Source organism: Bacillus sp. LNXM65 (assembly GCF_002998575.1).
Taxonomy (GTDB): domain Bacteria; phylum Bacillota; class Bacilli; order Bacillales; family Bacillaceae; genus Bacillus.
The window spans coordinates 54,468-112,138 of the sequence record NZ_PVRB01000005.1 but is presented as its reverse complement, the minus strand read 5'-3'; the positions used below and the strand labels follow the sequence as shown (position 1 = coordinate 112,138).

Annotated in this window: 56 protein-coding genes and 2 riboswitches (2 of these 58 cut by a window edge); of the genes, 42 read left to right on the top strand and 14 right to left on the bottom strand. The window is 41.9% G+C overall.

Going from position 1 to position 57,671, the window contains the following annotated elements:
- The 3 genes in view from pxpB to C6Y03_RS11335 are tightly spaced (at most 14 nt apart) and all read left to right on the top strand, a layout consistent with a single transcriptional unit that may run on beyond the window.
- On the top strand, positions 1-44 hold the 3' portion of the coding sequence (gene pxpB, locus C6Y03_RS11345; protein WP_106039316.1) for a 5-oxoprolinase subunit PxpB. The gene continues 703 nt to the left of window position 1, outside the view; only the last 44 of its 747 coding nucleotides appear in the window; its start codon lies off the left edge, out of view; it ends in the stop codon at positions 42-44.
- Positions 41-1,054, top strand: a complete 1,014-nt coding sequence (locus C6Y03_RS11340; protein WP_034664037.1) for a 5-oxoprolinase subunit C family protein — start codon at positions 41-43, stop codon at positions 1,052-1,054. Before pxpB ends, C6Y03_RS11340 begins: the two co-directional genes overlap by 4 nt.
- A gap of 14 nt (positions 1,055-1,068) precedes the next feature.
- Entirely contained in the window at positions 1,069-1,830 is a 762-nt protein-coding gene (locus tag C6Y03_RS11335) for an IclR family transcriptional regulator (RefSeq protein ID WP_106031653.1), read from the top strand.
- Between the two features lie 45 nt (positions 1,831-1,875).
- Here C6Y03_RS11335 and C6Y03_RS11330 read toward each other — a convergent pair whose 3' ends face one another.
- Positions 1,876-2,511: an FMN-dependent NADH-azoreductase gene (locus C6Y03_RS11330; protein WP_034283819.1), complete on the bottom strand. Its 636-nt coding sequence runs from the start codon at positions 2,509-2,511 to the stop codon at positions 1,876-1,878.
- Between the two features lie 402 nt (positions 2,512-2,913).
- Here C6Y03_RS11330 and C6Y03_RS11325 point away from each other — a divergent pair, with 402 nt between their 5' ends.
- The 3 genes from C6Y03_RS11325 to C6Y03_RS11315 all read left to right on the top strand — a co-directional run bounded on the left by C6Y03_RS11325 (position 2,914) and on the right by C6Y03_RS11315 (position 6,933).
- The gene (locus C6Y03_RS11325; protein WP_106039315.1) at positions 2,914-3,543 is read left to right on the top strand and encodes a GDSL-type esterase/lipase family protein; all 630 of its coding nucleotides are present in this window, start codon (positions 2,914-2,916) and stop codon (positions 3,541-3,543) included.
- Between the two features lie 89 nt (positions 3,544-3,632).
- Entirely contained in the window at positions 3,633-4,715 is a 1,083-nt protein-coding gene (locus C6Y03_RS11320) for a C45 family autoproteolytic acyltransferase/hydrolase (protein ID WP_106039314.1), read from the top strand.
- Between the two features lie 130 nt (positions 4,716-4,845).
- Positions 4,846-6,933, top strand: coding sequence for a BglG family transcription antiterminator (locus tag C6Y03_RS11315; protein WP_106039313.1), 2,088 nt, complete (start codon positions 4,846-4,848; stop codon positions 6,931-6,933).
- Positions 6,934-6,950: 17 nt separating this feature from the next.
- Here the strand turns inward: C6Y03_RS11315 and C6Y03_RS11310 are convergent, their stop codons facing one another.
- Positions 6,951-7,562, bottom strand: a complete 612-nt coding sequence (locus tag C6Y03_RS11310) for a class I SAM-dependent methyltransferase (RefSeq protein ID WP_106039312.1) — start codon at positions 7,560-7,562, stop codon at positions 6,951-6,953.
- 155 nt (positions 7,563-7,717) lie between these two features.
- Between C6Y03_RS11310 and C6Y03_RS11305 the strand changes: the two genes are divergently transcribed.
- Positions 7,718-8,587, top strand: coding sequence for an SDR family oxidoreductase (locus C6Y03_RS11305; RefSeq protein ID WP_034664026.1), 870 nt, complete (start codon positions 7,718-7,720; stop codon positions 8,585-8,587).
- Positions 8,588-8,880: 293 nt separating this feature from the next.
- On the top strand, positions 8,881-9,303 hold the full coding sequence (locus C6Y03_RS11300) for a pyridoxamine 5'-phosphate oxidase family protein (RefSeq protein ID WP_034664024.1): 423 nt from the start codon (positions 8,881-8,883) through the stop codon (positions 9,301-9,303).
- Positions 9,304-9,782: 479 nt separating this feature from the next.
- Here C6Y03_RS11300 and C6Y03_RS11295 read toward each other — a convergent pair whose 3' ends face one another.
- Both C6Y03_RS11295 and C6Y03_RS11290 read right to left on the bottom strand, forming a co-directional pair.
- Positions 9,783-9,965, bottom strand: a complete 183-nt coding sequence (locus tag C6Y03_RS11295) for a hypothetical protein (protein ID WP_066031787.1) — start codon at positions 9,963-9,965, stop codon at positions 9,783-9,785.
- 13 nt (positions 9,966-9,978) lie between these two features.
- Positions 9,979-10,197, bottom strand: a complete 219-nt coding sequence (locus C6Y03_RS11290) for a hypothetical protein (protein WP_060595569.1) — start codon at positions 10,195-10,197, stop codon at positions 9,979-9,981.
- A gap of 159 nt (positions 10,198-10,356) precedes the next feature.
- On the opposite strand from C6Y03_RS11290, the gene C6Y03_RS11285 reads away from it, so the two are divergent.
- Entirely contained in the window at positions 10,357-12,606 is a 2,250-nt protein-coding gene (locus C6Y03_RS11285) for a hypothetical protein (protein WP_223260753.1), read from the top strand.
- Between the two features lie 76 nt (positions 12,607-12,682).
- Here the strand turns inward: C6Y03_RS11285 and C6Y03_RS11280 are convergent, their stop codons facing one another.
- Both C6Y03_RS11280 and C6Y03_RS11275 read right to left on the bottom strand, forming a co-directional pair.
- A complete protein-coding gene (locus tag C6Y03_RS11280) occupies positions 12,683-12,979 on the bottom strand; it encodes a DUF3817 domain-containing protein (RefSeq protein ID WP_034664017.1) in 297 nt (98 codons plus the stop codon).
- 136 nt (positions 12,980-13,115) lie between these two features.
- A complete protein-coding gene (locus tag C6Y03_RS11275; protein ID WP_060595571.1) occupies positions 13,116-13,790 on the bottom strand; it encodes a GntR family transcriptional regulator in 675 nt (224 codons plus the stop codon).
- A gap of 154 nt (positions 13,791-13,944) precedes the next feature.
- Between C6Y03_RS11275 and C6Y03_RS11270 the strand changes: the two genes are divergently transcribed.
- The 15 genes from C6Y03_RS11270 to C6Y03_RS11200 all read left to right on the top strand — a co-directional run bounded on the left by C6Y03_RS11270 (position 13,945) and on the right by C6Y03_RS11200 (position 33,643).
- The gene (locus C6Y03_RS11270) at positions 13,945-14,772 is read left to right on the top strand and encodes a helix-turn-helix domain-containing protein (protein ID WP_106039311.1); all 828 of its coding nucleotides are present in this window, start codon (positions 13,945-13,947) and stop codon (positions 14,770-14,772) included.
- Positions 14,762-15,694, top strand: coding sequence for a DMT family transporter (locus C6Y03_RS11265; protein ID WP_060595572.1), 933 nt, complete (start codon positions 14,762-14,764; stop codon positions 15,692-15,694). Before C6Y03_RS11270 ends, C6Y03_RS11265 begins: the two co-directional genes overlap by 11 nt.
- Before the next feature lie 99 nt (positions 15,695-15,793).
- Positions 15,794-16,849, top strand: a complete 1,056-nt coding sequence (locus C6Y03_RS11260) for a tartrate dehydrogenase (protein WP_106039310.1) — start codon at positions 15,794-15,796, stop codon at positions 16,847-16,849.
- A 72-nt stretch (positions 16,850-16,921) separates the two neighbouring features.
- Entirely contained in the window at positions 16,922-19,108 is a 2,187-nt protein-coding gene (locus C6Y03_RS11255; protein ID WP_106039309.1) for a DNA topoisomerase III, read from the top strand.
- A 197-nt stretch (positions 19,109-19,305) separates the two neighbouring features.
- Positions 19,306-20,388 (top strand): glycosyl hydrolase family 8, encoded by a 1,083-nt coding sequence (locus C6Y03_RS11250; protein WP_106039308.1) that lies wholly within the window; start codon positions 19,306-19,308, stop codon positions 20,386-20,388.
- Positions 20,369-21,220, top strand: coding sequence for a GGDEF domain-containing protein (locus C6Y03_RS11245; protein WP_106039307.1), 852 nt, complete (start codon positions 20,369-20,371; stop codon positions 21,218-21,220). The genes C6Y03_RS11250 and C6Y03_RS11245 overlap by 20 nt, the downstream gene beginning before the upstream one ends.
- On the top strand, positions 21,210-22,925 hold the full coding sequence (locus C6Y03_RS11240) for a DUF2334 domain-containing protein (RefSeq protein WP_106039306.1): 1,716 nt from the start codon (positions 21,210-21,212) through the stop codon (positions 22,923-22,925). The genes C6Y03_RS11245 and C6Y03_RS11240 overlap by 11 nt, the downstream gene beginning before the upstream one ends.
- A 37-nt stretch (positions 22,926-22,962) precedes the next feature.
- Complete coding sequence (locus C6Y03_RS11235) at positions 22,963-24,186, top strand: glycosyltransferase family 2 protein (protein WP_249117116.1); 1,224 nt, start codon at positions 22,963-22,965, stop codon at positions 24,184-24,186.
- Between the two features lie 4 nt (positions 24,187-24,190).
- Positions 24,191-26,278 carry a cellulose biosynthesis cyclic di-GMP-binding regulatory protein BcsB gene (locus C6Y03_RS11230; RefSeq protein WP_106039305.1) on the top strand — a complete coding sequence of 696 codons (2,088 nt, stop codon included), beginning with the start codon at positions 24,191-24,193 and terminating at the stop codon, positions 26,276-26,278.
- Between the two features lie 69 nt (positions 26,279-26,347).
- A riboswitch (cyclic di-AMP (ydaO/yuaA leader) is annotated at positions 26,348-26,492 on the top strand.
- A gap of 112 nt (positions 26,493-26,604) precedes the next feature.
- Complete coding sequence (locus C6Y03_RS11225; protein WP_034663998.1) at positions 26,605-28,431, top strand: APC family permease; 1,827 nt, start codon at positions 26,605-26,607, stop codon at positions 28,429-28,431.
- 70 nt (positions 28,432-28,501) lie between these two features.
- Positions 28,502-30,223 (top strand): pyruvate oxidase, encoded by a 1,722-nt coding sequence (locus tag C6Y03_RS11220; protein WP_106039304.1) that lies wholly within the window; start codon positions 28,502-28,504, stop codon positions 30,221-30,223.
- A gap of 196 nt (positions 30,224-30,419) precedes the next feature.
- The gene (locus tag C6Y03_RS11215; protein ID WP_223256598.1) at positions 30,420-32,015 is read left to right on the top strand and encodes a ribonuclease YeeF family protein; all 1,596 of its coding nucleotides are present in this window, start codon (positions 30,420-30,422) and stop codon (positions 32,013-32,015) included.
- A 14-nt stretch (positions 32,016-32,029) separates the two neighbouring features.
- On the top strand, positions 32,030-32,539 hold the full coding sequence (locus tag C6Y03_RS11210; protein ID WP_106031664.1) for a hypothetical protein: 510 nt from the start codon (positions 32,030-32,032) through the stop codon (positions 32,537-32,539).
- 343 nt (positions 32,540-32,882) lie between these two features.
- Complete coding sequence (locus C6Y03_RS11205; protein ID WP_034663991.1) at positions 32,883-33,329, top strand: toxin-antitoxin system YwqK family antitoxin; 447 nt, start codon at positions 32,883-32,885, stop codon at positions 33,327-33,329.
- 89 nt (positions 33,330-33,418) lie between these two features.
- Entirely contained in the window at positions 33,419-33,643 is a 225-nt protein-coding gene (locus C6Y03_RS11200; RefSeq protein WP_003214145.1) for a hypothetical protein, read from the top strand.
- Positions 33,644-33,683: 40 nt separating this feature from the next.
- Here C6Y03_RS11200 and C6Y03_RS11195 read toward each other — a convergent pair whose 3' ends face one another.
- The 4 genes from C6Y03_RS11195 to C6Y03_RS11180 all read right to left on the bottom strand — a co-directional run bounded on the left by C6Y03_RS11195 (position 33,684) and on the right by C6Y03_RS11180 (position 36,447).
- Entirely contained in the window at positions 33,684-33,947 is a 264-nt protein-coding gene (locus C6Y03_RS11195; protein WP_034663988.1) for a hypothetical protein, read from the bottom strand.
- A 98-nt stretch (positions 33,948-34,045) separates the two neighbouring features.
- Complete coding sequence (locus C6Y03_RS11190; RefSeq protein WP_034663987.1) at positions 34,046-34,615, bottom strand: GNAT family N-acetyltransferase; 570 nt, start codon at positions 34,613-34,615, stop codon at positions 34,046-34,048.
- A 70-nt stretch (positions 34,616-34,685) separates the two neighbouring features.
- Positions 34,686-35,963 (bottom strand): Nramp family divalent metal transporter, encoded by a 1,278-nt coding sequence (locus C6Y03_RS11185; RefSeq protein WP_034663985.1) that lies wholly within the window; start codon positions 35,961-35,963, stop codon positions 34,686-34,688.
- A 223-nt stretch (positions 35,964-36,186) separates the two neighbouring features.
- Positions 36,187-36,447: a GlsB/YeaQ/YmgE family stress response membrane protein gene (locus C6Y03_RS11180; RefSeq protein ID WP_034663984.1), complete on the bottom strand. Its 261-nt coding sequence runs from the start codon at positions 36,445-36,447 to the stop codon at positions 36,187-36,189.
- A 157-nt stretch (positions 36,448-36,604) separates the two neighbouring features.
- Here C6Y03_RS11180 and C6Y03_RS11175 point away from each other — a divergent pair, with 157 nt between their 5' ends.
- Positions 36,605-37,435, top strand: a complete 831-nt coding sequence (locus tag C6Y03_RS11175) for an EcsC family protein (protein ID WP_106031665.1) — start codon at positions 36,605-36,607, stop codon at positions 37,433-37,435.
- Between the two features lie 25 nt (positions 37,436-37,460).
- On the opposite strand, the gene C6Y03_RS11170 is transcribed toward C6Y03_RS11175, so the two are convergent.
- Positions 37,461-38,558 carry a DctP family TRAP transporter solute-binding subunit gene (locus C6Y03_RS11170; protein WP_066031296.1) on the bottom strand — a complete coding sequence of 366 codons (1,098 nt, stop codon included), beginning with the start codon at positions 38,556-38,558 and terminating at the stop codon, positions 37,461-37,463.
- Between the two features lie 68 nt (positions 38,559-38,626).
- On the opposite strand from C6Y03_RS11170, the gene C6Y03_RS11165 reads away from it, so the two are divergent.
- From C6Y03_RS11165 to C6Y03_RS11130, 8 genes are all read left to right on the top strand, one after another.
- Positions 38,627-40,246 carry an ATP-binding protein gene (locus C6Y03_RS11165; protein WP_034664453.1) on the top strand — a complete coding sequence of 540 codons (1,620 nt, stop codon included), beginning with the start codon at positions 38,627-38,629 and terminating at the stop codon, positions 40,244-40,246.
- Positions 40,243-40,926, top strand: a complete 684-nt coding sequence (locus C6Y03_RS11160) for a response regulator (protein WP_034663980.1) — start codon at positions 40,243-40,245, stop codon at positions 40,924-40,926. Before C6Y03_RS11165 ends, C6Y03_RS11160 begins: the two co-directional genes overlap by 4 nt.
- Before the next feature lie 124 nt (positions 40,927-41,050).
- Complete coding sequence (dctP, locus tag C6Y03_RS11155; RefSeq protein ID WP_034666695.1) at positions 41,051-42,319, top strand: C4-dicarboxylate transporter DctP; 1,269 nt, start codon at positions 41,051-41,053, stop codon at positions 42,317-42,319.
- 211 nt (positions 42,320-42,530) lie between these two features.
- Entirely contained in the window at positions 42,531-43,553 is a 1,023-nt protein-coding gene (locus C6Y03_RS11150; RefSeq protein ID WP_034663979.1) for an AI-2E family transporter, read from the top strand.
- A 64-nt stretch (positions 43,554-43,617) separates the two neighbouring features.
- Positions 43,618-43,751: riboswitch (cyclic di-AMP (ydaO/yuaA leader) on the top strand.
- A 77-nt stretch (positions 43,752-43,828) separates the two neighbouring features.
- Positions 43,829-45,070, top strand: a complete 1,242-nt coding sequence (locus C6Y03_RS11145) for a dicarboxylate/amino acid:cation symporter (protein ID WP_223256597.1) — start codon at positions 43,829-43,831, stop codon at positions 45,068-45,070.
- Positions 45,071-45,196: 126 nt separating this feature from the next.
- Positions 45,197-46,123 carry an ABC transporter ATP-binding protein gene (locus C6Y03_RS11140; RefSeq protein WP_106039302.1) on the top strand — a complete coding sequence of 309 codons (927 nt, stop codon included), beginning with the start codon at positions 45,197-45,199 and terminating at the stop codon, positions 46,121-46,123.
- Positions 46,101-46,868, top strand: coding sequence for an ABC transporter permease (locus tag C6Y03_RS11135; RefSeq protein WP_106039301.1), 768 nt, complete (start codon positions 46,101-46,103; stop codon positions 46,866-46,868). Before C6Y03_RS11140 ends, C6Y03_RS11135 begins: the two co-directional genes overlap by 23 nt.
- 117 nt (positions 46,869-46,985) lie before the next feature.
- Entirely contained in the window at positions 46,986-47,321 is a 336-nt protein-coding gene (locus C6Y03_RS11130; RefSeq protein WP_003214381.1) for a hypothetical protein, read from the top strand.
- A 103-nt stretch (positions 47,322-47,424) separates the two neighbouring features.
- On the opposite strand, the gene fbpB is transcribed toward C6Y03_RS11130, so the two are convergent.
- Together fbpB and C6Y03_RS11120 are read right to left on the bottom strand one after the other, a co-directional pair.
- Positions 47,425-47,574 carry a Fur-regulated basic protein FbpB gene (gene fbpB, locus C6Y03_RS11125; protein ID WP_106037120.1) on the bottom strand — a complete coding sequence of 50 codons (150 nt, stop codon included), beginning with the start codon at positions 47,572-47,574 and terminating at the stop codon, positions 47,425-47,427.
- A 350-nt stretch (positions 47,575-47,924) separates the two neighbouring features.
- The gene (locus tag C6Y03_RS11120; RefSeq protein WP_034663973.1) at positions 47,925-48,245 is read right to left on the bottom strand and encodes a thioredoxin family protein; all 321 of its coding nucleotides are present in this window, start codon (positions 48,243-48,245) and stop codon (positions 47,925-47,927) included.
- Between the two features lie 184 nt (positions 48,246-48,429).
- Between C6Y03_RS11120 and C6Y03_RS11115 the strand changes: the two genes are divergently transcribed.
- From C6Y03_RS11115 to C6Y03_RS11085, 7 genes are all read left to right on the top strand, one after another.
- Complete coding sequence (locus C6Y03_RS11115; RefSeq protein ID WP_060595585.1) at positions 48,430-49,512, top strand: D-alanine--D-alanine ligase; 1,083 nt, start codon at positions 48,430-48,432, stop codon at positions 49,510-49,512.
- An 81-nt stretch (positions 49,513-49,593) separates the two neighbouring features.
- Positions 49,594-50,958: a UDP-N-acetylmuramoyl-tripeptide--D-alanyl-D-alanine ligase gene (locus C6Y03_RS11110; RefSeq protein ID WP_106039300.1), complete on the top strand. Its 1,365-nt coding sequence runs from the start codon at positions 49,594-49,596 to the stop codon at positions 50,956-50,958.
- Between the two features lie 26 nt (positions 50,959-50,984).
- Positions 50,985-51,677 carry an alpha/beta hydrolase gene (locus C6Y03_RS11105; protein WP_034663968.1) on the top strand — a complete coding sequence of 231 codons (693 nt, stop codon included), beginning with the start codon at positions 50,985-50,987 and terminating at the stop codon, positions 51,675-51,677.
- A gap of 127 nt (positions 51,678-51,804) precedes the next feature.
- Positions 51,805-52,143, top strand: a complete 339-nt coding sequence (locus C6Y03_RS11100; RefSeq protein ID WP_034663966.1) for an avidin-fold protein — start codon at positions 51,805-51,807, stop codon at positions 52,141-52,143.
- Positions 52,144-52,308: 165 nt separating this feature from the next.
- Positions 52,309-53,799 carry a degradosome RNA helicase CshA gene (cshA, locus tag C6Y03_RS11095; protein WP_060595587.1) on the top strand — a complete coding sequence of 497 codons (1,491 nt, stop codon included), beginning with the start codon at positions 52,309-52,311 and terminating at the stop codon, positions 53,797-53,799.
- A 110-nt stretch (positions 53,800-53,909) separates the two neighbouring features.
- Positions 53,910-54,389: a PH domain-containing protein gene (locus tag C6Y03_RS11090; protein WP_003214135.1), complete on the top strand. Its 480-nt coding sequence runs from the start codon at positions 53,910-53,912 to the stop codon at positions 54,387-54,389.
- Positions 54,379-55,878 (top strand): PH domain-containing protein, encoded by a 1,500-nt coding sequence (locus tag C6Y03_RS11085; protein ID WP_106039298.1) that lies wholly within the window; start codon positions 54,379-54,381, stop codon positions 55,876-55,878. Before C6Y03_RS11090 ends, C6Y03_RS11085 begins: the two co-directional genes overlap by 11 nt.
- A 56-nt stretch (positions 55,879-55,934) precedes the next feature.
- Here C6Y03_RS11085 and C6Y03_RS11080 read toward each other — a convergent pair whose 3' ends face one another.
- Positions 55,935-56,540 (bottom strand): rhomboid family intramembrane serine protease, encoded by a 606-nt coding sequence (locus tag C6Y03_RS11080; RefSeq protein ID WP_106039297.1) that lies wholly within the window; start codon positions 56,538-56,540, stop codon positions 55,935-55,937.
- 94 nt (positions 56,541-56,634) lie between these two features.
- Between C6Y03_RS11080 and acpS the strand changes: the two genes are divergently transcribed.
- Both acpS and C6Y03_RS11070 read left to right on the top strand, forming a co-directional pair.
- Positions 56,635-57,000 (top strand): holo-ACP synthase, encoded by a 366-nt coding sequence (gene acpS / locus C6Y03_RS11075; RefSeq protein WP_106031676.1) that lies wholly within the window; start codon positions 56,635-56,637, stop codon positions 56,998-57,000.
- A 160-nt stretch (positions 57,001-57,160) separates the two neighbouring features.
- Positions 57,161-57,671 carry the 5' portion of a LolA family protein gene (locus tag C6Y03_RS11070; RefSeq protein WP_095286222.1) on the top strand. The gene runs 506 nt beyond the window's last position, so 511 of the gene's 1,017 nt are visible here — the first part of the coding sequence; it begins with the start codon at positions 57,161-57,163; the stop codon falls past the right edge of the window.

Here is a 57,671-nt window from a genome sequence, read left to right as displayed (position 1 = left end):
TGTCTGAAAAGGAATTTTTCAGCATGAAGGAGGCAGAACGTTGAGTATTCATGTCATCAAGTCAGGAATGTTCACAACCATTCAAGATAAAGGGCGGAAAGGCTATCAAAAGTATGGCGTCTTAACGAGCGGCGGCATGGACCCGCTCTCACTTAGAATTGCCAACATTCTCACAGGCAACGAGGAAAACGAAGCCGTACTGGAAATAACATTAATGGGGCCGGGTCCTGTGTTGACGTGTCAAAAGGATGAGCTTATTGCAGTGACTGGCGCTGATGTGGAAATCGACATCGATGGAGAGCCAGCCCCTTTATGGAAGCCGCTCTTTGTTCGATCAGGAAGCACGATCACCTTTGGTCCTTGTAAGAGAGGCTGCCGCGCTTACCTTGCTGTGGCAGGTGGATTCGATGTGGAGCCGGTCATGCAGAGCAAAAGCACCTATGTGAGAGCAGGAATAGGTGGATTGAACGGACGTCCGCTTGAAAAAGGAGACGTCCTGTCCATTGGAAAGCCTTCAATCGTAGCGGATCGATTGTCTGATAGGCTCAAAAGCGAAGTGAAACAGGCGGCGTACAGCGCACCCGATTGGACTGTAAGTCATACGCATTTTTTGCCGCTGCGGAAATCGCCCGTGATTCGGGTGCTGCCAGGGAGACACCTTTCTTTTTTTCAAGAAATATCTCAACACACCTTTTTCGAACAGCCTTACCAAGTCACGCCTCAATCAGATCGCATGGGCTGCCGTTTGAAGGGGGAGCCGGTTCATTTGAAAGAAAAGCTTGAATTGATTTCAGAGGCGGTTGCCTTTGGTTCTATTCAAATTCCTCCTGACGGCCAGCCGATTATTCTGCTGGCAGATCGGCAAACAACAGGAGGATACCCGCGTATTGGAGAAGTAGCGACGGTCGATCTGCCGCTCATTGCACAAGCGATGCCTGGGGCGAATCTGTATTTTAAGCGAATCGATCATCAGGACGCAGAGCAGGCGCTATTTAAGCAAGAAGCAGAATTGAAGGAGCTGGCTGCCAGAATCAAGCTGGAAGCATTCGTTTAGAAAAGGGGATGGACATGCAAAATACAAATAAAACCGTGGTGAAATCAATGGAGATTTTGCGGCTGTTTATCGCTCGTGACCAATTAACATTAAATGAAATGATCGAGCTCTCCGGCATGCCGAAAACGTCTGTGCACCGCATGGCGAGCTCGTTAGCCGATATGGGATTATTGGAAAAACATGATTCAGGTGTTTATCGTTTAGGCCTGATGTTTCTTGAATACGGTCAGCTTGTGGCGGACCGCCTTGATATTCGGAGAATTGCAAGACCATTTATGGAAGGCTTGCGGGATGAAGTGGGAGAAGCTGTACAGCTCATCGTTCGTGAAGGAGACGAAGCCATTTACGTGGATAAAATCGAAGGGACGCAGCCTGTTCGTCTCTACACCGCCGTCGGCAGGCGCTCTCCCCTATATGCGGGTGCTTGTGCAAGAAGTATTCTCTCCTTTTTGCCAGAGCACGAGAGACTCGCTTATATTGATTCGATTGAGCTAGGGAAAATCGGAATCGGGACCATTACAGATAAAGAGGTTCTTCGAAACATACTGGATGAATCAAATGAAAGGGGCTATACGTTAAGCTATTCGGAGCTTGAAAACTATACCGCTGCGGTTGGAGCCCCTATTTTCAATCACCTTGGAGAAGTCGCAGCAGGTATTAGCATTGCAGGGTTTGAAGCAGGCTATCAAAAGGAACGCCTTCCATATTTAATTGAGCAGGTCAAAAAAGCCGCGAGTGGTATCTCTAGAGAGTTAGGCTTTCATCTAAACAAATAAAAAGCCAATGACCGTTAAGATCATTGGCTTTTCGCGTTCAGTTTATTAGAAAGTTTTTCCTAAAGCTTTTGCACGTTCGATCGCATCTGCTTTAATTTGCTCTGCTTTCGCAGGTTCAGCATTGTGACCTTCAACGATAAGACCTTCGAAGGAAGGAATTCCGAAGAAGCTCGCAATTGTACCAAGGTAACGGTGGCCTGCTTCAAGTTCAGCAGCAGGACCTTCAGAATAGTATCCGCCACGTGCTTGGATGTGTAGAGCTTTTTTGTCTGTTAATAATCCAACAGGACCTTGCTCAGTGTATTTGAATGTTTTACCAGCTACAGCGACAGAGTCGATGTATGCTTTAAGAACTGGTGGGAATGAGAAGTTCCAAAGTGGTGAAACAAATACATATTTGTCAGCAGAAACGAATTGATCGCTTAATTCGTTTAGGCGAGCAACTTTCGCTTGCTCTTCAGCTGAAAGTGTATCGAAGCCAGCACCTGATTGCAGCTTGCCCCAGCCAGCGAATACATCTGCATCAATGTGAGGGATGTTTTCTTTGTACAAATCGATATGTACAACCTCGTCACTTGGGTTTGCTTCCTTATAAGATTCGATAAATGCTTTAGCAGTAGCCATACTGTAAGAAACTGTTTCATCATGCGGATGTGCAGTGATGTATAAAACTTTTGCCATGTTCATTCAATCCTTTCTGTTTCAGTGTTTTTTTTAGTGTATCCCAAAGATACACTGAATATGTGGCATCTTTAATCATATTGGAATGCTATGAAAAAGATGTAACAAGCACAGTTACATAAAAACTGATATTTTCATTGTAATCACAATGTAGTTTGAAGTCAAGGTATAAAGTCTCGAAATCAAGATAAAAAGTTTGTAAATTTTTCTGAAACGCTTGGAGATACGGATTTCATCATAAAAACCTACTCCTATTGAACAAAAAAACAGTCGATCTCACAAGTAAAGAGTTTGTAAAGACGTCTCATGAAAAAAGATGAATGCCCCTAAGCCATCTGCTACAAGCATCTGTTCTCCGATTTCGTATATATAAGAGAAGGCAGGAGAGAGTGAGGGATAAGAGTGGGACGATCCTATGTTGCGATTGGAGATTCCTTAACAGTGGGAGTGGGGGCACGTTTATTTGGCGGAGGCTTCGCTGAGCGGTATCAATGGATGCTTGAAAAAAAGACACAGGCGTCAGTCGAGCTGTCCGTATTTGCAAAGTCAGGGTTAACGACGGATCAGATTTTACAGCTGTTCAAACGATCTGATGTGAGGCGTGCTATTGCACCAGCTGACATCATCACCATCACAGGCTGCGGGAATGACCTTGTTCAAGCGATTCAGCAGTATGAAAAGGGTGAAGATGAAAAGAAACTGCTGCAAGCGACGCTGCATTGCCAAGCAAATTTCAGCAAAATGATTCAAGAAATCGCTCAGATCAAAAGAAGGCAGCAGCCCTATTGCGTGTATCTCATGAATTTATATAATCCTTTTCCGCAAATACCAATAGCGGGGCGGTGGCTTCAGCAATACAATCATCAGCTTCGCTTGCTTGCTGCAAATCCGTATGTAGAGGTTGTGGATGTGTACCGGGCGTTTGAGGGACATGAAAGAGATTACTTATCGATTGATCAATTTCATCCGAACCATAAAGGATATGAAGCAATGGCAAAAGCATTGTTTCAACAATCCTGTAAACAACTGTAATCCGTTGGGGTTGCAGTTTTTTTCATCCTTTTCAATAAATGACGGTTTCGATATGATAAAAGAAACGAAGGCGAAAGAGGTGTGCAGGCATGGAGGAGATCAGTGCATATTTTCATGAAATGACAGGAACCGCTTATGAAGTAGGAAAGCAGCAGGCTGTCTGGCTTAAGGAGAACCCGTTGCTACAGACACAATATATTCGAACAGAACCGCTAGAAAAAGAGGCTGTGAAGGAAACGAAGCAGCTGATGCGCCCTTATCTTCCTCAGTTAGAAGAAGAGATTGCTGGATTTTGTGATGAACTGCAATTAGATGAGCGTTATTTGACCTTTTTCTATTCATCTCATCTTCAGCCAGGCTGTTCCCACTGCGTGAGGCAGGGGAATATGGCGGCCGGTCAACAAACGGTCATGCTGCGTAACTATGATTTCTCCCCGATATTTGATGATATGCGTCTTGTGACGACACATGTGAAGAGCTTGGCATGTCATACAGGCTCGTCGCTGCTCTTGTTTGGCAGATCTGATGGTATGAATGAGCATGGTCTTTCTGTCACATTCTCTGCTTGTGGTCCGCCGGTTGGAAATGAAGCCGGTTTAAAGGCTCCAGCAGTTGCCGGTTTGCAAGTGTATCATGTGATTCGATCTGTTCTGGAAAACTGTAGAACGGTTGAGGAAGCCATTCACTCTATTCAGGAAATGCCCGTTGCCTCAAATGTTCACTTCATGCTTGCCGATCGAAAAGGAGAAGCGGCTGTGATTGAAATCATTGATGGTCGCAAAATGGTCAGAAGACCGGAGGCAGGTTATATTGCAGCCACAAATCATCCGATTGCTGATCAAACAGCAAAAGGGATGACAAAACATCATTCTATTGTCAGATACGACATGTTAATGAAGGCTTTAGAACAACGACGACCAAGTGATGCTCTTGCTAAGCTGTTCCAGACAGAATATCCTGATGGTCTGGCTGTGCACAATTATGAGGAGCTGTTCGGAACAATGCGAACCGTCATCTTCCGCCCGGAGGAAGGAACGATGGATTATTGCTTTGGCTCTCCGGTATACAACCCGACGTATTCTTTAAAAGCTGGGGGTTTACTGCCTTTTCATGAACAAAAGGTTCAATTTCATCAAAAGGAGTATGGACCGTCATTTTGGAGAAACGTCTGATGAATCCTTGTTTTTAATTTTGTCACAGCCACTGTGCCAAAGTCAGATCAACTTAAGATTGCACCGTTTGATGAAAGCGTTTTATATTAAGGTGTGACCATAGACCTATTTTTGCAGAGGGAGGCATTTCATGTACATAACGGCACGAGAACAGAAGATCATCAAATACATCATTCAGCAAAATCGTTATGTCACCATTCGTGAGATAGCCGATTCTGTTCAGGTGAGTACAAGAACCATTCATAGAGAACTAAAATCGATCAAACCCATATTAAAGAATTATGATCTTTCACTAGATAAACAGCCGGGGAAAGGCTTGAAGGCAGTCGGTGAACAGGAGGATAAACAGCGGCTTCTTGCTCATATGTCAAATGAGGATCAAATTGAATATAGCTCTGACGAACGGAAGCTCTTAATCCTTTGTGCATTGCTTGAAGCAAAGGAACCGGTGAAATTATATACACTCGCAGCCGATTTGCAGGTAACAAATGCGACCATCAGCTATGACTTAGATGAACTGACGGAGTGGATCGCTCCTTACGGTTTGCAGCTGATCCGAAAACGCGGGTATGGCATTGAATTAAAAGGACCGGAGGAAGCTAAACGAAAGATTGTCGGTAACCTCATTGTCGACCGGCTAGATATTCAATTATTTTTAGAAACAATTGAAATGAATATCAAGCATCGAACGAAAGCGACGGAAAAGGTGTTTGGCGTTGTCAGCAGAGGGCAGCTGCTTAAGGTAGAAAGACTGCTCTTTCATTTGAAAAATAGACTGTCACTCTCCTTATCTGATAGTGCCTATATTGCACTTGTCGTTCACTTAACCTATGCTATCGAACGGATTCAGCTTGGTGAAACCATTCGGATGGAAGAGGAAGAGCTGCTTGAACTAAAGCGGACGAAAGAATTTGAATCATCTCAGCGAATCGCAAGAGCACTTGAACGCATGTTTAATGTGGAGATCCCTGAAGCAGAGGTCGGTTATATGACCATCCACCTGCGCAGTGCAAATCGCAGCTTTGGGGCAGAATACCGTATTGATGAGATCGAGCTGGATATCGCAATTAGAACGAAGAAGCTCATTGATTTTATTTCAAATAAAACCGGCTATCATTTAAATGAGAATGATTCATTGTATGAGGGACTCGTGTCTCATCTTGAACCTGCCATGAACCGTTTAAAGGAAAAGATGAGAATCTATAATCCGCTCACACAACAAATTAAAAAGGACTACTTTTTGCTGTTCATGGCGATTGAAGAAGGAGTCGAGCGTTTCTTTCCAGAGATTGAATTTCCAGAGGATGAAATCGCCTTTATTGTGCTTCACTTTGGCTCAGTGCTTGAAATCAAAAAAGAAGAAACAAACATTCATGCACTAGTCGTTTGTTCAAGCGGGATTGGTTCCTCCAAAATGCTCGCCTCGCGGCTAAAAAAAGAATTACCGGAGATCGCCAAATTCGATTTATCCTCCTTAATGGAGCTAAAGGAAATTGATGCATCGAGCTATGACATGATTGTATCGACTGTTCCGATCCCATATGACCATATCGATTACATCATGGTCAGTCCGCTCCTAAACGAGGATGACGCCATGCGTGTGAAAGCTCATATTAAACGGAAGATCCCTTATATGATCGAGAAAAAAAGAACAAAAGAAGCTGTTAAAGAATCTGTGCAAGAAACGGTTGATATGATGGCGGTTGCAGAGCAGGTGACGAATTATATGTCTGTGATTCGCAGCATCTTGTCCCATTTTACCATCGAAAATAGAGAGACGCTGCCGCAGCATGAGGCAACAATCAGGCAGCTGCTTCGTCAGCTTGAAGAAGAAGGATCTATCACACATGCGGATGATGTAGCGAGCGGCTTACTGGAACGTGAACAGCAAGGCGGTTTAGGGATTCCTGGTACAGAATTTGCTCTTTTTCATTTAAAGCATGTATTCATCAAGGAACCAATCTTTCATATTTACGATCTTGATCAGGCATACGAGGTGAAAAGCATGGACGGCGGGCAGCAAATGATGTCACGAATGCTTATGATGCTGGCGCCGCAAAAGCTTGGCAAGGAAGGGTCTGAAATGTTTAGTCTGATCAGTTCATCCATCATTGAAAGTGAGGAAAGCATGGTGCTTTATGGACAGGGATCAAAGGAAGAGATTGAACAGAAATTGCATCAGCTGTTCTATCAATTTGTAAAAGAAGCAAAATGGTAAGAAAAAAAGCCGAGAGCTTATTCGCTTCTCGGCTTTTTGGTTGTGACACAGACAGCAAGTGTTGGACGAATTTCCTCATACTCAACAGAAAAATGGTCAAACCCCGCAAACTGTAAGTCATTCAATATGTTTTCACCCATCTCTTTTGTCCGGCTCGCATCAGCACCTTTTTCTCTTGGCTGCATCACAATGACGAGTTTTCCGCCTGGTTTCAACGTGTGATAAAGGTTGAGTAGGCCAGTCTTTGGATCATCCCAAATCGTAAAGTTGTTGACAGACAGTACTTTGTCATACTGCTCTCCGGGCAAGCGTGTTTTCTCGATTTTCCCTACATACAGCCGGACCTGTTTGTCTTTTGACCGTTTGCTGACGCGGGACTGTGCTTGCTCCTGCATGGTGGCGGAGGCATCTAGACCATCAATGTGAAGATCTTCATAATGCTTAAGCATATGTTTGATGCTGTAGCCGGGCCCATAGCCGATTTCCAAAATGTTTTCACTATCTGTCAGATCTAAGTGCTGGATGGCCCACTGATTCAATGCTTTATTTTCATTTGCCATAATGAAGCCTGCGATGCTTCCGAGCCAGCCTTTTGGTCTGCTAAAGGTTTTCGAAATGGTTGACAGCATTTGAGAACGCTCCTTTTTAATGATCATGTAACCGATTTTTCCCATCTTGAAACATGCCGATTTTCAAAACGCATCTGTGCAGTATAGGGATGTTTGAGTAAAAAAAAGAGGTGGTAATGAAAGGATACATCAACAAATCAAGGAGGAGCTTACACATGGATTTACGTGAATACTTAACAAATGGCATTCCGCGCCAAACACAGGATCAGCAGCCAGGCAGTGAAAGAGAAATGAATCCTGCGCCGATCTTTGAGGATGAATCATATCAAGGATCTGGCAAGCTCAAAGGGAAAGTCGCACTGATTACAGGCGGAGATAGTGGAATTGGACGTGCTGTATCTGTTGCCTATGCAAAAGAAGGTGCACACGTCGCCATTGTGTACTTAAATGAACATGAGGATGCAAAGGATACGCAAAAGCGCGTAGAACAGGAAGGCGTTAAATGTTTAACGATTGCAGGAGATGTCGGTGACGAAGCCTTTTGCGAGAAAGCGGTAGAAAAAACAGTTGAAGCCTTTGGGCAATTAGATATTTTAGTGAATAATGCGGCTGAACAGCATCCGAAAGAACGGATTCAAGATATTTCTAGTGAACAGCTTCACCAAACCTTTAGAACCAACTTCTATTCTTATTTTTATTTTACGAAGAAAGCACTGGATTACTTAAAACCGGGAAGTACAATTATTAATACAACATCCATTAACCCATATCGAGGCAACAAAGTGCTGATTGATTATACGGCGACAAAAGGGGCCATCAACGGCTTTACGCGTTCTATGGCACAGTCGCTTGTGAAAGATGGGATTCGGGTGAATGGTGTAGCGCCAGGTCCAATTTGGACGCCGCTCATTCCATCTACATTTGATGAGGATAGTGTGGAAAGCTTCGGGGCAGAAACCCCAATGGGAAGACCAGGACAGCCTGTAGAGCATGTCGGCTGCTATGTGCTGCTTGCTTCTGACGAATCGTCTTATATGACAGGACAAACACTTCACGTCAACGGCGGTTCCTTTATGAATACATGATCAATAGCGCCACCGCCCAGCTTTGATTGGGCGGTGTGTTTAGTATTTCTTGCGATTCTTCTGCACAGATGAGACAGACCATACGATAATGCCCACAACAACTGCCGCAATGACAAGTGAACTCAAATGGAACATCGTTTCATGATGCATGTTCAACTTCTCCCTTCATTGAGCCTGTTTTCTATAGCATCAGCCAGAAGATCTCTTTTTATGAAAAACACATTTCTTTGTTTAATGAATGGATTGTCGTGGAAACCTAAGAGTACGGATGAAATTTGAAGGAGTGAAACGATATGTCACAAGAAGAATTAAAACAAAAGGTACTCAACCTATTAGATGAACAAAAGGTCGGAACACTGGCGACCGTTGAACAGGATAAGCCGCATACCCGCTACATGACTTTTTTCCATGAAGGGCTGACATTATATACACCAACGAGCAAAGAAACACATAAAGCAGACGAAATTGAAAAAAACCCGAATGTCCATATTCTCATTGGTTATTCAGGTGAAGGATTCGGTGACACGTATGCAGAAATCGCAGGTACCGCAACATTAACCGATGATCCAGAACTGATCGACCGCCTTTGGTCTGAGGAGATGGAGAAATGGTTTAAAGGAAAAGATGATCCGAATCTAGTGATTCTGAAGATTGATCCAACCTCCATTCGTTACATGAATGAAGGAAGCCGTACGCCAGCAGAATTATCACTTTAACACTTGCGTAAGCTGGGGGTATGTGTTATAGTTTTATATTAAGTGTTGAAATAAGCAAATAAATAAAGAAAGTAAACTTTCTTTTTTCTATGACATAATGAGAAGCAATAGAGCTTCTACTTGATAAGAACGAGACGCTGTCAAAGCGAACAACTTATTCTTTTCCTTCTGCACCCGCCCCCTATAAAAGCGGAAGAGTGGAAAAAAGACGTTTTGATTTACAATTCACACTGGCACGGCTTCGGAGCCGTAAGGACGAATGAGAGGTAGGGCTTTCGTTGTCTTGTTATCCAGAACTTCCATGGCGTTTACTTTCAAACGTAGGTTCACTCGGAACACATATGACACACTGATATGATCGAATCTTAATTCATACACTCCGTAACGGAGTTCACACATTGATTATTTATTTGCATGAAAAGAGCAAGGAAAAGGCTGCCATCTATTTGGCAGCCTTTTTCATTGGGTTCATTTCATGATCACTCACTTCTTCCTTTCTTCTGATAATGCCAAATCCGCCCGATAAAAAAGAACATCACTGCAAACAAAATAGAAAAGACGAACATGTCCAAGAGTGTCACGCCACTATTTGGGTGCACAATGCCAAACCAAACCCATTGCAGAACAAAAGAGATAGCAAAATAACTGATGAATGCTTTCATGATTTTCCCCATTTCACTTATTTTTTTGACCTTTTAGCCACAACATCCAAATGAAGAAGGAAGCAATGACACACGTAAGCAAAGTGATGGGCGGCAAGGTATGCCAGCTAGTCAGCCCCTTTACAAAACACATATAAAAAAAGAAAATGGAAATGGATACGAGCACCCATTGCTTGAACCAACGAGGAACACGCAGCCAAGCCGCTAGAAAGATAGAAGATAGCTTATCCAATGAGAAAAACTCCTTTTTTGAATCTGATTGGATTTTATCGCAAACAACGAAGTTTGTAAAATATGGAATTCGAAGGCTGGAATGGTATTCTTCTAGCACGAAACATTCTCGCTGCATTGACGTATAAGATAAAGGAACCTCATGAAAGGAAGCGATCAAGTGAAAAGAATACCAGTGATTTTTCTACGATATATTGTCTTCTTTATTCCAGCGATCATTATCAGTTTCATGGTGTGGAACCATTACCAAGATGATTTGTCGGATGGGAAAGTAACAGAGTATGACGTCAAACGAATTTTTACATTTGATGAAGGAAAACGAGTGGTGAGTGCTGTATCAAAAGACCAGCAGCTCCATTTTGCAATGTATGATCCTCATTCAGGAAAAAGAATCAGTGAATGGACCACAGCAAGCGATCCGTTTAATGAAATGTGGCCATCCATTCAAGGAAACAATCTCTTACTTGCTTTAAAGAATAAAGACGGGCAACTGGTGATCGAGAAACTAACTCCAAGCGGAGAAAAGAAAGAGCTCGTTCAACAAAAAATAGAGATCCCCTCATTTTTAAAAACGAATACATATCAATGGAATGGACAGCTCGTGTTTACAGGAGAAATGGAAGGCGCCGCTGCAGTCCTCGGTGAGCTAAAGAATGGTCAGTTTCATGTGCACAATCTCAACGAGCTAAAGCTGCCAGCAAGGCCAGTCTCCATGGATGTCGTCATGAATTCCTTTAGAGGGCAGACGCCTATTCCTATATTTGAATTGACTTTGAAAAATGACCAGAAGGCATATGTTAGCGGTATCTCAAACGAGAAGCATCAGCTTGGTGTCTATGTCTCCAAAAACGCTGATCCGTTTAGCCTCATTGAAGATACAGTTGAGCAGAGGCTGCAAAAAAAGATTGGATCATCACAAAACTTTGCTGTCGCCGTAGAATCGAATTATCCAAAAAGGGCAAGGAAAGTGAATGCAGAGGGAAGGCTTGGGGAAGTCGTCCCAACACCAAAACCAATTTATCAAACCTATATCTACCAGCTTAATGAAGAAGAAGTTCTTATTGCAGGCTCTACTGCAAAGGACGAAGCAAAAGGCAAACTGACTGGATATATTTATAACCATCGCACGAATAAGGCGACGTCTGCCAGCAAGCTTTTTCAATCGTTGTCATATGAATCCTTACAAAGAGAAGAGCTCACTTTCAATAAAAATGTGAAGAGCGATTGGATCTATTATTCATTCGACAATCAATTAACGGGTGCATATGAGACGACGAGCAGCCAGCTAAAGGAATTTCCTTTGAAAAAAGTCATCTCAATCGAAAACGCGAGTCCTGCTCACCAAACGTCTGTTGACACCTTTATGCAATATGTCATGAAAGGCGGGCCACTCATTCTCAACTGGGCGATATGGCTGTTTATTCCACTACTGTTATTTGTACTAGCCATCTTCCTGCCGCCGATTTTGAGACTGGTGAGAAACAACAAGATTAAAGACAGTGTCACATTAGAAGCCAATATTGTATCTGTCAAAGAAACGGGCACCTACATCAACGAACAGCCGCTTGTCAAAATGCAGCTGCAATTTCAATATGATGGGGAAAACATCGAGAAGACGGTTAAAACAGTTGTATCCTTTACCCAGATACCGCAGCCGGGTCAGCGTATCGCCATTCTCTACAATCCGAAGAAGAAAAAAGCGATGCTCTTAAAAGAGGGGGACTTCTCACAGACAAGTGAGCCAAAGTTCATCAAAGGCGCTGTTTTAAGAAATATAGAATCATATGAAACCGTAGGACGAGGCACTGTCTTATCGCTTACATTTGAAGCAGATCAGAAAAGGTATACCATTCCGATGATTCAAGCCGCTGGTTTTGAATTTAGAAAAGGAGAAAAAGCCGATCTCGTCGCCATCAGCGGTCAGTTGAAAATGGCAGCCTATGGCCATGAAGTGCGGAATCGATCGGGGAAAGATGTGACGTTAACAGGAACCATTCAGCGAGTGAAGCAATATCCAGTCACGATTCATGGACAAAAGCCTGTCATGCTGGATGTGACGGTTTCAAGCGGAGATCAGTCTATTACAAAAACGGTCAGCCAATTCATCCCTGATCATATGCAGGTCGCACCAGGAACTCCAATCACGATCCAGACAAAGAAAGAAGAGCTGGATAGAGAAATCGGTCTCATGCAAGAGAAACAAGGAAGTGCAAAAGTGACCCATGTCGCATTTGCTGGCGTCATCGGCAACCAGCCGCTAGCAATCATTCAGATTGAGAGAGATGGCATGCTGTATGAAGTGAAACAGCCAATCGATCCAATGACTAGTGTACTGCCAGGTGATGAATTATGGGTGGCGTATGACGAAATGACGCGTCAAGCAGCCATTGTGAAATATGCATCAATTTAAAAAAGCGTTCCTTTAACAGAACGCTTCAGCGTGTAGACAAAGGGCTAAAACGACATTCGATTTAGCCCTTTTTTGATTAAGCCTTTGTATCATACTGGCGGAGCACCTTATCATAGGCGAAGTTGCCGAAAGGAATGAACGCTGCAAAAAAACCAGCGATGGACCATTTCAAATGCCAGCGAACTTTAAAAGTCACATATGCCAAAACAAGCATATAGATGACAAACAATGCGCCATGAAGAGAGCCTACAATGGTGACTGCCATCGGAATATCCGCAAAATATTTCAGAGGCATGGCAATTAAAAGAAGGGTTAAAAGAGACATACCCTCAATAAAACCCGCCTGTCGAAGACGGCTAATACTTGTATGCATATACAAATCCTCCTGTATAAAAGCTAGTTTCTCATCTTCTAATATAAACGAAAGATCGTCTGGACATGCTAAAATCTACGAAAAATTCAAAATATGTTCATGTAATGCTTAAAAAATGGGAAAAAGGAAAAATCACTTAATCCTTGTTTGTTTCAGAGAGTACTTGCTTTAAGTGCATCACATCATGTAATAAATGATCCGTCATCGCTTGAACGGCTTCTGTGGAGCGGCGCTCTTTCATTTCAGAATAAATGGCAGCATGCTCTTTTTGAATCGTCTCAGCACGCGCTCCGCCGCTAAAATGAAAGATACGGCAAAAATGAATGAGTGCATTCACATGATTCAATTGTTTACATAAGCGGTGATTGTGACTCGCTAGAATAATTTTTTGATGAAAGGCTTCATGTAACTGGACGATTTCTTTAGATGGCAGCTGCTGCTTGATTGCTCCGTCTGCCTGCTTGAGGACCTGCTCAATATCATCCAGCTCTCTTTGCGCGGCTTCCTTGCATGCAAGCTCAACAGCTAGCGTTTCTAGGGCGATTCGAACTTGATAAAGCTCCTCGACATCTTTTTCCGTTAACGTATAGACAGAGTAGCCTGACCGATGATCAGCGATCAAGAGCTCATCTTTTTCTAAAAGCCTCATCGCCTCTCTAACCGGTGATCGGCTTACACCAAATTGTTTGGCAAGCTGTGTCTCATTGATGCGTTCCCCTGGCTGAAACTGCCCATCAAATATCATTTGCTTCAGCTGTTCATAAAATTGCATATGGTATGGTGCTGGTCTTTTCATCTCGAATGAATTCATCCCGTCATTCCCTCATTTACACATCATCTTTTGTCTCATGTTATCCAAGTTTTTCCCTCTAGGCAAGCCTGCATCGGAAAAGTCAATATCGTACAATTCAAGAGAAAAAGGGTGTGCTACACTAATGATCAGTTCAGTGAAAGAGGGGATCGACATGAAAACACAAGAAGAACGAACGGTACATTTTGATCAGGACTTGCAATTAGAGGCGTATCGCTTTCATGGCATCATGCAAAAGTTCCCGAATCATTTTCATACATACTATGTGATTGGATTTATTGAGGACGGTCAAAGACGTTTGATCTGCCAAAATGAAGAATACATCATTGAAAAGGGAGACATCCTTCTTTTCAATCCATATGACAATCACGCATGCGAGCAGATTGATCACAGGACACTAGATTATCGTTGTTTAAATATAGAAGCAGATGTCATAGAGAAAATGTTTCAGCACAAGCCACATTTTAAAGCCCCTGTGTTTTCACAAAGTGAACTGACAAAGCCATTATATGATCTTCATCAAATGATCACAGAAGAAGCTCCAGCTTTGAATAAACAGGAAACGTTTTATTTCTTTATGAAGCAGCTGATTGAAGCCTATGCTGATACATCAGAGGAAAAAGCGTCAGCAGCGCATGCCGCCGAACAGAAAGTCCAAGATGTACAGCAATATATTGAAACATACCGCACGGAAAATATTTCGTTAGACGACTTAGGAGAGCTTGTGTCTATGAACAAATACTCCCTTCTTCGTGCTTTTACAAAGTACAGAGGGATCACGCCGTATCGTTATTTACAGACAGTGAGAGTGAACTATGCGAAGGAGCTTCTCGCCCAAGGAGTGAAGCCTGTAGATGCGGCAGTCTCCGCTGGTTTTTCTGATCAAAGTCACTTGAGTCATTTCTTTTCAGAATTTATTGGGCTCACCCCAGGGCAATATCAGCAAATTTTTGCAAAGCAGGTAACAGCAGATGAAAAATAAACAGCTGCTTGGTCATCTAGCGGCCATGTTCACTATTTTTCTATGGGGTTCGACCTTTATCTCAACCAAAATATTATTAACTGCTTTTTCTCCCACAGAGATATTATTTTTTCGCTTTTTTATTGGGTATCTGGCTCTGATGATGATCTATCCGGTCACCATGAAGGTGCAGCGTAAAAAGCATGAAGCGATGTTTGCGCTCGCAGGATTATGCGGTGTGGTCTTATACTATTTTTTAGAAAATGTCGCACTCACCTATACGTTCGCTTCGAATGCAGGTGTCATCAGTTCAGTTGTGCCATTCTTCTCATTTTTATTGGCTTATTTTTTATTGAAAGATGAGCCGCTGCATCGCCGATTTTTCATAGGCTTTTTTATCGCGATGACAGGCATTGTGCTGATTAGCTTTAATGGAATGACGACGTTCCAATTGAATCCACTCGGTGATGTGCTAGCATTAACGGCGACCATTGTCTGGGCCTTCTATTCTATTTTATCGAAAATGATCAACCAATATGGATACCATATCATTCAAGTGACGAGGCGTGTCTTTTTTTACGGCTTGCTTTGGATGCTTCCCCTGATCTGGCATTTTAAGATTCGTTTAGACTGGGAGCGATTGACGAACCCGTCGTTTGCCTTTCACTTGCTGTTTTTAGGCCTGTTCGCATCTGCCATTTGTTTTCTAACATGGAGCTTTTCGGTGAAAACGCTCGGTGTGGTGAAATCGAGTGTGTATATTTATGGCGTTCCTATTATTACAATGGTCATTTCAATGATCGTTCTTCATGAGAGATTGACCCTCATGTCTGTACTTGGAACGGCACTGACCTTAGGAGGACTGCTGCTTTCAGATAAAAAAGATGCGGGGAGGAAGAAACAGAAACCCTCGATGCTTTTCCAGGATAAACAGGCGCTTTGATCAAAAAAGCGTCTTTTGTCCATTGAAAGAACATGAACGCTCTAGTAAACTCAAATTTAAACGGTCGACGGTCGACCGATGATAAAGGGGGAGAAATGAATGAAGCATGTTTCAATTGCGGCGATACCAGGTGACGGGGTTGGGAAGGAAGTTGTACCTGAAGCCATACGAGTATTGAAAGCGGTGTCAGAAGTACATGGCGGTCTGTCTTTTACCTTTCAGGATTTTCCGTGGAGCTGTGAATATTATTTAGAGCATGGCGAGATGATGCCAAAGGATGGATTACATCAACTGAAAGCCTTTGACAGCATTTTCTTAGGGGCTGTCGGAGATGCCAATTTAGTGCCGGATCACGTATCGCTTTGGGGATTGCTCATTAAGATTAGACGTGAATTTGAGCAGGTGATTAACGTTAGACCTGCAAAACAGCTGAATGGTATACGTTCACCGCTTGCTCAGCCAAAGGATTTCGACCTTCTAGTTGTCAGAGAAAACGGTGAAGGTGAATATAGTGAAATTGGAGGCCGTATTTATCAAGGAGAAGATCAGCTTGCTGTTCAAAATGCAGTGTTCTCAAGAAAAGGGACAGAGCGTGCGATGCGTTTTGCCTTTCAATTAGCAGAAAAAAGACGAAAGCATGTGACGAGTGCAACCAAATCGAATGGGATCGTCCATACCATGCCTTTTTGGGATGAAGTGTTTCAAGACGTAGCAAAGGATTATCCAGAGGTGGCAGCAGACTCTCAGCACATTGATGCGCTCTCAGCCTTCTTTGTAACAAGACCAGAAAAATTCGATGTGATTGTGGCCAGTAATTTGTTTGGTGATATTTTGACAGATCTTGGGGCAGCCATTATGGGAAGTATTGGCGTAGCGCCTGCCGCCAACATCAATGTAAATGGCAAATACCCATCCATGTTTGAGCCTGTACACGGATCAGCTCCAGACATTGCGGGAAAAGGAATCGCCAACCCAATCGGTCAAATTTGGACTGCTAAGCTGATGCTTGATCATTTCGGAGAGGAAGAGCTGGGTACGCACCTTCTCAGCACCATCGAATCAGTCACAGCAGACGGCTTTTTAACAGCGGACATCGGCGGATCCTATCAAACACAAGAAGTCACAAACGAAATCATCAAACGATTGAAGAAATAATCCGTCATTAGAACCGCATCTCCACGTCTGCTATAATAAAAGGATGGATAGAAGAAAGAGATGTGAAATCTAGTGTCAAAAACAGTTGTATTAGCAGAGAAACCTTCAGTAGGACGTGACCTTGCGCGTGTGCTGAAGTGTCATAAAAAAGGAAATGGTTTTTTAGAAGGAGATCAATACATTGTGACATGGGCGCTTGGCCATTTGGTCACACTGGCTGATCCAGAAGGCTACGGAAAAGAATTTCAATCCTGGCGTTTAGAGGATTTACCAATCATTCCAGAGCCGCTTAAGCTTGTTGTGATGAAAAAGACAGGAAAACAATTCCAAGCAGTGAAAGCGCAGCTTGCGAGAAAAGATGTCAAAGACATTGTCATTGCAACAGATGCTGGACGTGAAGGGGAGCTTGTCGCAAGATGGATTCTTGAAAAAGCACATGTGAAAAAGCCCTTGAAACGACTATGGATCTCATCTGTCACGGACAAAGCCATTCAAGAAGGCTTCAAACGATTAAAAGACGGCAGAGAATACGATAACCTGTATCGCTCAGCAGTTGCACGTGCAGAAGCAGACTGGATTGTCGGCATCAACGCAACAAGAGCGCTGACAACCAAGTTCAATGCACAGCTTTCCTGCGGACGGGTACAAACACCAACGATTGCCATGATCGCCAAACGAGAAGAAGACATTCAGCAATTTCAGCCGAAGCCGTTCTATGGATTGATTGCACAAGTAGATGGACTGACTTTGACCTGGCAGGATGCCAAAACAAAGCAAAACCGGACATTCCAAGAGAATGTGATCAAAGAGCGCTTGGCAGCATGCGAAGGAAAACCAGCAGTGGTTGATGCGTTGAAAAAAACAGCGAAAAAAGCTTTTGCACCGGGCCTGTACGATCTGACTGAATTACAGCGTGATGCGCATAAACGCTATGGCTTCTCAGCAAAAGAAACATTATCTACGCTTCAGCGATTGTATGAGCAGCATAAGCTCGTGACATATCCACGTACAGATTCACGGTTTATTTCAGCGGATATCGTTCCCACATTAAAAGACCGATTAAAAGGAATGAACGTCAGACCATACGCGCAGCATGTGAACCGGATTTTACAATCAGGTGTAAAAGCGCACAAAGGCTTCGTCAATGATGCAAAAGTGTCAGATCACCATGCGATCATTCCAACCGAGGAAGAGCTGTATCCAAGTGCATTAAGTGATAAAGAGCGTAAATTATATGACCTTATTGCCAAACGATTCCTTGCGGTACTCATGAATCCTTTTGAGTACGAAGAAACAACGGTTATCACCAAAATAGGCAGTGAAACGTTCACAGCAAAAGGGAAAACCGTGCAATCAGCTGGCTGGAAAGCCGTGTACGATGATTCCTATGAAGAAGAGGAATCAGCCGAGGTGGATCAACATTTGCCGCTGCTTTCAGAAGGACAGTCACTAGCCGTACGACAGCTGAAAGAAACAAGAGGAGAAACGAAACCTCCTGCACGTTTTAATGAAGCGACCCTATTATCTGCCATGGAAAACCCAGCGGCATTTATGCAGAAAGAGGAAAAAGACTTAGTGAAAACCCTTGGTGAAACAGGTGGTCTAGGGACAGTAGCAACAAGAGCAGATATTATTGAAAAGCTGTTCAATAGCTTCCTAATCGAGAAAAAGGGCAAAGACATCTTCATCACATCGAAAGGAAAGCAGCTGCTCTCTTTAGTGCCTGAAGACTTAAAGTCTCCTGCGTTAACAGCGGAATGGGAACAAAAGCTTTCTAAAATCGCAAAAGGGCAATTGAAAGCTTCTCAATTCATGAGTGAAATGAAATTATATGCGAAACAAGCCGTATCTGAAATCAAACAGACGAACCAGACCTTTAAGCATGACAATGTCACTGGCACCCATTGTCCAGACTGCGGAAAACTGATGCTGAAAGTGAATGGAAAACATGGAACGATGCTTGTTTGCCAGGACCGGGAATGCGGCCATCGTAAAAATGTGGCGAAGAAAACAAACGCACGCTGCCCGAACTGTCATAAAAAGCTCGAGCTGCGCGGAGAAGGCGATGGCAAAATCTTTGCTTGTGTGTGCGGCCATAGAGAAAAACTGTCTGTCTTCGAAAAACGCAAATCTCAATCCAATCAAAAGAAAGCCAGTAAGCACGATGTGTCTAAATATTTGAAGAAACAAAAGAAAGTGGAAGAACCAATTAATAATGCACTAGCTGAACAATTAAAGAAATTAAAATTAGATCAATAGTTTTATAAAAGCCCGTGCGGAAACGCATGGGTTTTTTAGTTTTACCGAGCATATCGATATATTGTTTTTCTGAAAATGGGAATAAATGTGCGAAAAGACTCGTAATTTGGTATAAAATATTTATTTAAATTTATACAAAAACGCTCTATAATAAATCGTTAGATGCTTAGAGAACGGGGAGTTGAAAGGGGACACGAATGCATACACGCATATATCGTACAGCAATTGTTTTACTCATTGTCATTCTACTAGGCGGATGTACCTGGAAACAGCAGAAAGAATCAGCTGATCCAGTATCAACACAGCCTGTTTTGCCTGGAGAATATTTTATCACTCACCACTTAATGACAGATGAAGGCTTGATTCGTACCTCTTTTGCAGAGGAACATATCTACTTATCTGAATCACTTGGACTTTGGATGGATTATCTTGTTCGAAAAAAAGATCAAAATTTATTTGACCAACAGTTGAGTGTTTTACAAGAACAATTTTTACTAGACCATCATCTTCTCAGCTGGCAAATTGAATCTGAACAAAAAAGTAAGGCCAATGCTTTAGTTGATGATTTACGTGTAGTGGCGGCACTTCAAAAGGCAAATCGTTTGTGGAAGAAGTCAGCGTATCAAACGACAGCAAAAGAAATCGCTCAAGCGTTAAAAGAAAAAAACATGTTCAAAGGCATATTGTCCGATTACTATGATGCATCAACAAATCGAACTTCACACACAATCACACTCTCTTATATAGATCCAAAAGCAATCAAAGAATTGGAATCCCTCCAAATATTCACGAAACAAATGACCAGTAACCAATTAGCCATTCTAAAACAAGCACCGAGAAAAAAAGGATTCTTTCCTAAGTCCTATGACATAAAGAAAAAAACATATTCATTCGACCAAGAAATTAATATGATCGATCAACTTTATACAGCTTTACATGCACACCATGCAAAGGTAAATACGTCCGAGATCATGAAATGGCTTAAAACGTCGTTTAAACAAGAAGGAAAACTGTACGGAAGATACAAACTGAGCACATTGCAGCCATCTGTCACATATGAATCGCCTTCGGTATATGCACTCGTCATTTTGTATGCCCTTAAACAAAATGAGCTGAAATTCGCAAAGACTGTCTATCAACGCATGAAAGAATTACAAACCCAAGATCCTCTCAAGCCTTATTACGGAGGATACATGAACGAAAAAGAGACACACTCATTTGATAACTTATTGCCTCTAATTGCAGAAAGGGAGCTCCTAAATGAATCGGTTGTTCAGTAACACGTATCGCTTGTACTATTCTCTGCTCCTCACGTTTGCAGGCCTTATTTTGTTTATGGGCTACCTTAACGTACAAGATGCAGAGAGCTTTATGATCATCGCACTGACATTTGTCGTGTTAGGCTGCGGTATTTTATTTGGTATCCTACCAGCATTAATTTTCACATTACTGATTTTGTTCTTTATAGGAAGCGCCATGTTCTTTACAGAGCTTGGCCATGAAAATTCCCTTTTTTCAAATCAAACATTGCAAGATGTAGTGATTTGGGGCTTAGCACTTCTTTTTTTCGCTATTTCAGCGGGAAGCTTGCATGAACGGATTAATACGCTGCGTCACACCATTGAACAACAAAAGCAGGCCATCAAACAATTTGTGGCGATTGACTCGACAACAGGATTTGACAATGCTGAGCGGATGAAGCTCGAATTGTCTGAGGAAATGAAACGGGCAGAACGGTACAAACAGCCATTTGTCTTTATCCTTCTTCATATGAATTACGCAGCGGAATTCAAATCGTTATATGGAGAAAAAGAAATGCAGCACCTATTTCAGCAATTAAGTCTCAAGATCCGTGAAAGCGTAAGAGAAACCGATAAGAAATTTCGATTATCCGAAGAGCGAATGGGCTTGCTGCTAACTCACACACCAGAAGAAAACGTGTCAGTTGTCCTTGATAAGCTAAAGAATAAACTGCAACCGCATGTCCTGTTAAACGGTCGTGAAGTGACCTTGACATTTCATGTCTGTCATTTAACAAGCAGCTCGGATTATCGAACGCCAGAGCAATTTTTAGAAGAACTAGAAAACGAGATGATGATGAATGAACTTTAATTCTTTGATGAAATGTTGTTTGATGATCGCGCTTTTTTCGATTCTTTCGTTTAAACACATGGCTTCAGCCGATGCTCTTGTCACGCAGCCAAATACCCTGATCGTTTATTCCACACAATCGGATGAAGTGACTCCAGCCGTTCATATGCTGGATCTACTCGCCGGTCATTTTTCAAAACAGACGACGATTGTATCCGATGAACATTTGGCTGAAAAGAGGATCAATGAATTTCAGCAAGTCATTTATCTTGGTGAAATAAAGAGAACCTTGTCAAAACAAACCATTCGTGCGATGAACGAATCACAGCAATTCATCGCCATTGGATACAATGCGGAACAGCTTCGCCCATTCTCCAAGCTTACTTTTCACAAACAAGATCATATCAGTCAATTGAAACATACACATGATCAGACATACCGTCAGCTAGAGAGAAGTATCAATGTGTTAACGGTTCGAGGGGCGGACTTGGAAAATGAATTTCTAGTGAAGAAACGTCAATCTGATCTGCCATTTGTGACTCAAACAAAAGAAGGTGCAGCATATATCGGTATCTTAGATGTCATGCAGCACAACAAGCTTCTTGCAGAAGTGCTAGAAAAATACATGCCATCTTCTGCGCAAATGGCGACAAAATACTTAATGCTCGGGAACATCAGCCCAGCAAGTGATGAGAAAAAGTTGCTTGAACTTGGACAATACGTATCCGCACAGCATATTCCTTATCAAATTGCAGTGACCCCTGTTTGGATAGATCGAGCAACAGGTGATGAAGTCACACTGAGTGACCGCCCGAAGCTCGTGAATGTGTTAAAACAAATGCAAGAAAATGGAGCGAGTATCATTCTTCATGGCTTTAGCCGTACGTATCGAACGGAGGAATCTGGTCAGGGATTTGAGTTCTGGGATGCAAAATATGATCAGCCCATCGCGTCAAATGACCCCAAAAAAGCTGAGAAGAAACAAAGTAAAAGCCAATTCCCAAATGAAAAAGACTTTCATACGTATACCAAATCGTATCAGCAGCAAGAAATCGCCTATACAGAAGAAAAACTGACAAAGGGCATTGAGCTTCTTGCTAGGCAAGGCTTATATCCTCTTGCGTTTGAGGTGCCGCATGATGCGATATCACAACAAGGGTATGAAGTAATTTCAAAGCATGTGTCCAGTCTATTTGGACAGGTGCAGCTGTCAGACCGCACTTGGAAATCAGTCAGCGCATCGCCGCTTGTGACGTCTCCTGCCATGTTACATGGCATGACTTTATATCCTCAGCAGCAAGTTGAGCAAGCGTCTAATAAAGAAGGTTCAAATGTTTTAACTGAACAGACGATTCAATCCGTGCAGCATCTGCAATCAGCCGCAATGGGCCTGTCCTATGACATGGAGTTGGGGCTAGCAGGATTACAGGATTTGATCACACAGATGGAGGCAATCCCTTCTAGCGAATGGCTGGATGTAAAAAAAACAAAACAGACGGTCCAAACTGCACATGTAAAAATCCAAACATCACGGAATGGACATATTCAAGTAGAGGAATCCAACATCGCCGAAACAAAAACAATCAAACGAAGCGGCATGGAAAATATGCTGCGAATTCTTACAGTCGTGGTGATGCTATTTATTGCGGCATTTGCTTTATACACATTGTATTTAAGACTGACAATGAAAAAACGAATTTTTAAGGAGAGAAAATTAGGTGGCTGATGTCTTATTTTATCTTTCATTACTACTGATTTGGACTATGCTCCTATACCACATGTTTCTCATGCAGGGCGGCTTTCAGCATTACCTCACCTATGAAAAAGTGCTGCCTAAATGGACAAAACAAGGGAAAGAGCTGCCAACCGTCAGTATCCTGATTCCTGCTCATAATGAAGAAGTTGTCATTCGGCAGACGTTAAAAGCGATGGTCCAGCTATCTTATCCTAAACACCTCCTTGAAATCATTGTGATTAATGACAATTCCTCTGATCGCACAGGAGATATTGTGCAATCATTCAGTGAGCAATATGATCATGTCCATATGATTGAAACGAAGCCGCCATTTGCAGGGAAGGGAAAATCTACTGCACTGAATGAAGGATTGAAGGCTTCGACAGGAGAAGTGATTTGCGTATACGATGCAGATAACATGCCGGAACAAAAGGCTGTCTATCATTTGGTTCTTGGGTTATTGAATGATCCAAAAGCAGGCGCCGTTGTCGGGAAATTCAGAGTGATCAATGCAGCCCAAAATTTGCTGACCAAATTTATTAATATTGAGACCATCTGCTTCCAATGGATGGCGCAGGGCGGGAGATGGAAGTGGTTTGGGATTGCGACAATACCAGGCACCAACTTCGCTATCCGCAGGCACATTTTAGAAGAACTCGGCGGCTGGGATGTCCAAGCTTTGGCCGAGGACACCGAATTAACGATCCGTGTGTATAACCTTGGATATGTGATTCGATTTTTCCCAGCTGCGATCACATGGGAACAAGAGCCTGAGACATGGAAGGTCTGGTGGCGGCAAAGAACGCGCTGGGCTAGAGGTAATCAATATGTTGTACTCAAATTTTTAAGACAGTTTATGAAGCTGAAACGAAAACGAATGATTTTCGATTTGTTTTATTTCTTCTTTACGTATTTCTTATTTTTCTTCGGTGTTCTGCTCTCAAATGGCATCTTTATTGTGAACCTATTTGTTGACCTTCACTTATCTGTAGGGGCTGTCGCACTGATCCTGTGGGGATTAGCCTTCTTCCTCTTTCTAACAGAAGTGATGATTACATTAAGTATTGAGAAAACAGAGCTCACCAAACAAAACATTCTCATTGTGGTCCTCATGTACTTCACCTATTCTCAAGTATGGATTGCGCTTGTCGTGTACTCCTTATGTGTAGAGGTGAAGAGCCGATTATTGAAACAAGAAGTGAAATGGTACAAAACGGAGCGTTACGATCAACAACAAAAGAAAAGCGGGTGACAAATTGAAATCGGTCAAATGGATGATTTTTATATTAGCGCTATCCCTTGCCATTCAGCCTTTTTTCATGGCAAGTCAAGCAATGGCGCAATCCAATCGAGTACAAGTGAAAGACGATTGGGTTCGCTCATCAAAAGGAAGTCAAACAGAAACGCAGCATCTATCAGAAGATGTGGTGACCTTGTATGGACAAGAAGACCGCACTGAATTTTCCTATCAAATGGAGAAAGAAAAAGTAGAGTCTAGCACTCTTACATTAAATATAGAGGCTTCACCATTACTCATTTCGCCATCGTCTTTCACAGTGATGATCGATGGAGAGATTGAAAAGACAATCCCTGTATCAGGGAAAAACCAAAAAAAATCGATTCAAATCAAATTGAACAAAGCGCAATTGAAAAAAGGATCTCATCAAATTCAGCTCGCATTTTATGGTGTGTTAAAAGAAGGTGTGTGTATCAACCAAGAGACACCTGCCAATTGGCTGAAAGTATATCCTGAAAGTGAGCTGGCGTTCAAAGGAGCTCAAACGAAAGACGTGACGTTAGACAGCTTCCCTTCACCTTTTATTCCATCAGGTGAGCAGAAAGAACAAACAGATATTGTGATTCCAAATACACCGGAAGCGGCTGAATTAGAAGCGGCTATGAAAATCTATCGTACGTTGAAAAACAAAGACCGTCTAGCAGACCTCAAACTCGTTCAAGAAAAGGACCTCAAGCAAATTGCGCATCCAACCATTGCTGTGGGAGCAAAAGGAAGCTGGAAAGGACGTATGAAATCGATCGAGCAAGCTGCGGGCATTAAAACAGAAAGCAATCAACTTACGTTAGCGGTGAGAACCCTGACAGCAAAGAAAAAAGAACAGCCCATTTTATTTGTCTCTGCTGAACAGCCAAGGACAATTGCTGAAAAAATCAATGTCCTGACTCAACCAGAACTGACGGGTCAGCTCACTGGTATCGACTTGCTGCTACAAAAGGTGACAGCTAATGCTTCTAAGCCATCGCATCATATTCGTTTAATAGATTTTGGCGGAGATGATGTCACAGTTGGAACCAAAAAGACGGCATCTGATCACTACTATTATCCGAAAGCATTAATCGCTCAACAAAAATCAGGTGCAAAACTAAATCTATCATTTAAAAAATCGGATCCAGCGAACAAAGCGGAACGTCTAACAGTGATGATCAATAACGAACCGCACGACATACCGTTAACAAAACTAGGAAACAAAGATGAGAATGGATTCTATCATGTGTCCATTCCAGTAGACTCGCAAGTACTTCAAAAGAACGAGTATGTGGACTTGCAATTTGTCACAACGGGTTTTAAAAGCATGGAATCGTGCAGACATACGGATGAAGAAGGCTGGATTTACATTGACAAGAACAGCTCTCTTCAAATACCAGAAGGAACAAATAGTGATACACCGGATTTAGCCGCATGGCCGCTTCCTTACACTTCAAAAACGCAGCAAGGAAACACATTGATCATCATGCCAGATCAAATCAAGCAAGCAACGATCAATCAAATGGCGATGCTGACAGAATCATTTAGTCAGCCGGAAGCTGCTCAATATCATTTGATCAAAGCATCGAATGTGACAAATGAACAATTGAAAAAGAACTCTCTCATTTTCATCGGTGGCATCCAGACATTCTCTCTTTTAAAAGAAAAAGCAGACGATCTCATCGTTCCGGCGAAAAAAGGTCAATATGATGTATCCTCATTTGGCATGATCAACGAAACAACAGCTCGTATTGTATGGACGCAGCCATCTGTATGGAATAAAGAACAAACCATGACCGTTTTTGCAGGAATGACGGCAGCTGACGCTGATGTATCAAATGAAGTGATACGTTTCCTTCAAACAAATACGGAGACCGCAACAGTTGCAATAGAAAGCAAAAACAAAGAGATGTTCTCTAATCACCAAACAGTCAGCAGCACAACAAATGATCTGAAAAAAGGTAAAAAGCAAGGCGGTGGTGAGTCTTGGATTTACTTTGCGTGTATCGCTGTACTGATCATTTTTGTGGTGATGATGATTGTTTATTTCGTACGAAAAAACCGCAAAAAGACTGATTAATAAACGGTCAAAAGACCTCGAAAAAATCTCTTTACTTTGGTGTCAAACGGGAGTATGATCTCTTTTATAAAAGACCAATCGCTGAATCATTTCGATGAGCGGGGGAACCAATTGTGGTGGAAAGCACCACGTGGGGTGAATCCTTTTTAGGTAGGGCAAAGTCTCATGCGCCCGAATCCGTCAGCTAACCTCGTAAGCGTTAAAGAGAGCAAAGACCAACCTGTGATCTAAACAATAGACACAGGGGCATTCTATTGCCTCTGTGTCTTTTTGGCGATCCATCTTTTGTAACTTAAATCGTTTGACACTAAAGGAGCGGGCATCACATGTACAGTTTGATGAAGCGTATTTTAATTGGTAAACCATTAAAATCACAGGCAGCAGGAGAACAAAAACTATCAAAAATCAAAGCGTTGGCATTATTGTCATCAGACGCATTGTCATCAGTTGCATACGGTACAGAACAAATTTTAATTGTTCTTTCCGTGGTTAGTGCAGCAGCATTTTGGTACTCACTCCCGATTGCAGGTTGCGTATTAATTCTTTTAATGGCGTTAATTCTATCTTACCGCCAGATCATTTATGCTTATCCAGAAGGCGGAGGGGCATATGTCGTCTCTAGCAGAAACTTAGGTGAAAAACCAGGATTGATCGCTGGAGGATCATTGCTTGTAGACTATATTTTGACTGTAGCAGTAAGTATATCAGCAGGTACTGATGCCATCACATCGGCTTTTCCAGCACTATATCCATATCATGTCTTGATCTCAATTGTATTGGTCATCGTAATTATGGTGCTCAACCTTCGTGGATTGACAGAATCGGCATCTATTTTGGCTTATCCTGTCTACTTGTTTGTATTTTCACTCCTTATCTTAATTGGAGTAGGTGGCTTCAAATTATTAACAGGAGGCGTACCGCCAGCACCTGAGCATGCAGCGGTAGGCACACACGTACAAGGCATTACATTATTTCTGTTATTAAAAGCTTTTTCATCTGGCTGTTCTGCTCTGACTGGAGTAGAAGCCATTTCAAATACCATTCCATCCTTTAAAAAACCGGCTGCTCAAAATGCAGCAAGAACATTATTGATGATGGGTGGATTACTAGCCGTTTTATTTGTGGGAGTCACATTGCTTGCGTTTGGTTTTGGCATCTCGCCAAAGCCAGAAGAAACGGTTGTATCACAAATTGCATCAGACACTTTTGGACGTACGTTTTTCTATTACGTGATTCAGGCTGTCACAGCGCTAATCTTAATATTAGCGGCAAATACCGGCTTTTCAGCCTTTCCATTATTGGCTGTCAATTTAGCAAAGGATAAATATATGCCGCGTATGTTTACTGTAAGAGGAGACCGGCTTGGTTACTCCAATGGCATTATCTTTTTAGGCGTAGCCTCTATGCTGCTCATCTGGTTGTTTGATGGGAAAACAGAACACCTCATCCCGCTATATGCTGTCGGTGTGTTCATTCCATTTACCCTGTCGCAGACCGGCATGTGTGTGAAGTGGATTCGAGAAAAACCGCAGGGCTGGAAAACGAAAATGCCAATCAATATCGTCGGAGCACTGATTTCTTTTACAGTTTTCATGATACTCATTTTGACCAAGTTCCATCTCGTATGGCCAGTATTCGTTTTCATGCCTATTGTTCTATTTATCTTTCATTCCATTAAAAAGCATTACCTGTCTGTTGGAGAACAACTGCGTTTATTGAATGAAACAGAGCCTGTTGAGATTAAAGGGAATGTGGTCATCGTACCGATAGCAGGTGTAACACGTGTCGTCGAACAATCTGTCCAATATGCAAGGTCTTTGTCAGATCAAGTCATAGCGGTTCATGTATCCTTTGATAAAGAAAAGGATAAGAAAATTGAAGAGGATTGGGAAAAACTAAACAGCGGTGTACGGCTTGTGATGCTGCATTCTTCCTATCGAAGCCTCATTCACCCGCTTGATAAATTTCTTGAAACCATTGAGGCAAAAGCAAATGCACATCAATATAAAGTGATGGTGCTCGTGCCTCAATTTATCCCGAAAAAAAGATGGCACACCATTTTGCATAATCAATCTGCCTTTTTATTAAGATTCCGCCTATTATGGAAGCGTGATATTGTGGTGGCGACCCTTCCATATCATTTTAAAAAGTAGCAAAAGCAAGTTGAAACGTTTGATCAAAAGGATGCGGTGGTATGGAGTAAGAAAAAAGGAGTTTTCTCACATGCCGCAAAGAACCGCAGGAAAAGAAGTAACAGCGCTACTGGAAGAGTGGGGCGTGAAACATATTTATGGAATGCCCGGCGACAGCATAAACGAATTGATTGAAGAACTTAGGCATGAATCAAGCCAAATACAATTTATACAAACGAGACATGAAGAAGTGGCAGCACTTTCAGCGGCGGCTGATGCCAAACTAACAGGTAAACTCGGTGTCTGCTTATCAATCGCTGGACCGGGTGCTGTCCACTTATTAAATGGACTATATGATGCAAAAGCAGATGGTGCACCAGTTTTAGCAATTGCAGGGCAGGTTGCTTCAGCCGAAGTAGGCAGAGACGCATTCCAAGAAATCAAATTAGAGCGGATGTTTGACGATGTCGCTGTCTTTAATCAGCAGGTACAGACAGCAGAAGCGCTGCCTGACTTATTGAATCAAGCCATCAAAGCAGCTTATACCCATAAAGGTGTGGCAGTTCTCACCGTATCGGATGACTTATTTTCTCAAAAAATTAAGCGTAAACCCGTTTATACATCTCCTCTTTATGTGGAGGGAGAAGTACGGCCAAAGAAAGATCAACTGCTAAAGGCAGCTCAGCTGATTAACAATGCGAAGAAGCCTGTCATCTTAGCAGGTAAAGGATTAAGACATGCAAAAGAAGAGCTTCTTTCATTTGCAGAAAAGGCAGCTGCTCCTATCGTCATCACACTCCCTGCAAAAGGGGTTGTGCCAGACAGGCATCCATACTTTTTAGGTAACCTAGGTCAAATTGGAACGAAGCCGGCATATGAAGCGATGGAAGAATGTGATCTCTTAATTATGCTTGGAACCTCCTTTCCATATAGAGACTACTTACCAGAGGACACGCCAGCCATTCAACTGGATATTAAACCAGATCAAATCGGTAAAAGATATCCGGTAGATGTGGGAATCGTGAGCGACAGCAAGAGTGGTTTGCATGAACTGACTTCCTACATTGAATATAAAGAGCAGCGTGGTTTTCTTGAAGCTTGTACAGAGCATATGATGAAGTGGCGAGAAGAAATGGATAAGGAAAAATCCGTTGCTACTTCACCGATTAAACCACAGCAAGTCATTGCTAGACTAGAAGAAGCAGTCGAGGACGACGCCATTCTTTCAGTTGATGTTGGTAATGTGACGGTCTGGATGGCACGTCATTTCGAAATGAAACAGCAGGATTTCATTATCTCCAGCTGGCTTGCCACAATGGGCTGTGGTTTACCTGGTGCGATTTCGGCTAAGTTAAATGAACCGAACCGACAAGCCATTGCTGTCTGTGGTGATGGAGGCTTCACAATGGTCATGCAAGACTTTGTGACAGCTGTAAAATATAAGCTGCCGATTGTTGTCGTGATCTTAAACAACAACAATTTAGGAATGATTGAATATGAGCAACAGGTAAAAGGAAACATGAATTATGGTATAGAGCTGGAGGATATTGATTTTGCTAAGTTTGCAGAAGCATGTGGCGGCAAAGGGATCTCTGTGTCATCACATGAAGAATTAGCGCCAGCCTTTGATACAGCCCTTCAATCTGATAAACCAGTCATTATTGATGTCACTGTCGCCAATGAACCCCCGTTACCTGGGAAAATCACTTACACCCAAGCAGCAGGCTTCAGTAAATATTTATTGAAAAAATTCTTTGAAAAAGGTGAGTTGGATATCCCTCCACTCAAGAAAAGCCTCAAACGCTTTTTCTAAACACAAGGTAGTCGGTCTTCTGAAAAGAAGGCTGACTTTTTTTTGTGATGATTAGGGGAAATCATTTCAATTGTCACTTGCTTTCATCTCTATTGAAATTAATGGATATTATTTTTGTAACTTAAAGCCTATTTTTCCAATTCGTTGATAAAGGTAAAATAGACTTTATGATCAATAATGGAGGGAGTGACTTCTTCTGGGCAAGATACTTGATGCAAAAGCACTAACAAGTGCCATGGACACAAGGGCAAAACACTATCAGGAACTCCGCGAACAAATGGTAGATTTAAAAAAGGCACTACAAGGTGTGGCGAATCTCGGTGATGATTTCACTGGAAAAGGCGCCGATAACATTAAAAGCTTTTATAAAGAGCTGGCTGGAAATGTAGACATGTTTATCAGTTTCATTGATAAGCAGAAAGCCTTTCATGAAGGTGTTTCTGGGACACTCGATGATACAAACTTTGGCGGCGATACCTTTGTAGAAGAGCACTTTTTAGACAACGCAGTACATATGGGCATCAAGAATGCCAAAAGCATTGTAAAGGATCAAAAAAAGGCACTTAAAACGATTTTTCAAGACATTGATGACCTCATTCCTCTAGAGGTATTTGACAGCAAAACCTTTGATGAAAAAATTGCAAATGCAGAAGATGAACGAAAAAAGACAGTAAAAGACCTAAGAGAGCTTGATCAAAATTTAAAAGATGAATATGCTTTGTCAGAAACGGAGCAGCAAGCTACAATGGCATTGTACGCGGAAATGATGAATGCCACAAATGACGGAAAAGCGATTTCGCCTATGAATTTTGACAAGAAAGCGTATCAAAATAGCGAAATCTACAAGGCAAAAAGCGATATTGAGAAGCAAACTACTGAATATCTCAAAATTAAAAAAGAACAAGAAGAAGCTAGAGAAATCGCAAAGGAACAAGAAGCACTCGCCAACCGCCCTTGGTATGAAAAAGCACTTGATTATGGTGGAAATATCGTGAATGAACTGACTGGTGTAAACGATGCAAAACGCGCCGCAACGGGCGTTGACCCGGTCACAGGCGAAGAACTTACCGCAGGACAGCGCGTCGCCGCAGGCGGCATGGCAGCAGCAGGTTATATCCCAATCGTCGGTTGGGCAGGCCGCATTTTCAAAGGCGGGAAAGCCGTTTATAAAACAACTCAAGCCACCTCGGCCGCAGTCAGAGCAGTCGATATTTACAAGACATCGCAAAAGTCTTTTGACGCCCTAAAAACATCCCAAAAAGGCTTATATGGCCTCACCGCCACCAACGGCTTCAGCGAAGCGATTACGGGGCGTGATATGTTTGGGAATAAGATCTCGAAAGAACAGCAGGAAGCGAGCATGAACGCAGCGCTTGGAATGCTTTTGCCGTTTGGGGCGAAAGGGTTTCATGGGAAGATGGGGGTTAAAAGTACTGCTAAAAATGTAGATAATGGTACAGTGTGGAGGAATATAAAAGTTACTCAACCACTTTATGAAGGTACAAAAATCCCAAAATCTTTTGAATTAGCAACAGTTGATGGACAGTTCTGGGTGCACCCTAATGGAACAAAACATATGGTTGAGTATATAACTAGAGATGCAACTACACATGGTATGCCGATAAATAGTCAAACTTTATTGTCGAGTTTCCAAAGCTCTGTTAACAATGCTGCTAAGCAAGGAATTAAATATGAAGAAATTATGAAGGTAGGTAATTGGGAATTAATATTTAGTAAACCCCGGGGAGACGGATTACTACCAGTAATAAAGCATGCTGTGTATATGCCTTAAAAGGAGAAATGATGATGTTAAAAGTAAAAGATTATAAAGACAGCCAACCTATAAACATTGAATATGATCTTTATACACCGATTAATATAGAATTTGGTAGTTGGAATATATCAAAAGAGCCAACGATATATTGGAGAACTGGAGATTTCAAGAAATCTTTAATTGAAATAGGTTTAGGGAAATATACAGGTAATATTCGTTCAATTACACTAACGTTAAGTGAAAATGTACACAAAATGGAAAGTTTGAAATTAGATATGGAAGATATAAATATGGTTAAAGGTGTACCGAGTTTTCAGATAGAAGAATCTAATGATAATACCTATATAGACGAAAAAGGTAAATTAGACGTATATATAGGGATGGATAAGGTATTAATTTCATTCTCAGAAAATGATGCAGTATCTATTTTACAAAATGATACAGTAGGATTTGCTTTGGATAAAGAAGAAGTAGTTTGTGGTATTATCATAAGTGGTATGTTAGAACATGAAAAGAAAACATTAGAAGATGCATTGAATTAGAGTGTTATGAAATACAAAAACCTTAATGGCTAAATGTCTTTAAAGGTTTTTTGTGTTTATCGGAGTTTAGGTAATTATTCGATAGTGATGAATATGGTGAAGGAATTTTTAATTATCAAGAAAGTTCTTACGAAGAATTTATCAATTATATTGATCGATTAAGAATTGAACTTTGATTTATTAAAAGACTCTTTGAAATAAACGCCACATACAAAACTAAAAGAATTTTATAATTTCAAAAGAAAGTGCTAGAAGCCACCTCATGAGCAAGTGAAAACGGATATTATAATTATTTACAGCTGGTTTTCGTTTTGTTCAAAATTAGAAACTGAAAGGGTTTTTAATATTGAATGATATATTGACAAAGAAGTTAGTTATAGAAAGTGGTATTGAGTTTGAAAAGTCTCTAGAGTATGGGGGACCCTACGAACTAGCGATTGTAGAATATACTCAAGGAGGGAAAGAAAAACTATTTACTGGACTAGCCTATGATATGTACGAAAACGGACATATTGAAAGTTATTTCTATGTAGAGAAAGGTATTAAACAGGGGAAGTATGTGGAGTTTTACTCAAATGGCAGTGTGAAAAAAATAGGGTATATGAGGAAGAACGCTACAGAGGGATATCAAGTTGAGTTTTTTGAGAATGGAAATAAAAAGTATGAATGTGAATGTATTGCTGGCCGAGAGATGACTTACATAAAATATGATAAAGAGGGTAATGTGAAAGAGCATAAGGCAGAACCTAGTGAATCAGATTTAATATATGCTGAAAAATTCAATGATTGATCAATGGTCACATGAAATATCAGTTAAAAAAGCTTAAAATGAGAAGAAATCAAGTAGAAATCATTACAAATTGAAAAGGAGAAAAAACCATGCTATGGATCCTCACACAAAACCAGCAAACTCTAATTCATGTACAAGAAGTCTCAGTAAGCGGCAAAAAAATTGAAGGGATGATCTTGGGAAGTACTTCTTGGGCAAAGATGCTCGGCAAGTATGACTCAAATGATCGCGCAGCCGAGATTCTTCAAGACATGATGAAGACGATTGAAGAACATCCAAATGCCACGATGACATACCGAATGCCGCTTCAATAAAAAAGAAACCACCTTTTCATCGCGAAAAGGTGGTTTTTGTTTAGGATGGTGTTTTTCCAAAGGCTAAGAATAAAGGGATGCCTGTGCCGACAAGGGTTGTGGCAAATAGGAACATACCGCAAATAAATAGAAAATGGCTGGCTGAAAAGACGAGTGCCAGAATGAGAAAAACGATGCTGAGTCCTACCATGCTATAGGATGGGACAAAGCGGCGTTTGTAGGTGGCTTTCTTTGTTAGGAATGAGAAGAAAATACCAAATACCAAAGGGACAATCCATAAGTAAAATAAAATAATAAGAGACATACATCATACCTCGATTTTTCCTTCTATTTTATCAGATGCCGATCACAACGGATACTACAAAGCTTCACTTTGTAAAATAATTCATGCAATCGACACAATTAAGTAGGCTGATTCATCGAATACGTTTTTTGTTTCATATATTCAGGCTGTAAAAGGGCGTACACACAATGATCGGTAAAGCGATTGCCCAGCCATTCACATTGCCTTAATATTCCCTCAAGCGAAAAGGATAATCTCTCTGCAATGCGTCTGCTTTTCTGATTGTCGACAGCAGCCCTAATCTCAATACGGTGCAGTCCGCACTCTTCAAATAAATAGCGAATGACCGCTTGGCAGGCTTTTGTCATGATGCCTTTTCCTTGATAGCCTTCTCCGAGCCAATAGCCGATTGAAACGGTCCTATTGATCCAATGAATTTGATGGGTGCCAATGATGCCGACGAGTTCTCCATGTGACCAGATGCCCGCTTGAAAACCGTTGTTCTGCATCGCTTGCTGCATGGCGCCTTGGATAAACGCCATACTGTCTTCCTCTGTCTGCGTTGAATCCACCCAAAGCATCCATTCACGTAAATGCTCTCTCGACCGCTGAATGAGCAAATACAGACTTCTTGCGTCTCTTGGCTCAAGCAGCCGCATGGATATCTCTTGATCCTGATAAACAAACATGAACCCACATCCTCTCAGGGGAATTCTACCATAACCAAATGGAAAGAAAAAGACAGCTCAACACTGTCTTTTACATAAACGTATCTACAATTAAGAAAAGATTAAGTGCTACAACAAGAGCTGCTATCACCCAAGATATTCCTGTCACCCAGCGGGCATTCGTTAATTCGCCCATAATTCGCTTTTTACTTGTAAATAAAATGAGCGGAATTAAAGCAAAGGCAATACCAAAGGATAAGACGACCTGACTCATCACAAGCGCGGAGGTCGGGTTCACCCCAGATGCAATGATCGCAATAGGGGGAATGATGGTAATCAGCCGGCGGACATATAGCGGGATTCGGTATTGAATAAAGCCCTGCATAATGATATCGCCTGACAGTGTACCAACAGAAGAGCTGGATAGTCCGGCTACAAGCAGACCTACACCAAATAAGATGGCTGATACAGGCCCTGCGAGTGTACCAAAATGCTGAAACGCAACATCCAGATCTTCAACAAAGAGACCATTTTTATAAAATAAAGCGGCTGCCACAATCAACATGCTGGCATTGATGGCCCCGGCGACTATCATCGCAATGAGGATATCTAAAAACTCAAAGCGGAAAATCTGCTTTTTCTCCTTTTCCGTTCTGCCGACGACTCTTCTTTGGGTTAAAGCTGAATGTAAGTAGATTGCGTGAGGCATCACAGTAGCACCTAAAATTCCAGCTGCAAGCAGCACGCTGTCTGCGCCATCAAATTTTGGAATGAAAAGTCCGCCAGCGACACTTGCGATATCTGGTTTGGCGACAAAGGTTTGCACAGCGAAAGCGATCACTACAACGAACAGCATGCCTGTAATACCTGCTTCTAATGCTCGATAGCCTCGTCTTTGCAGCTCTAAAATCGCAAAGGAACCAATAGCGGCGATAATAGATGCTTCAAGCAGAGGGATTCGAAAAAGCAAGTATAAACCAAGTGCCGCCCCGATAAACTCAGCTAAATCCGTGGCAATAATGACGAGCTCTCCCTGAATCCATAAACCGATTGAAACGGGTTTTGGAAACTCTTCACGTGCGATTTCAGGTAAGTTTTTACCTGTCGCGATTCCAAGCTTTGCGGATAAGGACTGGATGAGCAAAGCCATGAGATTTGATATGAGAATGACCCATAAAAGGAGATATCCGTATTTGGAGCCAGCCGCAATGTTGGTGGCGAAATTTCCTGGATCAATATATGCAATGGCTGCGATAAAAGCAGGGCCGAGAAAAGGAAGGAGCCTTCTAAATCCTTTGACCTTTCCTTCAAGTGCACGCTCAGCTGCAGCTGACATGTGTGCCTGTGCCTCGATGTATTTGTTTGTCATATGTCATCACCTAGATTCTACAAAGTTTTGCTTTGGCACAAAAAGTTTCCTTGATGCAATTTTTTAATCATCATATGCCCATCTTCATGAAAAGTCAACTATCTGAACTAATAGGTTTGTTTATCATATGTAAGTGAAAAAAATAGATACCTTGTCAATCCATCACATAAAAAACACCGCCTCTTAGACGGTGTCCCTACTGCTTCCTCTGTTATTCATTTTTTTAAGATACCCTTGATCCCACACTGCGGAAGATCAGGCTTAAGATAATGACAAAGATCGCTGCACCTAAGATTGCTGGAAAGATCGCAAAGCCTGCCAGACTAGGACCCCACGTTCCAAGTAATCCATGACCAATCCAAGCACCTGCAAGTCCGGCAATCATTGAACCGATCCATCCTCCTGGTACACTACCTCCAGCGAGTGCACTGCCAATAAGGCCGATGACAATCGCCACAACTAATGAAATCAGAAATCCTAACATGTTGATCACTCCTCTTTTTGTTTGTGTATTAAGCAATAACCGTTTTGAAAAAGTTTCAAACCTTTCGAAACCGCTTCAATGTTCTATACGTATGATGGACAAGGATTGTGTATAATAACAAACAAATACTTGAGCGGCATCTAAGGAGGCAAATGGCATGGAGGAAAAAGAGTGGCTAAAAGCACAATTAAAGGAGATTGAACAGTGGGAGAAAGACCAGCAAAAGGTATGGTTTTGGGAGAAACTCAGCCGCCTTCCATTTCAAATGCTGGACAAGCTGACGCCTGCCTTTATTCAGAAAAAAATCGGTGTGCTGCTTGATGAAATGGGGCATTACATTCAATCAGGCGGTGCCTATTTGACATCAGAAAAAGGCATCATCCATCAATTTCAAAAGAAATGTGCTGATGATTCCATTCAGCGCATAGAAGATATTGAAAAAGCTCCTATTGAAATCATGGATGCCATTAGTGAACATATGGGGAAAAACAGGACGAACCTCGCCACGGTACAAGGTGCGACAACTGGTGTCGGCGGTATGTTTACGCTGGCAGCAGATATTCCTGCGGTACTGGGGCTCTCCCTTAAAACATTACAGGATATTGCCGTCACCTATGGCTATGATCCTAAAAACAAGGAAGAGCGGGTCTTCATCATAAAATGCTTACAGCTGAACTCTGCTGATGTGGTGGGGAAGAAATCTATATTAAAAGAGCTGAGGAGCTATCAAGCTTCAGAAGGAAAGCACGAAAACATGATTTCCCAAATCCAAGGGTGGCGTGAAGTGGTGTATAATTACCGGGATTCGTTTGGCTGGAAGAAGCTGTTTCAGCTTGTTCCCATAGCAGGCATTTTGTTTGGCGCAGTTTCCAACCGCTCACAACTAAAAGGTATTGCCGAAACAGGCATGATGCAATACCGAAAGCGAAGAATTGTCACAAGATTAGAAGAGCTCACGCAGCAAGAACAGAGTGAATCTGGTGCATAAAAAATCCCTTTCTCAAAGGGATTTTTTATTTGGTCTCATCCTCTTCTTGAAAAGCATGGATAGGAGAATGTTCATAACGCGCACGCAGCTCGCGAATCTGCTTGATTAGGGTGGAACCAATGGTTTTTTCGGCTTCCTCATACAAAGGATCGAGGGCTTTCACCCATTTTTGTCTTTCTGCTGGCGTCAATTCATGAATGGCAATCGGCGATTCCCGTTTAATGTCCTCCAGCTGATCTTTGTTCATCTGTTCTGCATGTTTTTCATTCCAAGCTGTTGTTTCTTCCATGGCTTCAAGTAAAATTCGTTTCGTTTCAGGTGTCTGGCGTTCAAAGAAGGATTGATCTGTTAAGACCACATAGCCCAAATACCCGTGATTACTGATCGTCATATAGTCTTGTATATGATAGAATTTTTTTGAATAAATATTTGAAATGGTATTTTCTTCACCGTCTACTTTTTTTGTCTCTAATAGCTGGAACGTTGAATTAAACGATTCCTGATAGGGCTTTGCGCCAAGAAGTTTGAATTGTTTTTCAATCATGTCGCTTTGCATAATGCGGAGAGATTGGTTTTTTAAATCACCAGGCTGTTTGATTGGACCTTTATTAGAGGTGATTTGCTTAAAGCCATTTGTCCAATAGGCCATTCCCTTTAGCCCGTCTTTTTGCAGGGTGCCAAACAATCTTTGGCCAATTGCACCGTGTAGGCCTTCTTGAACCGCATCATAATTAGAAAAAGCAAAGGGAAGGTCAAGAGCCAGCCACTCAGGGGACAGCATGCCGAGCTTCGAGGTAGACGGGGCGATAAATTGAACTTGATTCTCTTTAAGTGCATTAATTTCTTCTATATCAGAATAAAGACTCCCGTTGGAGAAAATCTGAATGCTGATCTTCCCATCGGATTTTTCGTGCACAAGCTCAGCAAATTTCTTTGCGGCAAGTCCTTTTGGTGTATTATCTGCCACGACATGGCTAAATTTGAACACAAGCTGATCCTTCAGCCCTGTCTGTTCATCATCAAAGGTCGTCGCTGATTTTGGCATCATATGATAAAAACCAAAGTATAAAGCGGTTACAAAACCGATTATGAGCAATAGTGTATAGGCGAGTAAATTCTTCATGCGTCCGATCCCCCTTATGTCAAGCATACTTGACCGAGGAAGAATTCGTAAAGATACAGGTGAAAAAAATGATGAGAAATCGATTGAAATTACAACAATTATCTATTAGATGGAAGCTCACCATCCTCACATATTTCGTTGTCATTTTCGCCCTTTTAATCGGAGGAATTGTCCTTGTTGGGGGAATCCAGCAAACAGAGGAACGAGAGCTTCGAAAAAGGCTCATGAACACGGCGAGAACAGTGGCTGAGATGAATGAGGTGAAGCAGGCGTTAGCTGATCAAACAAAGGAACGTAACCGATTACAGCATGCCATCGAAGAGATTCGGATTATTCAAGACGCTGACTACATTGTCGTCATGGATATGGATCATGTGAGATTAACGCATCCGGTAAAAACAAGGATTGGTCAGCGCTCGGAGGGGACAGATGAAGAGCCTGCTTTTGCAGAGCATATTTATTTCTCAGAAGCAGAGGGAGAGCTTGGGACAGCCATCAGAGCCTTTTATCCAGTGAAGGATGATCAATTTAATCAAACAGGGGTTGTCCTTGTAGGGAGAACGCTGCCAAGTATGATCGATATATTAGGAGAAATGAAGCGGGATATCCTCATGATCCTTCTGCTGACGCTCAGCTTTGGGCTTGTAGGCTCATTTTTGCTCGCCCGTCATATTAAACAGCAAATGTTTAAGCTGGAGCCGCATGAGATTGTCAGAATGCTAGAGGAGCGCACCGCAACCTTTCACTCTATTAATGAAGGGGTCATCGCCATTGACAATCAGCACATGATCACCATTTTTAATGAAAAGGCGAAGCAAATTTTTGGTGTGACAGGGGATGTCGTAGGCCGGAATATTTGGGATGTGCTGTCTGACACAAGACTCCCTGAGATCATTGATCGCGCTGAACCCGTTTACAATGAAGAAATTCATATGAGCGGAAAGCGGATTATGAGCAGCCGGATTCCGATTGTCATGAAAAAGAAAATTATCGGAGCGGTCGCCATTTTTCAGGACCGGACAGAAGCGGCAAAATTGGCAGAGGAGTTAACCGGAGTCAAGAACTTTGTTGACGGTCTGCGGGTGCAAAACCATGAGCATATGAACAAGCTTCATACGATTGCCGGGCTGATTCAGCTTGGTAAACCCGATCAGGCGCTCGATCTAGCCTTTCAAACGACGGAAGAACAGGAACATGTGATGGACTTTCTTCACCGCGTCATTCAGCATGATGCCGTTGCGGGATTATTGATGAGCAAAATCAGAAGGGGCAAGGAGCTAGGCATAAAGGTCGAAGTAGACGAACATAGCTGTCTGCGTGATTTCCCTGAGCGTTTAGATCAGCATGATATGACGAAGCTGCTTGGCAATCTGATCGAGAACGCCTTTGCCTCGTATGATACTGTAGAAAGAAACACAAAACGCATTTCTATTAGTATTGATCAAACCGAGGATGTCCTCGCGATGTTAATTGAAGACAATGGCTCCGGGATTGAAGAGGAAATGATTCCTTATATTTTCGATAAAGGTTTCACATACGGCAAAGAAGGCGGAACAGGCTATGGTCTGTATATTGTAAAAACGATTATCGATAAAGGAATGGGAAATGTAGAAGTCACATCAAGCATCGGCATTGGTACCACCTTCTCAATCGAATTCCCAATGACAATAGAGGAGAGAGACAGATGACTCAGATTAAGGTGATATTAATTGAAGATGACCCGATGGTGCAAGAAGTGAATAAAGAGTTCATTAAGAGTGTTCCTGGCTTTCAAGTTGCGGCAGTCGCAGGTAATGGGGAGCAGGGCATCCAGCTGATCAAAGAAATTCGTCCAGACCTTGTTGTCCTCGATGTATATATGCCAAAAAAAGATGGCGTGAAGACGCTTCAAGACATTAGAAAGCAAAAGATACAGGTGGATGTGATCGTTATTTCTGCGGCAAAGGACAAAGAGACCATTGGCATCATGCTTCAAAATGGTGCACGAGATTATATCATCAAGCCGTTTAAGTTCGAACGTATGAAAGAATCACTTGAAAACTATAAAGCGTTTAAATCTAAAATTCGCACAGCAGCAGAATTTTCTCAGGAGATGCTGGATGATATCATACGAAAGCCTGCTGTTAAGCAGGAGGATACTTGGCTCCCTAAGGGGCTGAATGTGCATACGATGAATGAAATTAAAGCCTATATGGGCTTGCAGGAAGGCCCGCAGTCTGCAGAGGAAGTTGCCAATGCACTCGGCATTGCCCGTGTCACGGCACGCCGGTATTTAGACTTCTTAGTGAAAGAAGGCGAGCTGAATTTAGATATGCAATATGGCGGGGTTGGCCGGCCTGTCAATAAATATATCGTACATTCTGACTAAGAGACCAAAAAGACCAAAATGTACGATATGTTCATAAGCTTCACAGCCTTTGATGAAATCGCTATCATTTAACTACAGATAATAGTTAAGCGTTTACATCAAAGGGTGAGGGAGTTGATTTTTTATGAAGAGGCTTTTGAAGAACCTGACATTTCAGGTGATTGCAGCTGTCATTATCGGAATCATTGTCGGGATGGTTTGGCCAAACGTCGGAAAAGAAATGAAGCCGCTTGGTGACACCTTTATCAATGCCGTTAAAATGGTCATCGCGCCAATCATTTTCTTAACCATTGTTCTTGGTATTGCCAAGATGGGGGATATGAAAAAGGTTGGAAAAGTTGGGGGAAAAGCATTTATTTATTTTGAAGTCGTCACGACGCTTGCTTTGGTCATCGGTCTTTTTGTGGTAAATATCATGAAGCCAGGTGCAGGTCTGGACTATAGCAAGCTTGAAAAAGGGGACGTTTCACAGTATACCCAAAATGGGGGACAGGGTATCGACTGGATGGAATTTGTCACACACATCGTGCCTTCTAACATGGTAGACGCCTTTGCGAAGGGTGATATTTTACAGGTCTTATTCTTCTCTATTTTATTCGGTGTTGCGCTTGCTGCACTTGGCGAGAAGGGGAAAGGAATCATTGAGTGGCTTGATAAGCTGTCACTTGTTTTCTTTAAAATCATTGGATATATCATGCGTGCTGCGCCGCTCGGTGCATTTGGGGCAATGGCTTATACGATCGGACACTTTGGTTTGGCATCGATTAAACCGCTCGCAAGTCTGATGCTCTCCGTTTATATGACCATGTTCCTGTTCATCTTCGTTGTGCTGAACATCATTTGTAAAATGTATGGCTTCAGCCTGTTCGGTTACCTGCGATTTATCAAGGATGAAATTTTAATTGTTCTTGGCACAAGCTCATCAGAATCCGTGCTGCCAAGAATGATGGATAAAATGGAACGCTACGGGTGCTCCAAGTCTGTGGTTGGTCTTGTCATCCCAACAGGGTATTCCTTTAACTTAGATGGAACCTCGATCTACTTATCGATGGCTGTGGTCTTCTTGGCACAAGTGTTTGGTGTAGACTTGTCCATCGGTCAGCAGATCACCATCATCCTTGTCCTAATGCTCACATCAAAGGGAGCGGCTGGGGTGACAGGAAGCGGATTTATCGTGCTGGCTTCTACACTCGCTGCACTACAGGTCATTCCGCTGGAGGGGCTTGCACTGCTGCTTGGGGTAGATCGATTCATGAGCGAAGGAAGGGCCATTACAAATCTTATTGGAAATGGAATTGCAACAATCGTTGTTGCGAAAAGTGAAGGTGAATTTGACGAAGCGAAGAGCAAAACAGCACTTCAAGAAATGCGCAATATGAAGCAGGCTGTATAGTATAAAAACAACCTAAAAACCGAAATCTTATGTTCTACATGGGGTTCGGTTTTTTCTTGTGCTGAAAAGAAAAAACATTAAAGCTTGATAAAATTAAAACGAATCGTAAGACCTTATTGACCTTTTATTATATAATTTACAGAAAGATCCGATATAATGTATATCAGATCCGATGAAAAATAGACTTTAGTCCTGGCAGGTGTGTAACGTAATGGCGGCATTTTTTAAATTGTTCGAAAAACCCGGTGTTAAGCGGTTTTCTGTATTTGTAGTATTAGCCACAGCCTTATATCTATTAAGAGGAATGATGAATTTAATTCTCTTGACCTTCATATTCACCTTTTTGATGAATCGGTTAGAAGAGGTCATTAGAGGTTTTTTAAGTCACTTCCTGAAAATAGGACAGAAATCGGTTATCACCATTTTGTATATTCTTTTGGCTGGTGGATTGACGTTTGGCGGATTCGTGTTTGTGCCAATTATCGCCAAACAGGTGGAGCAGCTATTTCATTTAGGAAAGAAAATTGCAGATCATCCACAAGATTTACCCTTCTTTGATGTCATCACCAACGTATTCGGAGATTTTAAAATATCAGCTTACTTTGAGAAAGGGTTTAATTTCCTCTATACATACTTAACAGATTTCAGCACGTTCAGTATCCAGGTCATTATGTCCTTAATATTAAGCATGTTCTTCCTGTTCGAAAAGGAACGCCTCATTCAATTCATGAACAAGTTCAAAACGAGTAAAATCTCTGTGTTCTATCATGAAATAGCCTTCTTTGGACGTAAATTTTCCAGAACGTTTGGAAAGGTACTCGAAGCACAGTTTATTATTGCAACCGTTAACTGTGTCTTAACAACCATTGCGCTAGGCATTATGGGATTCCCGCAATTATTTGGATTAGCGGTCATGGTCTTTTTGTTAGGCTTAATCCCAGTAGCGGGTGTGGTCATCTCACTTATTCCACTCAGCATCATTGCGTATACCCTTGGAGGCGGCATGTATGTCCTTTATATTGTGCTGGTGATCGTCATCATCCATGCCATTGAAGCCTACTTCTTAAACCCGAAACTCATGTCAGCAAAAACAGAACTCCCTATTTTCTTCACATTTATTGTGCTGATCTTCTCTGAACACTACATCGGGATTTGGGGACTCATTATTGGTATACCAATCTTTGTGTTTATCCTAGATATTTTGGAGGTCACCAACAAGGAGGAAAGTAGTTAAAAAGTTCATTTGAACCTGTTTACAATTTTCTAAAAATAAGGTATAAATAGTATGAAAATATCATAATAACCACACGCTTAATCCTTCTAAAGGAATGGGGGACCCACTATTTTGGGGTGAATTTTTCTCTGTTGAGAAAAAAGGACATCTCTTCGTCCTAACCCGTCAGCTAACCTCATCGGCGTGAAGAGAGTAAACGGTGGTATATGTAAGGACACGCAGACCCACGAGAAAACTCTCTCGTGGGTCTTTTTGAAGAGGAAGGGGAGATTTTATTGAAGCTGGCTACAAAAATTATTATTGCCCTTATTGCAGGTGCAATCACGGGACTTTTGCTTAACATTTTCGCTCCAAATGTATTCAAAGTGTTAGATCCTTATCTATTCACACCTCTAGGTCAAATCTTCTTAAACTTGATTAAAATGTTAGTAGTGCCGATCGTATTCTTTTCCATCACACTAGGTGTAGCAGGTCTAGGTGATCCGAAAAAGCTTGGTAGAATCGGCGCAAAAACCATTACTTATTTTCTACTTACTACTACTTTTGCCATCATCATTGGCATTTCATTAGCCTTATTGATCAAGCCGGGAGCATTCGGTAATTTTGATACGAAAGCGGCTGATTATTCCGCAGAGGAAGCCCCATCAATGGCAGAAACACTACTCAACATCATTCCAACCAATCCAGTCCAATCTTTAGTTGAAGGAAACATGCTTCAAATCATCGTCTTTTGTGTGTTTTTAGGCCTTGGCATTGCCATGCTTGGGAAGAAGACGGAAGGTTTGCTAAAGCTGTTTGAACAAGGAAATGAATTAATGATGTTTCTTGTCGGCATAGTGATGAAGTTCGCACCGTACGGAACATTCGGTTTGATCGCAACCGCAATTGGCAGCCAGGGATTTGATGCGATGAAAGCGATGGGCCTCTATTTCTCGGTCGTATTAGTTGCGCTCGTGCTGCATTTCTTCCTGACTTATGGGTCAACTGTCGCCATTTTAGCGAAGCGAAATCCGATGGCGTTTTTCAAAGGATTTTCTCCAGCAATGGTTGTCGCATTTAGTACATCAAGCAGTAACGCAGTCCTGCCAGTCTCAATGGAAACAGCCCAGAAACGTTTGAAGGTGCCAGAGCCGATTTCAAGCTTTGTACAGCCGCTTGGTGCAACCATTAATATGGACGGCACAGCGATTATGCAAGGGGTCGCGACCATTTTTATCGCGCAAGTATATGGAGTTGAACTGACGCTTGTCCAAATGCTGACGGTTGTCTTAACGGCTGTCTTAGCAAGTATCGGCACAGCGGGTGTGCCAGGAGTTGGGCTCATCATGCTCGCTATGGTACTGAACTCTGTGAATCTGCCTGTTGAAGGCATTGCGCTCATCCTTGGCATAGACCGCTTATTAGATATGGCAAGAACCGTTGTCAATATTACAGGTGACGCCGCATGTGCGGTGATTGTGACAGAAACGGAGAAAAAACACGAGAAAGACGCAGCATCACCGAACCTATCCATGTAATGTAAAAGAAGGGCTGACTCGATCAGTCCTTTTTTTCATGGGCCCCTTGTCTTGCGTGGTATACTTTTAACAGAATGAGCGGTCTTATTTGCCGCCATAGGCTTTACATCAGAAGGAGGAACCACGTTGGAGTCTGCTGTTCTAAAAGTAGAGAAAGTCGATAAACGAATTGGCCGGAAAATGATCTTACAAGATATATCTATAGAAATAGGGAAGGGAGAAATCGTCGGCTTACTTGGGCCAAATGGGTCTGGAAAAACAACCTTGATTCGTTTGATCGTTGGCTTGATGAAAAAAAACAATGGCCGAATCATAATCAATGGATATTCACAGGATGAGGATTTTCTACACGCGATGTCATCTGTTGGTGCAATTATAGAAAATCCCGAATTTTATTCTTATTTAACAGGCTTTGAAAACCTTGAACTGTATGCGGCGATGCACGATGGAGTGACGGAAGAACGCATGCAGGAAGTGGTGAAAAGAGTTCGTCTGGAGCACGCCATTCATCAGAAGGTGAAGACGTATTCACTGGGGATGAAACAAAGGCTTGGGATTGCACAAGCCATATTACATCAGCCGAACCTGCTGATTTTAGACGAACCGACAAATGGACTTGATCCTGCAGGTATGAAGGAATTCAGGGAGCACTTGCAAATGCTCGTACGAGAAGAAGGAACGTCCGTGTTATTTGCCACACATTTATTGCATGAGGTAGAAGAGCTATGTGACCGCATGATCATCATTCAAAAAGGACAGATCAAAGCCAGTGCGAAGCTCCGGGACATGGAGGGGAAAGAACAGATACTCATGAATATTCAGCCAGTGGAAAAGGCGGTTTCGTGGCTCGACACGCAAGCCTATACATATGAACGAAATGGAGCGCGTGTATTACTTCAATTGAACAAAGAACAAGTGCCTGAGCTGAACAAACAGCTTGTTCTGGCTGGGTTTGATGTACTTGAAATGACGCCTCAAAAGCCATCAATTGAAGAGGCATTTATGAAATGGACGGAAGGCGGGACGGCAGATGCTTCAACTCATCAAGAATGAGCATAAGAAAATGATGAGGAAAAAGATCACATTCATTGCACTTGGATTGATCGTTGTTTTTCAATTGGCGATGGCTCTAGCGTTGAAACGAGTCATTTCCAGCTTTGGTGGACAAGACACTGTCGCCAACTATTTTGCTTATTCCACGAATGTCGTATTTATTTTACAGGTGCTCGCAGTTGTCATTGGCGCGACCTTGATCTCAACAGAATTTCAAAAAAGAACAATCAAGTTTTTATTGATCCGGCCCAAAACAAGGCTGCAAATTTTTCTGTCAAAATACATCACACTTGTGCTGACGGTCATATATTTGTTTGTTTTTTATTATGTATTAGCTTTTTTATTTGGCTTTATTTTCTTTGGTACTGAATTTGATGAAAGTACGGGACGATTATTTCAGCATACGTTTGCTGTTATCGGATCTCAGTGGGTGGAAGTGATGATGATGGCAAGCTTCGCTTTTATGTGTTCCAGCTTGTTTAGGAACAGCCTCGTTGCGCTTGTGACCTCGTTTTTTGTTTTATATACGGCGAAATCACTTGTGCCTATTATGTCTCTTTTAGAAAATCAGTGGGGAAAAATCCTGCTTTTTGCTAATACGGACTTTACTCAGTACAGCTTTCAAGGACCGCCGCCCTTTCATGGCATGAGTCCTTTGTTTTCTCTATTTATGGTAGGGGCGCATTTTGTTTTCTTTGTTGGCACGGCTTGGGTTCTTTTTTGGAAGCGTGATGTAAATGTGTAAAAATTGTGTCAAATAACAAGAAAAATTCGTGACATCTTTGTGAAAACGAGTCTGCATTTCACGATAATCGGCTGATTTTGTCTTATAATAAGAGGGAGTCTTGGAGGTGGCACTATCGTGAAAAATTTCATTACGGCTTTACCCATTTTGTTGTTGCTGTCGTTTTCGTTTGTGTCTTTTGCCTTCCAGTTTGATCATCTTATTTATTTCAGACTAGCGCTGGGGATCTTTTCGTTAGCGGGTCTTTTCTTTCTGTATACACTTAAAAGAAACATGAAATGGTTCATGGTTTATTTATATGCGAGCTGGATCATTCTTGCTGCCGTCACAACCTTTGAGGAGCCTGTCTTTTCTCAGTTCTTCTTCGGTGGTTTAACAATGACAATGGGTTATCTCACATATATGCTCATTTATTTAGGAATGAAGCAGGACCGTGTAGCGAAATCACATTAAAACAAAAGCCGATAAAATCACATCATAGATTTTATCGGCTTTTTTCTTTTTGTTGAAAAAGACAAAAGAGACGAGCAGCCAGCTGTGACTGCTCGTCTTATGTTTATGATTCACGTCCAGCAGCTGCAAGCTGCTCCTGATGCTTTTTGTCGATTGTTTCGTATATACTTTCCATCATTTTAGGGTCGCGCATGATGGCCTTCTTGTTCTCTTCAATCAATTGCTGATATGTTTTGATTTTCTTCTTAGACATGTGACTCATCGCTCCTTTATATAAGTATAGACGTCTATAGGATTTCATATAGATGAAATTGATAATCATTATCAATTAGCAACTCTATTATACAAAGCAAAATGTCAGAAGTAAAGAATCTATTCAGAAAATTCACGTAACCGACAAATTCGAAGCCTAGTCGACGCTCATTCTTTCCCAGGAAATAATTCCTGTCATTTCTTGTCGTAAGTGAAACATCTATATAAAACATTCTTTTGCTCATTGAAACGTTTTGGATGTGCAACTCGTCTTATGGAGAGATTTGATGTAAGAGATGGGGAAGAAAAAAGACACCAGCAAGCGTTTGCTGATGTCCTTCGTTTAACCAATTAAGAAACGTGCCCTTGAAGAAACTCTGTCACTTCTTCAGGTGATTTTGCGTTTGCGCTGTGTAAATGACCTGTTTTTTCGCCATTTTTGAAAATCAACAGGCTTGGAATACCCATGACCTGATACGTTTCTGCTAATTCAGGGAAATCATCTTTGTTTATTTCAAACCATTCATGGTGAGCATAAGCCTCTAAGATGTCTGGAATGAACATGTCCATTCTTGTACAGTCAGGACACCATGTTGCAAAGAATTTAACGATGACTTCTTTGTCAGATTGAATGATTTCATTGAATTGTTCAGTACTTGTGATTTTTTTCAATTTGTCACAACTCCTTTTCAATGTCATTTTAATATAAAATAATGGCGAATGACATACAAATGCTCGGGAGGCGCTTACAACCTTTACAAATCATTTCAATTCCGTAACAACAAAAATTAATTAGAGCATTTTTGCTTGAAAGTGATAAGATAGTAAAGATGAATTTTAGTGGGGGGAGTATCCATTGAAAATAAGTTTAGGATTGATTTACGGCGGAAAGTCAGCCGAACATAATGTATCACTGCAAACAGCCCTTGCAGTTACAAAAGCACTTAACACTGAGAAGTTCGATATACATCCAATTTATATTACAGAAGAGGGCGAATGGCTAAGAGGAGAAAAACTCACTGAACCAGTTTCAAACGTCAAAATGCTTCAATTTGAACAGAACGCAAAGACGTTTTTACCAACTTCTTTAAATGAGAGCATGTTCCCGCAGCCTGCATCTGCTGATGAGAAGATTGATGTTGTCTTCCCATTGCTGCATGGGCCAAATGGTGAAGATGGAACGATGCAAGGATTACTTGAACTGCTAAATATCCCGTATGTCGGCAACGGCGTTCTTGCTTCTGCCGCGGGTATGGATAAAGTCATGATGAAAGATGTTTTTGCTCAAGCAGGACTTGCACAAGCAAAGCACCTTTCCTTCAATAAAAAAGACTATGAAAAGGCCACACCAGACAGCTTAGAACAGGTGGAACAAATACTTGGCTATCCATGCTTTGTGAAACCTGCCAACATGGGGTCAAGTGTTGGAATTAGCAAATGCCGCAGCAAAGAAGAGCTGCAAACCGCATTCGACTTGGCTTTCCAATATGATCGTCGTGTGGTCGTCGAAGAAGGCGTCGTTGGAAGAGAAATCGAAATTGGTGTATTAGGAAATGACGAGCCGAAATGCTCTGTCGTTGGTGAAATTGCACCTAAAACAGATTTTTATGACTACAAAGCAAAATATGAAGATGGCGATACAGATTTGATCATTCCTGCAAGTGTGTCAGAGGATGAATACAAGACGATTCATGATATGGCGATTAAGGCATTTAAAGCCCTCGATGGATCTGGTCTTGTACGTGCAGACTTCTTCCTCACAGAAAAAGGCGAAGTGTTGATCAATGAAGTGAATACAATGCCTGGATTCACACCATTTAGTATGTTCCCGCTGCTTTGGAAACACACTGGTGTAGAGTATCCAGAGCTGATTGAAAAGCTAGTGTCACTTGCAATTGAACGCCATCAAGAAAAACAAACCATTAAAACGACTTTTTAATGTGAGCAACAAGCAGACACTATCCTTAGGTAGTGTCTCTTTTCCTTCAAACGTGAAATGAGAAAGAGAGGCGAAAAAATCATGATCAAACGTACAGTGAAACAAATCGCCCAAATGGCTGGTGGGACACTATCTAATCAAGCTTTTGGCGAAGAGCAAATTCACGGAGTGACAACAGATACACGAAAAGTATCAAAAGGTGCATTGTTTATCCCCCTAATTGGAGAACATTTTAACGGTCACACATTTGCTTCTAAAGCAGTGGAGCTTGGAGCCGCAGCTGTTCTTTGGAATCAAAAAGAAGCCAATCCACCGTTCGGTGTACCTGTCATTCTTGTAGAGGATACACTGGCAGCACTTCAACAACTGGCAAAATCATACTTGAAAGAAGAAAAACCTCGTGTTGTCGGTATTACAGGAAGTAATGGGAAAACCACAACGAAAGACATGATTCATTCCGTCTTACAAACGGCTTATCAAGTTCATAAAACAGATGGTAACTTTAATAATCATATCGGTCTACCGCTCACCATTCTTGCAATGCCGGAAGGAACAGATATTGCTGTGTTGGAGATGGGGATGAGTGCAAAAGGTGAGATCGAGTTTTTGTCAAAACTCGCTGAGCCTGATGCAGCAGTCATTACCAATATTGGAGAATCTCATATGCAAGATTTGGGATCAAGAGAAGCCATTGCTGATGCAAAATGTGAAATCACAAAAGGATTAAAAGAGGATGGCATCTTTTATTACTTAGGAGATGAACCCTTGCTGCGCGAGAGAGCGACTGCACTTTCGCAGCGTGTGAAAACCTTTGGAGAAGCAGAGGACTGTGATATCAAGGTAACGCATATCAACCAGCTTGCAGAAGGAACTGAATTTCAAGTCGAAGGGTATGCCCAGGGGTTTCTCATTCCTGTATTAGGGAAACATAATGTAAAAAATGCCCTTGCTGCAATTGCCATAGGCCAGTACTTTGAACTGAATGAAAGACAAATCGCCCAAGGACTCATGCAAACAAAGTTGACAGGGATGCGTCTTGAGCTGTTTAAAACAGAGAAAGGAATCACTGTTATCAATGATGCGTATAATGCAAGTCCTACTTCCATGAAAGCTGCAATTGATCTTGTAGGAGATATGGACGGCTTCGCTAATCGCATTCTTGTCCTTGGAGACATGCTCGAGATGGGCAGCGAAGAAGAAACGTATCATTATGAACTAGGCCGCTACATCAAGCCTGAATTTATTGATCATGTGATGACGTATGGCCGCCTAGGTGCATTCATCGCTGAAGGAGCAAAGAAATCATTCGGTGACGCGCGCGTGTCCTCATTTATGGACAAAGAGGAACTGAAGAAAAAACTTGCTGACGTAGCAGGTCCTGACGATGTTGTTCTAGTCAAAGCCTCACGCGGCATGAGATTAGAAGAAGTCATTACTGCACTATAAAGAGTGAGCGCAAAGAAGGTGACAGAATGATTGGCTGTCTATGTATACATGGATTCACTGGCGCCCCCTATGAAGTGGAACCGCTGGCGCAATATTTAAAGCAGAAGACAGATTGGAACGTTCAGTCAGTCACGCTTCCGGGGCATGGGGATGAGCTTCAGCTCAAAGGCATTTTCTATCAAGAATGGATTGCAACAGCTGAATTAGAACTGCTATCTCTTTACCGAACATGCGACACCATTTTTTTGATCGGCTTTTCCATGGGAGGAATGATCGCTTCTTATCTTGCAGCGAAGTATCCGGTTGCTCGTCTCGTTCTTTTAAGTGCTGCGGCTAAATATGTGAATCCAAAACAAATGATTCAAGACACAAGGCAGATGCTGAAGGAATCATTGTCTGGGCTGATTGATACGAATCCTTTGTATGATAGATACCGCCATAAGCTAACGAGCACGCCGCTGTCAGCTGCTGTAGAATTTATGAAGCTGGTGAAGCAAACGAAGAGCTCCCTTGAGAAGCTTCACCTCCCTGTGTTAATTGTTCAAGGTGAAAGTGATGGGATTGTGCCCGCTTCAAGTGCAGAATTTATTGATCATAAAATCCCGTCTCGTCAGAAAGAAATGTTTTATTTACCTGATTGTAAACACCATGTTTGTCACGAGCCATGTGCACAGCAATTGTTTGAAAAAGTAGAGCAATTTCTAAAAAAAACAATTTAATCTATAGAAAAGCGAAAATGTGGCTAAACTAATATAAATTGAATCCCACTTGTTAAAAATTGCATCATTTTTGTCGAATGAGTGACAAGCCTATGGTACAATAGGAAAGAAAAGGTGGTTGATTCGGTTGTTTCATTATGACGGAAAAACCTTTGTCCCGCAGTCTAATTCGAGTAACGGAGAAGTATCGGCAGGAACCATATTTCAATATCGTCAGGACGGGAATATATTAACGGGCACATATCAAGGCGGCAGTATTGTATCTGGTGTACTTGTAGGAACTGTGAATGAGGATGGAACACTTCATTTTAGGTACCACCATGTCAGCAAAGACGGCAGCATGAGAAGCGGGTCTTGCAATTCTACACCTAAGCAGTTGGATAACGGAAAAATTCAACTGTTCGAAAAGTGGAAATGGATGGATGGAGATCAAAGTGATGGTGAATCTGTCATTGTGGAACAGTAGATATATCCATTTCTGTCTTGTTGAAAAACAAATAGTGTAATGGTAAGATATAAGGTAGGGTAATTCGGGCTTTGTATATAATGGACCTGTCCTTTCGGAAAAGGGCAGTTTTTAATGATCATTCACGAGATTACTGAAACAGCAATTAGAAGGAGTTTGAATAATTTGACTATAACGTTTCAAGATTTTCAATTAAGCGAAAGTCTCATGAAAGCTATTAACCGCATGGGATTTGAAGAAGCAACACCGATTCAAGCGGAAACAATTCCTCTCGGTCTTCAGAATAAAGATGTCATTGGACAAGCACAAACAGGAACAGGAAAAACTGCAGCATTTGGTATTCCTCTTGTAGAAAAAATCGACCCAGCGTCTCCAAATATCCAAGCGATTATCATTGCGCCAACAAGAGAATTAGCGATTCAAGTATCTGAAGAGCTATACAAAATTGGCCAAGACAAGCGTGCGCGCGTACTTCCGATTTACGGTGGACAAGATATCGGCCGCCAAATCCGTTCGCTCAAGAAAAATCCTCATATCATCGTAGGGACTCCAGGACGTTTACTCGATCACATTAACCGTCGTACAATGCGTCTTCAAAATGTTGAAACAGTTGTGCTTGATGAAGCAGACGAAATGCTAAACATGGGTTTCATCGAAGACATTGAATCGATCCTTTCAAATGTACCAAGTGAACACCAAACACTTTTATTCTCTGCGACAATGCCTGCACCAATTAAGCGCATTGCAGAGCGTTTCATGACAAACCCAGAACATGTAAAAGTAAAAGCAAAAGAAATGACTGTCTCTAACATCCAACAGTTCTACTTGGATATCCACGAGCGTAAGAAGTTTGACACATTGACTCGTCTTCTTGACATTCAATCACCTGAGCTTTCAATTGTCTTCGGCCGTACGAAACGCCGTGTTGACGAATTGACAGAAGCGCTTAACCTTAGAGGTTATACAGCTGAAGGAATTCATGGTGACCTGACACAAGCAAAACGTATGGTTGCGCTTCGTAAATTCAAAGAAGGTTCAATCGATGTGCTTGTAGCAACAGACGTTGCAGCACGTGGACTTGATATCTCAGGCGTAACACACGTGTATAACTTTGACGTGCCACAAGATCCAGAGAGCTACGTACACCGTATTGGACGTACAGGACGTGCTGGACGTACAGGTATGGCGGTGACATTTATCACACCGCGTGAAAAAGATATGCTTCGTGCGATTGAGCAAACGACTAAACGTAAAATGGAACGTATGAAAGAACCAACTCTAGATGAAGCAATTGAAGGTCAACAGCAAGTAACCATTGATCGTCTGCGCACAATCATCAGTGAAAACAACTTAAACTTCTACATGACAGCTGCTGCTGAATTGCTAGAAGATAATGATTCTGTCACAGTGGTTGCGGCTGCCATCAAAATGATGACAAAAGAGCCAGATGCAACGCCTGTTCGTTTGACAGATGAAGCACCAATGATTTCAAAACGCAATCGTAACAACCGCAGCTCTTCTAAACGTAGAGACGGTGGCGGCGGAGGCGGCTATCGCGGGAAAAGCCGTTCATCTTACGGTGATAAAAAGCGTTCTTCAAATGACCGCAATCGTTCTTCTAACGATCGTCGTCAAAAGAAATCTTATAACAACTAATTCAAGAGCGAATCCTTTGCAGGATTCGCTTTTTTTAACAGGTTTGTTGAAACTTTTTAGGCTTTGTTTCGTAATATATTGATAGAAAAGTAAGAGAATGGGGGAAGAATGTGAGAAAACAGCCGCAACGTCAAATTAGTTTAAATGGTTTAAAGGTATGGCGTCTTCAAAATGGAATTATCTCATTGATTTTCTTACTCATCATCATTGGGGTATTTGTTGCTAGTTATTATCTTCAATGGCCATATTGGATTGGCGCCATCCTCGCCGGTTTATGGGTCTTACAGGTCATTTTTGGCATTTGGCTTATACCGAAAATCCGTCATCGCATCTGGCGCTACGAAGTATTCGAAAATGAAATTGAAATTCAGCATGGACTCATTCGTGTCACACGTGTGATTGTGCCGATGGTGCGAGTCCAGCATGTCGATACATCGCAAGGACCGCTTTTAAGGCGCTACCGTTTGGCATCTGTTCAAATATCGACTGCTGCTACAGTTCATGATATACCGGCGCTAGAATTAGAAGAAGCAGATGAGCTTCGTGATTACATATCTCGTTTAGCAAGGGTGACGGAAGATGATGTCTGAACCAAAACGTGTACATCCAATCTCGATGTTCATTGATTTTATATCAGATGCCGTATCCATGATCAAAAACTTCATTATCCCTTTTTTCGTGCTTATTTTTGTGAACTCGAATTCGAGCATTCGTTTTTATGCATTTATCATTCTTGGTGTGCTTCTTTTATGGAAAGCTGTTTCAACCGTTTTAGCATGGAGGCGATTCACCTACCGGATGGAAGATGATGAATTTCGCGTGGAATCCGGCGTCATCACAAAAAAGAAAAAATATATTTCGTTAGAACGAATTCAAACGGTGAATACAAGTGAAGGTATCTTCCAGCGGATTTTCGGCTTGGTGCGGGTCCAAATCGAAACAGCAGGCGGAACGGACGGTCCGGAAGTGAGCCTGACGGCGATTACAAAAGCAGAAGCGGAACAATTAAAGCAATCAATTTTCAACCGGAAGAAAAGCTTGCAGCAAGAAGAGGTGTTGGATGAAAATAGGGATGTTCCGCATGATCCTCTGACAGCGCAACAACCTGTAGAAGAAGAAATGAATGTTTCCTATCGGATGGGTGTACCAGAGCTGCTTTTGGCTGCGACCACTTCAAGCGGAATCGGAGTCATTATTTCCGGGTGTCTTGCCATTTACACACAAATAGATGAAATTCTTCCTTTGGACGGATTCGTCAAGCGGTTCTCTTTTTTAAGTCATGCAAGTGTTGAGATTTATGCGATTCTCATATTTCTTGCCGTATTGATTGCGTGGATTCTTAGTGTTGGGGTAACAGCCCTCCAATATGCGAATTTTACCGCAAAACGAAAAGGGAAAGACATCATCATCACAAGAGGGCTCATCGAGAGGCATCAAATGACCATTCCACTTGCGAGAATTCAAGCAGTGAAAATCAAAGAAAATATTCTCCGTGAGCCTTTTGGCTTTGCGACGGTGATGCTTGTGAGCGCAGGAGGTTCTATTACAGAAAAAGAAACCTCTTCCGTCGTATTTCCGCTGATTCGAAAGAAAAAAATCAGCGAACTGCTGTCTCAATTCACAGATCATTATCACTTGGCGCCAGAAGCTGAACTGAAAAAGGTGCCAAAGCGTTCACTCAAACGCTACCTGATCTCTTACGGCTTTGTGCCATTACTTGTCGGCGTGATCCTATCTGTACGTTTTCCACCATGGGGGTATTTGGCACTCATTCCGCTTCCTATTGCTTTGGTTTTTGGCTATTTAGCTTATAAACAATCAGGCTATACGATCAAAGATCCATTGATTCAACTGACATCAAGAGGCATTGGCAAAACCACTGGCATTGTCTTGAGAAAACGAATGCAAAACTATACGATGACGCAATCTTTCTTCCAAAAGAAAGGCCGATTGGCGAGTATTCACACCTTTGTGAAATCCTCTGCACTGCTTGATTCCTTTGGTGTGCATCACCTTGAGGAAGAAGATGCTGCACGTGTAATGGATTGGTATTCGTATGAAAAAAATAAATCTTCTTAAACAAAAAATGTCGATCAGCTTCCCGTTCATAGGAGTGATCGACATTTTTTATGAGGTTAGTAGCGTCTTTTTTTTGAATGGAAAAATAGCGTAAGAGGTGCTAGGAGCATGCCGCCGATCAATCCAAATAAGTGAGCCATAATATTGATGTTTGAGTTAACGAAAGTCATGATGACAGAGACTGCAAGAATCGTTATGATCACCTGAGAATTGCCGCGGTCCATCATGTGCGGTTTAAATAGAACAAGGTATAAATAAACGCCAAACAAACCGAAGATGGCACCAGAAGCGCCGACATGTACATACTCTAAAGGCTCTACCCAATAGGTTCCGAGATTGCCAACGAACCCTGCACCAAGATAGATGATCAGAAATCGAACCTTCCCAAGCAAATACTCAAGCGCTGGAGCGAATAAGAACAAGGACATAGAATTGAACAAAATATGGGTCAGACTTCCGTGAAGGAAAATAGGTGTGACGAGCCGCCACCATTCTCCGGCAGCTACCCCATAATTGAAACCGACGAGATGGTCGTGACCAAGCTGTATAAGAGGGATAGGAATCGCAAATATAAGCCACAGACCAATTTGCAAAGCAAGGATCGTTGTTACGATTGGATACGTTCTAATAAATTGTTGAAAGCTCTCCGTTCGAATAAACATAACAAACCCCTTTTGACTAGATAATGGTAAGTTTATAGTAACACGTTTATGAAGAGAACATCCAAATTAGTACGAGTATCATAGGAGGTACCTCATGATCAAAGGAATAGGCATTGATATTGTAGAAATCAACCGGCTCGCGCGAGTGCTTAACAGACAGCCTCGTTTACCAGAACGAATTTTAACGTTAAGTGAACAAGACATTTTTAACGAACTCAGTGAAAAGAGGCGGCTGGAATTTTTGGCGGGACGGTTTGTAGCAAAGGAAGCTTTCGCTAAAGCTTACGGAACGGGAATCGGCCGGCATTTAAGCTTTCATGACTTGGAAATTCAGAAAGACGAACATGGAAAACCTTTCATCAAAAGCAAGAAAACGATGGGCGACCAGGTTCATGTGTCCATCACTCACACGAAAGAATATGCTGCTGCACAAGTTTTAATTGAAAGGTTGTCAAGCTAGTCTGCATATTGTTTGTCCTCCCTTCATATATTGGGTAGTGCGATAAGGAAGGGCGAGTTGCTAACAGGCTTTGATGGTTCGCGGTACGCAGTTAACTCTTGAGGCGTACTGTTAAAGTCAAACAAGCGGTTTCTTCCTTTTAACACAATTAACGAAGGGGTTGAAAAGGGTGAGAAAAAGCTTTGTTTTGCTTGTAACGGGAATCCTTTTTGTACTGATTCTCTCCGCATGCGGTCAAAAATCTCAGCAGGATATCGTTGGAGATTTAAACAAAAAGGCAGAGGAAATGACATCATACAAAGCCAAAGCAAAAATGACCATTGAGACAGGAAATGACCCGCAGGAGTATCGAGTAGAAATTTGGTACAAGAAGCCGGAACTTTACCGTGTCTATTTAGAAAATCCGAAAAAGGATCAGAGTCAAGTCATTTTAAGAAATGGCAATGGTGTGTTTGTGCTGACACCTTCATTGAACAAGAGCTTCCGTTTCCACAGTGATTGGCCAAATAATAGCAGTCAGGTCTACTTATTTGAGTCACTCGTGAAGGACATTAAAAATGACAGTGCAGCTCAGTTCAAAGCGAAAGAATCAAAGTATGTGTTCGAAACCAAAACCAATTATCAGCACAACCAAATGCTGCCTACCCAAGAGATTACCTTTCATAAAAAAA

Coding starts and splice junctions, on each gene's coding strand:
- acpS (WP_106031676.1), top strand. CDS start 56,635: ATGATCAAAGGAATAGGCATTGATATTGTAGAAATCAACCGGCTCGCG.
- C6Y03_RS11280 (WP_034664017.1), bottom strand. CDS start 12,979: ATGCATACAAGTATTAGCCGTCTTCGACAGGCGGGTTTTATTGAGGGT.
- C6Y03_RS11275 (WP_060595571.1), bottom strand. CDS start 13,790: ATGAATTCATTCGAGATGAAAAGACCAGCACCATACCATATGCAATTT.
- C6Y03_RS11160 (WP_034663980.1), top strand. CDS start 40,243: ATGACTCAGATTAAGGTGATATTAATTGAAGATGACCCGATGGTGCAA.
- C6Y03_RS11200 (WP_003214145.1), top strand. CDS start 33,419: ATGCTATGGATCCTCACACAAAACCAGCAAACTCTAATTCATGTACAA.
- C6Y03_RS11240 (WP_106039306.1), top strand. CDS start 21,210: ATGAACTTTAATTCTTTGATGAAATGTTGTTTGATGATCGCGCTTTTT.
- fbpB (WP_106037120.1), bottom strand. CDS start 47,574: ATGTCTAAGAAGAAAATCAAAACATATCAGCAATTGATTGAAGAGAAC.
- C6Y03_RS11220 (WP_106039304.1), top strand. CDS start 28,502: ATGCCGCAAAGAACCGCAGGAAAAGAAGTAACAGCGCTACTGGAAGAG.
- C6Y03_RS11175 (WP_106031665.1), top strand. CDS start 36,605: ATGGAGGAAAAAGAGTGGCTAAAAGCACAATTAAAGGAGATTGAACAG.
- C6Y03_RS11105 (WP_034663968.1), top strand. CDS start 50,985: ATGATTGGCTGTCTATGTATACATGGATTCACTGGCGCCCCCTATGAA.
- C6Y03_RS11185 (WP_034663985.1), bottom strand. CDS start 35,963: ATGACAAACAAATACATCGAGGCACAGGCACACATGTCAGCTGCAGCT.
- C6Y03_RS11260 (WP_106039310.1), top strand. CDS start 15,794: ATGAAGCATGTTTCAATTGCGGCGATACCAGGTGACGGGGTTGGGAAG.
- C6Y03_RS11295 (WP_066031787.1), bottom strand. CDS start 9,965: ATGAAAGCATTCATCAGTTATTTTGCTATCTCTTTTGTTCTGCAATGG.
- C6Y03_RS11270 (WP_106039311.1), top strand. CDS start 13,945: ATGAAAACACAAGAAGAACGAACGGTACATTTTGATCAGGACTTGCAA.
- C6Y03_RS11265 (WP_060595572.1), top strand. CDS start 14,762: ATGAAAAATAAACAGCTGCTTGGTCATCTAGCGGCCATGTTCACTATT.
- C6Y03_RS11300 (WP_034664024.1), top strand. CDS start 8,881: ATGTCACAAGAAGAATTAAAACAAAAGGTACTCAACCTATTAGATGAA.
- C6Y03_RS11150 (WP_034663979.1), top strand. CDS start 42,531: ATGGCGGCATTTTTTAAATTGTTCGAAAAACCCGGTGTTAAGCGGTTT.
- C6Y03_RS11235 (WP_249117116.1), top strand. CDS start 22,963: ATGCTCCTATACCACATGTTTCTCATGCAGGGCGGCTTTCAGCATTAC.
- dctP (WP_034666695.1), top strand. CDS start 41,051: ATGAAGAGGCTTTTGAAGAACCTGACATTTCAGGTGATTGCAGCTGTC.
- C6Y03_RS11170 (WP_066031296.1), bottom strand. CDS start 38,558: ATGAAGAATTTACTCGCCTATACACTATTGCTCATAATCGGTTTTGTA.
- C6Y03_RS11305 (WP_034664026.1), top strand. CDS start 7,718: ATGGATTTACGTGAATACTTAACAAATGGCATTCCGCGCCAAACACAG.
- C6Y03_RS11080 (WP_106039297.1), bottom strand. CDS start 56,540: ATGTTTATTCGAACGGAGAGCTTTCAACAATTTATTAGAACGTATCCA.
- C6Y03_RS11320 (WP_106039314.1), top strand. CDS start 3,633: ATGGAGGAGATCAGTGCATATTTTCATGAAATGACAGGAACCGCTTAT.
- C6Y03_RS11195 (WP_034663988.1), bottom strand. CDS start 33,947: ATGTCTCTTATTATTTTATTTTACTTATGGATTGTCCCTTTGGTATTT.
- C6Y03_RS11315 (WP_106039313.1), top strand. CDS start 4,846: ATGTACATAACGGCACGAGAACAGAAGATCATCAAATACATCATTCAG.
- C6Y03_RS11165 (WP_034664453.1), top strand. CDS start 38,627: ATGATGAGAAATCGATTGAAATTACAACAATTATCTATTAGATGGAAG.
- C6Y03_RS11180 (WP_034663984.1), bottom strand. CDS start 36,447: ATGTTAGGATTTCTGATTTCATTAGTTGTGGCGATTGTCATCGGCCTT.
- C6Y03_RS11225 (WP_034663998.1), top strand. CDS start 26,605: ATGTACAGTTTGATGAAGCGTATTTTAATTGGTAAACCATTAAAATCA.
- C6Y03_RS11110 (WP_106039300.1), top strand. CDS start 49,594: ATGATCAAACGTACAGTGAAACAAATCGCCCAAATGGCTGGTGGGACA.
- C6Y03_RS11335 (WP_106031653.1), top strand. CDS start 1,069: ATGCAAAATACAAATAAAACCGTGGTGAAATCAATGGAGATTTTGCGG.
- C6Y03_RS11310 (WP_106039312.1), bottom strand. CDS start 7,562: ATGCTGTCAACCATTTCGAAAACCTTTAGCAGACCAAAAGGCTGGCTC.
- C6Y03_RS11245 (WP_106039307.1), top strand. CDS start 20,369: ATGAATCGGTTGTTCAGTAACACGTATCGCTTGTACTATTCTCTGCTC.
- C6Y03_RS11085 (WP_106039298.1), top strand. CDS start 54,379: ATGATGTCTGAACCAAAACGTGTACATCCAATCTCGATGTTCATTGAT.
- C6Y03_RS11330 (WP_034283819.1), bottom strand. CDS start 2,511: ATGGCAAAAGTTTTATACATCACTGCACATCCGCATGATGAAACAGTT.
- C6Y03_RS11135 (WP_106039301.1), top strand. CDS start 46,101: ATGCTTCAACTCATCAAGAATGAGCATAAGAAAATGATGAGGAAAAAG.
- C6Y03_RS11250 (WP_106039308.1), top strand. CDS start 19,306: ATGCATACACGCATATATCGTACAGCAATTGTTTTACTCATTGTCATT.
- C6Y03_RS11210 (WP_106031664.1), top strand. CDS start 32,030: ATGTTAAAAGTAAAAGATTATAAAGACAGCCAACCTATAAACATTGAA.
- C6Y03_RS11190 (WP_034663987.1), bottom strand. CDS start 34,615: ATGTTTGTTTATCAGGATCAAGAGATATCCATGCGGCTGCTTGAGCCA.